55 protein-coding genes (2 of these 55 only partly in view) are annotated in these 56,186 nt (G+C 69.5%); 28 read left to right on the top strand and 27 right to left on the bottom strand.

Going from position 1 to position 56,186, the window contains the following annotated elements:
• The 3 genes in view from NM1_RS27545 to NM1_RS27535 are tightly spaced (at most 57 nt apart) and all read right to left on the bottom strand, a layout consistent with a single transcriptional unit that may run on beyond the window.
• Positions 1-674 carry the 5' portion of a MinD/ParA family ATP-binding protein gene (locus NM1_RS27545; protein ID WP_068025952.1) on the bottom strand. It extends 202 nt beyond the left edge of the window, so only the first 674 of its 876 coding nucleotides appear in the window; its start codon is at positions 672-674; its stop codon lies beyond the left edge, outside the window.
• Between the two features lie 16 nt (positions 675-690).
• Positions 691-1,671 (bottom strand): DUF8176 domain-containing protein, encoded by a 981-nt coding sequence (locus NM1_RS27540; protein WP_068025950.1) that lies wholly within the window; start codon positions 1,669-1,671, stop codon positions 691-693.
• A 57-nt stretch (positions 1,672-1,728) separates the two neighbouring features.
• Positions 1,729-3,312 (bottom strand): cutinase family protein, encoded by a 1,584-nt coding sequence (locus tag NM1_RS27535; protein ID WP_068026038.1) that lies wholly within the window; start codon positions 3,310-3,312, stop codon positions 1,729-1,731.
• 568 nt (positions 3,313-3,880) lie between these two features.
• On the opposite strand from NM1_RS27535, the gene NM1_RS27530 reads away from it, so the two are divergent.
• From NM1_RS27530 to NM1_RS27520, 3 genes are read left to right on the top strand one after another with little or no spacing between them, the layout of a single operon-like run.
• Positions 3,881-4,741, top strand: a complete 861-nt coding sequence (locus NM1_RS27530) for a DMT family transporter (protein WP_068025947.1) — start codon at positions 3,881-3,883, stop codon at positions 4,739-4,741.
• Between the two features lie 46 nt (positions 4,742-4,787).
• Positions 4,788-5,036, top strand: a complete 249-nt coding sequence (locus NM1_RS27525) for a hypothetical protein (protein ID WP_068025944.1) — start codon at positions 4,788-4,790, stop codon at positions 5,034-5,036.
• Positions 5,020-5,541, top strand: a complete 522-nt coding sequence (locus NM1_RS27520) for a Clp protease N-terminal domain-containing protein (protein WP_068025941.1) — start codon at positions 5,020-5,022, stop codon at positions 5,539-5,541. Before NM1_RS27525 ends, NM1_RS27520 begins: the two co-directional genes overlap by 17 nt.
• Positions 5,542-5,568: 27 nt before the next feature.
• Here NM1_RS27520 and NM1_RS27515 read toward each other — a convergent pair whose 3' ends face one another.
• Together NM1_RS27515 and NM1_RS27510 are read right to left on the bottom strand one after the other, a co-directional pair.
• Positions 5,569-6,315 (bottom strand): alpha/beta fold hydrolase, encoded by a 747-nt coding sequence (locus NM1_RS27515; RefSeq protein WP_068026036.1) that lies wholly within the window; start codon positions 6,313-6,315, stop codon positions 5,569-5,571.
• 71 nt (positions 6,316-6,386) lie between these two features.
• Entirely contained in the window at positions 6,387-8,678 is a 2,292-nt protein-coding gene (locus NM1_RS27510) for a RelA/SpoT family protein (RefSeq protein ID WP_246011337.1), read from the bottom strand.
• Positions 8,679-9,098: 420 nt separating this feature from the next.
• On the opposite strand from NM1_RS27510, the gene NM1_RS27505 reads away from it, so the two are divergent.
• The 15 genes from NM1_RS27505 (at position 9,099) to NM1_RS27435 (ending at position 25,526) form a co-directional block, all read left to right on the top strand.
• On the top strand, positions 9,099-9,827 hold the full coding sequence (locus NM1_RS27505) for a metallophosphoesterase family protein (protein ID WP_068025935.1): 729 nt from the start codon (positions 9,099-9,101) through the stop codon (positions 9,825-9,827).
• Between the two features lie 276 nt (positions 9,828-10,103).
• Positions 10,104-11,474, top strand: a complete 1,371-nt coding sequence (locus NM1_RS27500) for an NB-ARC domain-containing protein (protein ID WP_068025933.1) — start codon at positions 10,104-10,106, stop codon at positions 11,472-11,474.
• A gap of 131 nt (positions 11,475-11,605) precedes the next feature.
• Positions 11,606-12,454, top strand: a complete 849-nt coding sequence (locus tag NM1_RS27495) for an isocitrate lyase/PEP mutase family protein (protein WP_068025932.1) — start codon at positions 11,606-11,608, stop codon at positions 12,452-12,454.
• A complete protein-coding gene (locus tag NM1_RS27490; protein WP_068025930.1) occupies positions 12,451-13,671 on the top strand; it encodes an MFS transporter in 1,221 nt (406 codons plus the stop codon). Before NM1_RS27495 ends, NM1_RS27490 begins: the two co-directional genes overlap by 4 nt.
• Before the next feature lie 99 nt (positions 13,672-13,770).
• On the top strand, positions 13,771-14,319 hold the full coding sequence (locus NM1_RS27485) for a hypothetical protein (RefSeq protein ID WP_114699551.1): 549 nt from the start codon (positions 13,771-13,773) through the stop codon (positions 14,317-14,319).
• 149 nt (positions 14,320-14,468) lie between these two features.
• Positions 14,469-16,082, top strand: coding sequence for a peptide ABC transporter substrate-binding protein (locus NM1_RS27480; protein WP_084520110.1), 1,614 nt, complete (start codon positions 14,469-14,471; stop codon positions 16,080-16,082).
• Positions 16,083-16,256: 174 nt separating this feature from the next.
• The gene (locus NM1_RS27475) at positions 16,257-17,555 is read left to right on the top strand and encodes a SidA/IucD/PvdA family monooxygenase (protein ID WP_068026031.1); all 1,299 of its coding nucleotides are present in this window, start codon (positions 16,257-16,259) and stop codon (positions 17,553-17,555) included.
• Between the two features lie 71 nt (positions 17,556-17,626).
• A complete protein-coding gene (locus tag NM1_RS27470) occupies positions 17,627-18,019 on the top strand; it encodes a cupin domain-containing protein (protein WP_068025927.1) in 393 nt (130 codons plus the stop codon).
• Positions 18,016-19,602: a class I tRNA ligase family protein gene (locus NM1_RS27465; RefSeq protein WP_068025924.1), complete on the top strand. Its 1,587-nt coding sequence runs from the start codon at positions 18,016-18,018 to the stop codon at positions 19,600-19,602. Before NM1_RS27470 ends, NM1_RS27465 begins: the two co-directional genes overlap by 4 nt.
• Positions 19,569-20,588 (top strand): NAD(P)/FAD-dependent oxidoreductase, encoded by a 1,020-nt coding sequence (locus tag NM1_RS27460; RefSeq protein WP_068025920.1) that lies wholly within the window; start codon positions 19,569-19,571, stop codon positions 20,586-20,588. The genes NM1_RS27465 and NM1_RS27460 overlap by 34 nt, the downstream gene beginning before the upstream one ends.
• 31 nt (positions 20,589-20,619) lie before the next feature.
• Entirely contained in the window at positions 20,620-21,918 is a 1,299-nt protein-coding gene (locus NM1_RS27455; protein WP_068025916.1) for an ATP-grasp domain-containing protein, read from the top strand.
• Entirely contained in the window at positions 21,915-22,238 is a 324-nt protein-coding gene (locus NM1_RS27450; RefSeq protein ID WP_068025914.1) for an avidin-fold protein, read from the top strand. The genes NM1_RS27455 and NM1_RS27450 overlap by 4 nt, the downstream gene beginning before the upstream one ends.
• Positions 22,235-23,581: an FAD-binding oxidoreductase gene (locus tag NM1_RS27445; RefSeq protein WP_068025912.1), complete on the top strand. Its 1,347-nt coding sequence runs from the start codon at positions 22,235-22,237 to the stop codon at positions 23,579-23,581. The genes NM1_RS27450 and NM1_RS27445 overlap by 4 nt, the downstream gene beginning before the upstream one ends.
• A gap of 2 nt (positions 23,582-23,583) precedes the next feature.
• Complete coding sequence (locus NM1_RS27440; RefSeq protein ID WP_211339387.1) at positions 23,584-24,342, top strand: flavin reductase family protein; 759 nt, start codon at positions 23,584-23,586, stop codon at positions 24,340-24,342.
• On the top strand, positions 24,339-25,526 hold the full coding sequence (locus NM1_RS27435; RefSeq protein ID WP_068025908.1) for an acyl-CoA dehydrogenase family protein: 1,188 nt from the start codon (positions 24,339-24,341) through the stop codon (positions 25,524-25,526). The genes NM1_RS27440 and NM1_RS27435 overlap by 4 nt, the downstream gene beginning before the upstream one ends.
• A 9-nt stretch (positions 25,527-25,535) precedes the next feature.
• On the opposite strand, the gene NM1_RS27430 is transcribed toward NM1_RS27435, so the two are convergent.
• From NM1_RS27430 to NM1_RS27420, 3 genes are all read right to left on the bottom strand, one after another.
• Positions 25,536-26,900, bottom strand: coding sequence for a DoxX family protein (locus NM1_RS27430; RefSeq protein WP_246011255.1), 1,365 nt, complete (start codon positions 26,898-26,900; stop codon positions 25,536-25,538).
• A gap of 131 nt (positions 26,901-27,031) precedes the next feature.
• Entirely contained in the window at positions 27,032-27,736 is a 705-nt protein-coding gene (locus NM1_RS27425) for a DUF4097 family beta strand repeat-containing protein (RefSeq protein ID WP_147288967.1), read from the bottom strand.
• A 67-nt stretch (positions 27,737-27,803) separates the two neighbouring features.
• Positions 27,804-28,361 (bottom strand): winged helix-turn-helix domain-containing protein, encoded by a 558-nt coding sequence (locus tag NM1_RS27420; protein ID WP_068025903.1) that lies wholly within the window; start codon positions 28,359-28,361, stop codon positions 27,804-27,806.
• Between the two features lie 122 nt (positions 28,362-28,483).
• Here NM1_RS27420 and NM1_RS27415 point away from each other — a divergent pair, with 122 nt between their 5' ends.
• Positions 28,484-28,876: an MmcQ/YjbR family DNA-binding protein gene (locus tag NM1_RS27415; RefSeq protein WP_068025897.1), complete on the top strand. Its 393-nt coding sequence runs from the start codon at positions 28,484-28,486 to the stop codon at positions 28,874-28,876.
• A gap of 63 nt (positions 28,877-28,939) precedes the next feature.
• The gene (locus tag NM1_RS27410) at positions 28,940-30,118 is read left to right on the top strand and encodes an endonuclease/exonuclease/phosphatase family protein (RefSeq protein WP_211339386.1); all 1,179 of its coding nucleotides are present in this window, start codon (positions 28,940-28,942) and stop codon (positions 30,116-30,118) included.
• A 56-nt stretch (positions 30,119-30,174) separates the two neighbouring features.
• Here the strand turns inward: NM1_RS27410 and NM1_RS27405 are convergent, their stop codons facing one another.
• Positions 30,175-31,194, bottom strand: a complete 1,020-nt coding sequence (locus NM1_RS27405; protein ID WP_068025894.1) for an aldo/keto reductase — start codon at positions 31,192-31,194, stop codon at positions 30,175-30,177.
• A gap of 141 nt (positions 31,195-31,335) precedes the next feature.
• Here NM1_RS27405 and NM1_RS27400 point away from each other — a divergent pair, with 141 nt between their 5' ends.
• Entirely contained in the window at positions 31,336-31,923 is a 588-nt protein-coding gene (locus NM1_RS27400; RefSeq protein WP_068025892.1) for a TetR/AcrR family transcriptional regulator, read from the top strand.
• Between the two features lie 9 nt (positions 31,924-31,932).
• On the opposite strand, the gene NM1_RS27395 is transcribed toward NM1_RS27400, so the two are convergent.
• From NM1_RS27395 to msrB, 3 genes are all read right to left on the bottom strand, one after another.
• Positions 31,933-32,721, bottom strand: coding sequence for a DUF1460 domain-containing protein (locus tag NM1_RS27395; RefSeq protein WP_068025890.1), 789 nt, complete (start codon positions 32,719-32,721; stop codon positions 31,933-31,935).
• A 141-nt stretch (positions 32,722-32,862) separates the two neighbouring features.
• Complete coding sequence (gene msrA, locus NM1_RS27390) at positions 32,863-33,330, bottom strand: peptide-methionine (S)-S-oxide reductase MsrA (RefSeq protein WP_373864072.1); 468 nt, start codon at positions 33,328-33,330, stop codon at positions 32,863-32,865.
• Positions 33,331-33,374: 44 nt separating this feature from the next.
• Positions 33,375-33,830: a peptide-methionine (R)-S-oxide reductase MsrB gene (gene msrB, locus NM1_RS27385; protein WP_068025884.1), complete on the bottom strand. Its 456-nt coding sequence runs from the start codon at positions 33,828-33,830 to the stop codon at positions 33,375-33,377.
• A gap of 309 nt (positions 33,831-34,139) precedes the next feature.
• On the opposite strand from msrB, the gene NM1_RS27380 reads away from it, so the two are divergent.
• Positions 34,140-35,825: a glycine/sarcosine N-methyltransferase gene (locus tag NM1_RS27380; RefSeq protein ID WP_068026022.1), complete on the top strand. Its 1,686-nt coding sequence runs from the start codon at positions 34,140-34,142 to the stop codon at positions 35,823-35,825.
• Between the two features lie 52 nt (positions 35,826-35,877).
• On the opposite strand, the gene NM1_RS27375 is transcribed toward NM1_RS27380, so the two are convergent.
• The 3 genes from NM1_RS27375 to NM1_RS27365 form a co-directional block, all read right to left on the bottom strand.
• Positions 35,878-37,470, bottom strand: a complete 1,593-nt coding sequence (locus NM1_RS27375; RefSeq protein ID WP_174556924.1) for an ABC-F family ATP-binding cassette domain-containing protein — start codon at positions 37,468-37,470, stop codon at positions 35,878-35,880.
• A 197-nt stretch (positions 37,471-37,667) separates the two neighbouring features.
• Positions 37,668-37,820 carry a hypothetical protein gene (locus NM1_RS42550; protein ID WP_373864070.1) on the bottom strand — a complete coding sequence of 51 codons (153 nt, stop codon included), beginning with the start codon at positions 37,818-37,820 and terminating at the stop codon, positions 37,668-37,670.
• Between the two features lie 152 nt (positions 37,821-37,972).
• On the bottom strand, positions 37,973-39,184 hold the full coding sequence (locus NM1_RS27365) for a PucR family transcriptional regulator (RefSeq protein ID WP_068025879.1): 1,212 nt from the start codon (positions 39,182-39,184) through the stop codon (positions 37,973-37,975).
• Positions 39,185-39,378: 194 nt separating this feature from the next.
• On the opposite strand from NM1_RS27365, the gene NM1_RS27360 reads away from it, so the two are divergent.
• Both NM1_RS27360 and NM1_RS27355 read left to right on the top strand, forming a co-directional pair.
• A complete protein-coding gene (locus NM1_RS27360; protein WP_068025877.1) occupies positions 39,379-40,767 on the top strand; it encodes a lipase family protein in 1,389 nt (462 codons plus the stop codon).
• A 126-nt stretch (positions 40,768-40,893) separates the two neighbouring features.
• Positions 40,894-41,202: a hypothetical protein gene (locus tag NM1_RS27355; protein WP_068025874.1), complete on the top strand. Its 309-nt coding sequence runs from the start codon at positions 40,894-40,896 to the stop codon at positions 41,200-41,202.
• On the opposite strand, the gene NM1_RS27350 is transcribed toward NM1_RS27355, so the two are convergent.
• The 6 genes from NM1_RS27350 to NM1_RS27325 form a co-directional block, all read right to left on the bottom strand.
• Complete coding sequence (locus NM1_RS27350) at positions 41,203-41,775, bottom strand: adenine phosphoribosyltransferase (protein WP_084520105.1); 573 nt, start codon at positions 41,773-41,775, stop codon at positions 41,203-41,205.
• 34 nt (positions 41,776-41,809) lie between these two features.
• On the bottom strand, positions 41,810-43,510 hold the full coding sequence (locus NM1_RS27345; RefSeq protein WP_246011336.1) for an ABC transporter substrate-binding protein: 1,701 nt from the start codon (positions 43,508-43,510) through the stop codon (positions 41,810-41,812).
• A 235-nt stretch (positions 43,511-43,745) separates the two neighbouring features.
• Positions 43,746-44,936: a protein translocase subunit SecF gene (gene secF, locus NM1_RS27340; protein ID WP_068025856.1), complete on the bottom strand. Its 1,191-nt coding sequence runs from the start codon at positions 44,934-44,936 to the stop codon at positions 43,746-43,748.
• 2 nt (positions 44,937-44,938) lie between these two features.
• Positions 44,939-46,756 (bottom strand): protein translocase subunit SecD, encoded by a 1,818-nt coding sequence (gene secD, locus NM1_RS27335; RefSeq protein WP_084520104.1) that lies wholly within the window; start codon positions 46,754-46,756, stop codon positions 44,939-44,941.
• Positions 46,757-46,853: 97 nt separating this feature from the next.
• Complete coding sequence (yajC, locus tag NM1_RS27330; protein WP_068025853.1) at positions 46,854-47,264, bottom strand: preprotein translocase subunit YajC; 411 nt, start codon at positions 47,262-47,264, stop codon at positions 46,854-46,856.
• Between the two features lie 225 nt (positions 47,265-47,489).
• Positions 47,490-48,983: a flavin-containing monooxygenase gene (locus NM1_RS27325; RefSeq protein WP_068025846.1), complete on the bottom strand. Its 1,494-nt coding sequence runs from the start codon at positions 48,981-48,983 to the stop codon at positions 47,490-47,492.
• Between the two features lie 70 nt (positions 48,984-49,053).
• Between NM1_RS27325 and NM1_RS27320 the strand changes: the two genes are divergently transcribed.
• From NM1_RS27320 to NM1_RS27310, 3 genes are all read left to right on the top strand, one after another.
• A complete protein-coding gene (locus NM1_RS27320) occupies positions 49,054-49,686 on the top strand; it encodes a TetR/AcrR family transcriptional regulator (RefSeq protein ID WP_373864071.1) in 633 nt (210 codons plus the stop codon).
• 56 nt (positions 49,687-49,742) lie between these two features.
• Positions 49,743-50,306: a DivIVA domain-containing protein gene (locus NM1_RS27315; RefSeq protein ID WP_068025844.1), complete on the top strand. Its 564-nt coding sequence runs from the start codon at positions 49,743-49,745 to the stop codon at positions 50,304-50,306.
• A 72-nt stretch (positions 50,307-50,378) separates the two neighbouring features.
• Positions 50,379-51,335: a DUF8017 domain-containing protein gene (locus tag NM1_RS27310; RefSeq protein WP_068025842.1), complete on the top strand. Its 957-nt coding sequence runs from the start codon at positions 50,379-50,381 to the stop codon at positions 51,333-51,335.
• Between the two features lie 11 nt (positions 51,336-51,346).
• Here the strand turns inward: NM1_RS27310 and NM1_RS27305 are convergent, their stop codons facing one another.
• Together NM1_RS27305 and NM1_RS27300 are read right to left on the bottom strand one after the other, a co-directional pair.
• Entirely contained in the window at positions 51,347-52,111 is a 765-nt protein-coding gene (locus tag NM1_RS27305; RefSeq protein ID WP_068025840.1) for an SDR family NAD(P)-dependent oxidoreductase, read from the bottom strand.
• 31 nt (positions 52,112-52,142) lie between these two features.
• A complete protein-coding gene (locus NM1_RS27300) occupies positions 52,143-52,781 on the bottom strand; it encodes a hypothetical protein (protein ID WP_068025837.1) in 639 nt (212 codons plus the stop codon).
• Between the two features lie 98 nt (positions 52,782-52,879).
• Between NM1_RS27300 and NM1_RS27295 the strand changes: the two genes are divergently transcribed.
• Positions 52,880-53,362: a MarR family winged helix-turn-helix transcriptional regulator gene (locus NM1_RS27295; RefSeq protein ID WP_068025833.1), complete on the top strand. Its 483-nt coding sequence runs from the start codon at positions 52,880-52,882 to the stop codon at positions 53,360-53,362.
• A gap of 8 nt (positions 53,363-53,370) precedes the next feature.
• Here NM1_RS27295 and ruvB read toward each other — a convergent pair whose 3' ends face one another.
• The 4 genes from ruvB to NM1_RS27275 all read right to left on the bottom strand — a co-directional run.
• Positions 53,371-54,456, bottom strand: a complete 1,086-nt coding sequence (ruvB, locus tag NM1_RS27290; RefSeq protein ID WP_068025825.1) for a Holliday junction branch migration DNA helicase RuvB — start codon at positions 54,454-54,456, stop codon at positions 53,371-53,373.
• A gap of 8 nt (positions 54,457-54,464) precedes the next feature.
• A complete protein-coding gene (gene ruvA / locus NM1_RS27285; protein ID WP_068025822.1) occupies positions 54,465-55,070 on the bottom strand; it encodes a Holliday junction branch migration protein RuvA in 606 nt (201 codons plus the stop codon).
• Complete coding sequence (gene ruvC / locus NM1_RS27280) at positions 55,067-55,636, bottom strand: crossover junction endodeoxyribonuclease RuvC (protein ID WP_068026012.1); 570 nt, start codon at positions 55,634-55,636, stop codon at positions 55,067-55,069. Before ruvC ends, ruvA begins: the two co-directional genes overlap by 4 nt.
• A 171-nt stretch (positions 55,637-55,807) precedes the next feature.
• Positions 55,808-56,186: the 3' portion of an acyl-CoA thioesterase gene (locus NM1_RS27275; protein WP_068025820.1), read on the bottom strand. The gene runs 71 nt beyond the window's last position; 379 of the gene's 450 nt are visible here — the last part of the coding sequence; the start codon falls outside the window, past its right edge — the gene reads right to left on this strand; the stop codon is at positions 55,808-55,810.

The following is a 56,186-nucleotide window of genomic DNA, read 5'->3' as shown; positions in this document are numbered from 1 at the left end:
GTGGTGTCGCCGACGATGCCGCCGCCCTGCCCCTCGGCCGGGCCGCCGAACTGGTCGTCGAGCCATTCCAGCGTGACGCGCAGCCGATTGGCGGCGTCGGCGCGGGCCGGAATCGCCAGCACCAGTGCGATATCGGCGTCCTCCAGCAGCGGACGCAGATGCCGCCCGGCGATCGGGCTGCCACCGTCGTAGACGGGGGTGTAACCGGCGTCGGCGACGGCACGCGAGACGGTCAGGTAGGTGGCGCGGCGGCGCAGCGGGGCGGAGTCGCGCCACAGCAGGCCGATGCCGGAACTCGCCTGCGACAGGCATTCCTTCAGCGGCGCCGGTTCGTCGTCGCCGCGGCCGTACAGCCACTGCTGCAGGCTGATCGGGCTCAGATGTTCGTCGGCGCCGCGCAGCGCCAGATCGCTACCCGCGGACGTGGCGTCCACGGCGACGGTCGGCGCACCGGCGGCACCCAGTTCACCGGCGATTCCGAGCGCGGTCGAGGTGGTGCCGGCGCCACCGCAGCCGCCCACCACCAGGATCGGGCGTGGGAGCGAGCCGTCGTCTCCGTCGTCGCGGCGTCCCTTGCGTAACCGCACCACCGGAGCCTTGGTGCGCGATCGACCGCTCGCCGGGTCGCCCGGTTCGGGCACCTCGTCGAGCCACCGGCTCCAGTCCTGTCCCATCGTCTCAGCTCTCCTCTTACCCGGCCGCGATGCCCGTGATCAGGGTGCGGCCGTCGATCACCGCGGTGGTGACCGTCTGCTTGCCGTAGGTCTTCGGCGCGGCGCCCGGCCGGCGCTCGGTGACCTCCACCAGGAACTTGTCCGTCCCCTCCTCGCCCCGGCCCACGGCGGTGACGCGCACGCAGTGGGTGGTACCCAGCGGGACCGAGTTGATGCCGCGCTGAATCACCGGCGCGCCGGAGATCGCGGCGTCGGGGGCCACGACCTCCCGGGCGCGTTCGGCGGACCGCTCGACGTAATACGAATGCTGGAACCACATGATCGCGTCCGGCCCGGAGTCGGTGCCGCCCGGCACGGCGCCGCGCATCATCCGATCGGTCCGCTCGGTGGGGCAGAAATCCGAGGCGGCCCCGTCGCCGGTGACCGCTGTCAGGCGCACCGCCGAGGCGGCGCGGCCACCGGAATGCGTTGGGCCGCCGCGGGAATGCAGCAGGTACAGCGCGGCGGCGCCGGCGGCGGCCAGCAATAACACGGCAACCAGCAGGACCAGGGCGATACGCCACCGGCTCGGGCGCGTGCGCTCGCGCAGGGTGTGCGGCGAGGCCGCGGCGCCCGGCCCGTCCCGGCCGATGCGCCGGCGCTCCACGGGTTCGCGGAGCGGCGGGGGTTGATCCTCCTCCTCGTCGTCCCACGGGAACTGCACGACGTCGCCGTCGCGCTCCGGGTAGTCGTCGTCCGGGCCGGGCGCGTGATCGCCCACCCAGTCGCTCCAGCCGCCGACGAATTCACTGCGGCGGGCGGGCGGATCGTCGGCGAACGGGATGTCGAAGGGCTCGGGCTCGGTGTCGCGAATGTAGTGCGGGTAGCGCGCCGCGCCGCCCCCCGCACCGTCGTCCTCGGCGAATGACGGCTGCTCGCGCGCCGGCGGGCGGGCCGCGACGCCGGGCGGCTCGAGCGCCGGATACCAGCGCTCCAAGTCTTTGTACGACTTCAACATTCCCCCCTTCCCGCGGAGCCAGGCACGTCGTGCAGCATCGTCGGACCCTCTCGGCGATCAGTTCGTGGAGAACGGGTAGTCGTTGGCGGTACCAGCGGTGGGCGAGGTCGACGGCACGCCGCCGGGGCCTGTCCCAAACGGAAATTGTCCCGTACCCGACGAATTCGGCGAACTCGACGCGCCGGGCGGTGGCACCAAGATTCCGGTAATCGGGCTGTTCGAAGTACCTTTCGGGGCCTGCGCGCCGCCGTGCGCGGCGACCAGGTCGCGCGCCGCGGCGGCGAACCAGTCGGCGACGAACCGGACCGGGGCGTCACCGCGGGCATCCACGGCCACGGTGGAGTAGGCGCCGTGGCGCTGGACGGTGTCCCAGTACCGCACCCAGGCGGCGGTGTCGAGCAGGTCCTTGTTGTCGGTGATGTTCTGCACGACGGCGTCGAACGCCTGGTTCACCAGCCGCGACACCGTGGTCGGCGGAACCAGCTGGGTGACCGCCCCGGCCAGCTTGGTGGCCAGCAGCACCAGGGCGACCGGCGGGTTGTTCAGCGCGGCGCGGGCCAGTTCGCCGAGGGCGGCGGGATTCAGCACGGTGCGCACCGCCGTGCCCACCGCGTTCAGGCCGATCACCCCCACCTTGAACATCGCGCGCATCGGATCGGCGAGCGCGATGCGGCTGCGCGGATCGGAGGCCTCGGCGATGCGCTGCGAGATCGACTGCTGCGGCTGATAGGACAGCGAGGCCGGCGCCGTGCCCTGCAGATCGGAGTTCACCACCGTGGTGGCGGTCTTGATCGAGGTGAAGGCCAGCGCCTGGGAGATGGATACCAGCGCCGCGATCGGGTCGCCGCCCGAGAGCTGGGACTGCCCCGCCACATTCGTGACCGCGCGCAGGATCGGAGCGCCCGCTGGCGCGTCGCAGGCGAGATCGCCCGCCGCGCAGAAGCTCGCCACACGGCCGGTGAGCGCGCCGAAATTGACCGCGCGATCCCGATCGGGACCGATGCCGCCGCCGACCGCGGGCTCCTGATCCAGCGTCCGCACCGTGGATACCCGGTCACCCGCCGTGCCCGGCGCCGCATCCGGCGTGGCCTTGCCGGGCGAGCCCGGGAACAGCGGCGCACCGGGATTGCGAGTGGGATCGGCGAAAAGCGCTACGGCGGCGATCTTTTCCGGCGGCAGGACGCCCTGGCCCGCGCCGACCTCCTGGGCGAACATCGAAGCCACATGGGCGCCTTGGGAATAGCCCACGACGGCGAACCTGGTCTGCGCACAGCGCTGCGCGACCTGCTGGGCCATCCCCCGCAGCCGCGACAGTCCCCCGGTCAGCGACTCCGAATACGGCGCCGTGCCACCGGGAACCGCGCCGCCGAAGCCGGATTCGTAGGGCACGTAGGCCCGGTCGACCAGGCCGCTCTCGGGCGCCTCGGCCAGCAACGGCAGGAATACCGAGGACAGCATGCCCGTGTCGGTGGTCGGCGCGGCGTCGGGGGAGGATTCGCCGGTGCCCTGAATTCCCAAGGCGTACAGGGCCGGGCAGACGGCGATCGGAACCTGGGTGGTGGGGCCGGACGGCTGCGCCTGCGCCGGAACCGCCCCGATCGTCGTCACCGCTGCGACGGTGAGCGCGACCGTGGCCGGCATGCTCCAGGTTGTGCGCGTGGCCAGCAAGACCTGACCCCCTTCACCAGCTGTATGCATCAGTTCGGAGGGCCGAGTGCCGCGGCGACCCGTCGTCGGCGATCTTCATCACCCTGCGTTCGAGTTGCCGCCGTAGCCGCGCGTGCCCCGAAACGCAATAGACCGTAACAGAATCGAGCGAACGACGCAGTGCATCCTGCACAATGCGAACGCATTCTCGGAACAATCCACGTCAGAACCCTAAACCGCCCGGAAGAATTCTAGCTGCGACCGCCGAGTTTCGTGACTTGTAGCAACAATTCGGCGACCCACGCCCGGATCCTCCACGCCGCGAACCGAACTCGGCCCGCACCCCGCCACCACGCAGACCACCCACCAGGCGCTCACTACCGGATGCCGATCAATTGCCGGACATTACCGATTCGCCATCATTTCCCCGATCCCCCTTTTGAAAGCAACCTTTCCGAATTCGCCAAGATTACGCCGAACCACCCCTTCGCGCGGGGTTTGGCGTGCGGGACACGGGGTGCCGCTGCCGAGGATGGGGGCGGGCGGCGGGCAGACTGGGGCGATGGCGGATCTTCCGGTGGCGGCGGTGGCGTGTGCGTTCGCGGGGGCCGTGTTGTTCGCGGTGTCGGCGGTGGCGCAGCAGCGGGCGGCGGCGGAGGTGCCGGAGGGGGAGGCGCTGCTGGCGCGGCTGATCCGCAGTCCGCGGTGGTGGGCGGGAATCGTCGGGGACGCGGGCGGATTCGCCTTCCAGGTGGCGGCGCTGGCGCTCGGATCGGTGCTGGTGGTGCAGCCGATCCTGGTGACCGCGCTGGTATTCGCGCTGCCGCTGGCCGCGCGGTACAGCGGTCGGCCGGTGACTAAGTCGATGTGGGCGCAGGCGGTCGCGCTCTCGGCTGCGCTGGCGGTGTTCCTGGTCGTCGGCGATCCCACCGAGGGGGTCACGGATGCTCCGTGGCACCACTGGGTGGCGCCACTCGGGCTGCTGCTCGGGGTGATCGTGGCGTCGATCGCCGTCGGTCTCACCGCGCGGGCACCGGCGCTGCGCGCGCTGCTGTTCGGCACCGCCGCCGGATTGTTGTTCGGTATCGCGGCCGCGCTCACCGAACACGTCACCGAACTGTTCGGCCAGGGCCTCGGCGCGGTCGCCGCCGCGTGGCAGCCCTATGCGCTGGTGGCCGCCGGTCTGCTCGGCCTCTACCTGCAGCAGCGCGGCTACCAGGTCGGCCCGCTGTCGGCCTCGCTGCCCGCGTTCACCGTCGCCGAGCCGCTGGGCGCCGCCTTCATCGGCATCACCGTCCTCGACGAACGCCTGCGCAGCGGCCCCCTCGGCACCGCCTTCGTCCTGCTGGCCGTCGTCGTGATGGGCGTCGAAGCGGTACGTCTCTCCCGCGCCCAAGCCGAATCCACCCCCACCCCGGCCTAAGCAACTTGAGTTGACTGTGGATTGGTAGTCAACTATGGTTGCTTGCATGTCTGGCGCCGATAGTTCTTCGCCCGAGGATCCCGCCGATGCGCTCGCCGCCGTGGTTGCCCTGCGGCGGCTGGCCGATCAGGTCGAGGACGCCGCCGTGGAGCAGGCCATGCGGGCCGGTTGGGGGTGGCCGCAGGTCGCCGAGGCGCTGGGCATCACGCGCCAGGCGGTGCACAAGAAACATGCCAAGCGGCTCATCGCCGCCGGTGTCACCTTGAGGAGGCGTGGCGATGGCCGCGATCGATAAGTTCTTCCAGCTCGACAAGCTCTTCCTGCGCAACGAGTTTCAGCTGTACCTCCATCGGATCATCCTGCGCGGTGAATCGGAGGCGCGCGACGACGGCTCGTCCTCGATGGAGGCACAGCATCTGCTGCTGGCCATCGCCGCCGAACCGGATCCGGATACGCATCCGGTCCTGGATTCGGCGGGCCTCGATCACCGCACCGTGCGCGCTGCGCTGGACCGGGAGTTCGAGGCCAGTCTCGCCGCAGTCGGCGTGTCCGCCAAGGACTTTCCGCTCCCCCGCGCCAGCCGCGGCACCGGCCGCCCGACGATGGGCGCATCGGCCAAGCTCGCCCTCGAACGCACCTTCACCGCGGCGGCCAAACAGGATGTGCGCCCCGTCGACCTACTGCTCGGAGTGCTGACAGCGGAGGTCGGCACCGTGCCGCGGGCCCTGGCACTCGCCGGCGTCGACCGCGGCGACCTCGTGGCGCGTGCGCAGGCGCACCGGGACGCTGTCGAAAAGTAAAGGCGCCGATCGGGTTTCCGAGGAACGCTAGTCGAGCGATTTCCAGAAAGCGGTCAGCGCCTCGGCGCCGCGCGCCGGATCCTGCACCATCCACCAGTGCCCCAGGCCGTCGAGTACCGCCGTACGCGCACCGGCGCGTTCGGCCGCCCGAGTCCGCAGGTCGTCGGAACCGACGTATCCGTCCTCGGTGGCCACGAGCGAAAGTCCCGGGCGCGCGGCCGCATTCGCGAGTGCGCGCCCGGCCTCCGCCATCGCGGGCTGGCGCGCCGAGCGGTACAGCGACAGGATCGCCCGGCCCATGTCCGGGCCCTGGTGCTGCGCGATCGAGGTCGCGATGTCGAGCGGGATGCCCAGCGCGGCCATCTGCTCGGACCGCTGCTCGACCGTGCCGCCCAGCATGGCCGCCACCTGTTCCTCGCCGTCGCCCGGCGTCTGCCACACCCGGGCGAGGTCGTGCCAGATGTATTCGGGGTCGAACAGGCCGATGACGTCGGTGGCCCAGCTCCTGACGAGGTCCGGCCGGTGCATCACGGCGGTGACGACATGGCCTCCGCCCCAGTCGTGGCCGACGAGGTCGACGGGTTCCTCGAAGCGCTCCAACTCGCCCTCGAGCCAGTCGCGATAGTCCAGGTAGGTCGCCGAGAAGCCTTCCGGCAGTGGCGCTCCGAATCCGGGCGGCGACAGCCGCACCACATCGGCACGGCCGAGTGCGTCGGCCAGCGGCCCCCAGATCGCTTCGGTCTCCGGATTGCCGTGTACGAGAACCACTGTCATGGACGCCATCGTGACACCGCGCCCCGGCGGGCGGCACCGGTTCGGCGGCCACTGTGGCGCCCGTCACCCGCTCAGGCCGCCGACGTCACCCGGTAGACGTCGTACACGCCCTCCACGTTGCGGACCACGTTCAGCAGGTGGCCGAGGTGTTTCGGGTCGCCCATCTCGAAGGTGAACTTGCTGATGGCGACCCGATCGCCGGAGGTCATCACCGAGGCGGACAGGATGTTGACCTTCTCGTCGGCGAGCACCTTCGTCACGTCCGACAGCAGGCGGGTGCGGTCGAGCGCCTCGATCTGGATGGCGACCAGGAACACCGACGACGGCGACGGCGCCCACTTCACGTCGATGATGCGCTCGGCCTGGGCACGCAGGGAGTCGGCGTTGGTGCAGTCGGTGCGGTGCACGCTGACCGCTCCCCCGCGGGTCACGAAGCCCATGATCTCGTCGCCCGGCACGGGTGTGCAGCACTTGGCGAGCTTCGCGACCGTGCCCGGGGCGCCGGGAATCTCGACCCCGGCGTCGCCGCTGACGCGCTGCCGGGTGGGCAGGGTGGAGGGCGTGGACCGCTCGGCGAGCTCGTTCTCCACGTCGCCGACGCCGCCGAGCTGCGCCATCAGCCGCTGCACGACGGTGTGCGCCGACACCTGGTTCTCACCGACGGCCGCGTACAGCGCGGAGACGTCGGTGTAGTGCAGTTCGTGCGCCAGCGCGCCCATCGCGTCGGCGCTCATCAGCCGCTGCAGCGGCAGCCCGGACCGGCGAACCTCCTTGGAAATCTGCTCCTTGCCGGCCTCCAGGGCCTCCTCGCGACGCTCCTTGGCGAACCACTGCCGGATCTTGGCCTTGGCGCGCGGGGAGACCACGAAGTTCTGCCAGTCGCGGCTCGGCCCGGCGTTCTGCGCCTTCGAGGTGAAGATCTCGACGACCTCGCCGTTCTCCAGCTGCCGCTCCAGCGCCACCAGCCGCCCGTTGACCCGGGCGCCGATGCACCGGTGCCCGACCTCGGTGTGCACGGCGTAGGCGAAATCGACCGGCGTCGACTTCTGCGGCAGCGTGATGACGTCACCCTTCGGGGTGAACACGAAGATTTCGGGCGACTTCAGATCGAACCGCAGCGACTCCAGGAACTCCGCCGGATCCGCGGCCTCACGCTGCCAGTCGAGCAGCTGGCGCATCCAGGCCATGTCGTCGACCTCGGTCGAGTCATTGGAGTGCTTGCCCCTGGTCTCCTTGTAGCGCCAGTGCGCGGCGATGCCGAATTCCGCCGTGCGGTGCATGTCCTGGGTGCGGATCTGCACCTCGAGGGGCTTGCCGTCCGGGCCCACGACGGTGGTGTGCAGCGACTGGTAGACGCCGTAGCGGGGCTGGGCGATGTAGTCCTTGAAGCGCCCGGCCATGGGCTGCCACAGCGAATGCACCACGCCGACCGCGGCATAGCAGTCGCGCACCTCGTCGCACAGGATGCGGATGCCGACCAGGTCGTGGATGTCGTCGAAGTCCTTCCCCTTGACGATCATCTTCTGATAGATCGACCAGTAGTGCTTGGGACGGCCCTCGACGATGGCATTGATGCGGCTGGCGGCGAGCGTGTTGACGATCTCGGCCCGCACCTTGGCGAGGTAGGTGTCGCGCGAGGGCGCGCGGTCGGCGACCAGGCGCACGATCTCGTCGTACTTCTTGGGGTGCAGGATCGCGAACGCCAGATCCTCCAGCTCCCACTTGACCGTGGCCATACCCAGGCGATGGGCAAGGGGCGCAATGACTTCCAGCGTCTCGCGGGCCTTCTTCGCCTGCTTCTCCGGCGGCAGGAAGCGCATCGTGCGCATATTGTGCAGCCGGTCGGCGACCTTGATCACCAGCACGCGCGGATCGCGGGCCATGGCGATGATCATCTTGCGGATGGTCTCGGCCTCGGCGGCGGCGCCCAGGTTGACCTTGTCCAGCTTGGTGACGCCGTCGACCAGGTGGGCGACCTCGGCGCCGAACTCGCGAGTCAGCTCCTCGAGCGAGTAGCCGGTGTCCTCGACCGTGTCGTGCAGCAGCGCGGCCACCAGGGTGGTGGTGTCCATGCCGAGCTCGGCGAGGATGTTGGCGACCGCGAGCGGGTGGGTGATGTACGGGTCGCCGGACTTGCGGAACTGGTGGGCGTGCTTCTCGTCGGCGACGTCGAAGGCGCGCTGCAGCAGCTGCAGGTTGGCCTTCGGATACAGCTCGCGGTGCACCGTGGCGAGCGGCTCCAGCACCGGCTTGACCGCGGCGATACCGCGCTGACCGGTCATCCGGCGGGCGAGCCGCGCCCGGACCCGGCGCGAGGCGGAGGTGGGCACCGCCGCCGGAGTGCCCGGCTGGCGCATCGGCATATTGCGCGGGGTGGGGGTCGGTGCGGAGGCGTCGCCGGTGGCGGGAGCGGCGTCGTTGCCTGCGCTCGATTGCTCGGCATTCGCCTTCTCCAGATGCTGAGTCATGCCACCACCTCTCCCGGCTAGATCGGACCACCCTACCCGGCCGGTCCAACGGCTCAGACCACCAACTTTAATCCGGTCGGGTGACACGCGCCGTGCTCCGCCGCTTACCGGTGGTCAGGGCGGACGGAGATCCGGAATCCGGGGCCCGGCCGACGCGCCACCTCGCGAGCCCAGGACTCGGCCGACGAGTTTGCAGAACCATGGCTGATACCCGCGCCCGCGGCCCTCCGGCACCGGTCACACGATGGAACGCACCCGTCGGGACGGCCCGGACCGCCGTTGACAGGCCCGCCGGTCTGTGGCTCGCTGGGCGGTATGCGCGGTGGGGTACGGGTGGCGGCGGTGGGAGATCTGCATATCCGGGCGGCCGTGTGCGGGCGGTTCCGTCCCGCGTTTCTCGAGCTGGACGCCGATCTGCTGTTGCTCGCCGGGGACCTGACCGAGGGCGGCACGCTGCGCGAGGCGGACATGCTCTGCGCCGAGCTGGCCGGGGTGCCGGTGCCGATGGTGGGGGTGCTGGGCAACCACGACCACGACCACCGCCAGGGCTTCCGGATCGCCGCCATGCTCGCCGATGCCGGGGTGCGGATGCTGGACGGCACCACCACCGTGCTCGACGTCGGCGGTGTTCGCGTCGGTATCGCGGGCGTGATGGGCGGCAGCGGCGGCTTCCCGGGCCATCCCGGCGATCCGGACAGCGGCAGCCCCGAACATAGAGAGCGCTACCGTCGCGGGCCCGCCGACGCGCTGCGGTTACGGGCGGCCCTGGACACGCTCGACACCGACCTCCGCATCGCCCTGATGCATTTCGCACCGATCCTCGGCACGCTCGCCGGTGAACCGCCCCGGATCTTTCCCGGGCTCGGCTGCGCGGAGCTGGGCGCGGCGGCCGACGCGGGCCGCGCGGATCTGGTGGTGCACGGACATGCGCACGCCGGGACCGAGTACGGGACCACGCCCGGCGGCACTCCGGTCCGCAATGTCGCGTATCCGGTACTCGGCGCGCCCTGCCGCAGCTATCGGCTCCGTCCTCGCGATCGGTAGCCGAACTACATACGCATCGGTACGAAAAACCGTGTGTTCCACGTCAACTCGTTAATATCCGGCCCGGCCGATCCGATGCAGGGGTAGACACGCCGTTGTCTGCTGAACGACACCGGAACGAAATCCGTGCACCGTCCATACGGACGATGACGCGGACGTGGTCCGGTACCACGAACACTCCGCATCGGGGGCGGGGGCGAGGCCCCACACAGGGGGCATCGCCGTCGTGGCGAGTTCGGCCCTGCGCCGCACCGCATTCGGAGGATAGGTATCGACATGGGCAGACGTGAGAAACCCCTGGACACCCGCACCGGCCCACTGGCCGCCTTCGCGGGTGATCTTCGCAAACTACGTGCCGCTGCGGGCAATCCGTCGTATCGCCGGATGGCCAGCGTGGCCCTCTACTCCCCCTCCGTGCTGTCGGAGGCCGCCAGCGGGCACCGGATCCCCACGCTGCAGGTCACCCTGGCGTTCGTCCGCGCCTGTGACGGTGATACTACCGAATGGGAGCAGCGGTGGCGAGAGATCCGCGGCGACAACGGTTTCGAACCCGCCGAGCCGTCCGGTGACGACCGGCAGCCGGAGGCGATCGGGCACCCGCACCCGGCGCAGTTACCCATCGGTGTGCACGATTTCGTCGGGCGCACCGCGGAGTTCGAGGGGGCCCGGGCCATGCTGACGCATGCCGCCGAGGGCCGCGTGCCGCTGCTCATCCGGGGCGCCGTCGGCATCGGCAAGACGACCTTCGCGCTGCGCATCGCGCACCGCATGACCGGCGAGTTCCCGGACGGTCAGCTGTGGGCCGACATGGGCGCCGACGACGTGCAGCCGATGGAGGTCATGGCGGGATTCCTGCAGGCACTCGGCGTGCCGCCCGATCGGATCCCGGTCGACGACATGCACCGGATCGGCCTCTACCGGTCGATGCTCGCGCAGCGGCGGGTGGTCGTGGTGCTCGACGACGTGCGCGACGAGCGCCGGGTCCGGCCGCTGCTGGCCCGCTCCCGGACCAGCCAGATCCTGGTGACCAGCCGGTCGCGGTTGCTCGGGCTCGACGGGATCCGGCGGACCACCCTCACCCCGCTGCCCCGCACGGATTCGCTGGCGCTGCTGCGGTTGCTGATCGGCAACGACCGCGTGCGGGCCGAACACGATGCGGCACTGCGCATCACCCATTTCTGCGCGCACCTGCCGCTGGCGATCACCATCGCGGGCCGCAAGATCGCCGCCCAGCCCGGCCGCCGGCTCGGCGAGGTGGCCGACCGCCTGGACGCCGGCATCCAGGTGGCCGACTGGCTGCGGATCGGCGACGTGAGCCTCGCCGGATCCCTGCTCCCGGCGTATCTTTCGCTGCCGCCACTGGCCAAACACGTCGTGCACATGTGCACCGCCGGTGCCGACGAGGTCACGCCCGGCGGGCTCGCGCGCGTACTGCACATCTCGGTCGACGCCGCCGAGCACGCCGTGGACAGCCTGATCGATTGCGGTCTGCTGCACCGCGTTTCGGCACCGGAGCGATATCTGCTGCCGTCGCTGGTCGGCAGGCTGGTGGCCCAGCAGACCAGTCGCTTCGCGATGTATCCGGAGATGGATACCGTCGAACTCCCGGTGGTCGACCTGCGCACCGCCGACCCGATGATCGGATGACCGGTTCGCGGCGCTCGGGCGATTGACGTTCGATTGTTCGAATTACTTTCGGCCCCAAGTAAATACCGTCGTCGCACCGGTAATCTTCGTCGCGTTCCACTTCGGAAATTCGACGTTGCGAGGAGTCGCAGGTGAAGGAAAATCAGCGCAAGCAGGCGGCGGCGTTTCGGCAGTTGCACGCGGGGGGCGCATTCGTGCTGCCGAATGCGTGGGATGCGGTCAGCGCCGCCCTGGTCGCCCGGGCCGGTGCGGCCGCGGTCGCGACCACCAGCGCGGCGGTGTCGTGGGCGCTCGGTCGCGGTGACGGGCAGCGGCTGACCCGCGCGGAGATGGTCGACCAGGTGCGCCGCATCGCCGATGCGGTCGAGGTACCGGTCACCGCCGATATCGAAGGTGGCTACGGCCCGGCACCCGCCGATGTCGCCGCGACGATCACCGCGACCGTCGAAGCCGGTGCGGTCGGGGTGAACCTGGAGGATTCGGTGCGCCCCGGCGGCCCGCTGTTCGACAGCGGCGAGCAGGCGGGCCGCCTGAGCGCCGCGCGCACCGCGGCCACGCACGCGGGACTCACCGAACTGGTGATCAACGCCCGCACCGACGTGTACCTGTTCGGCATCGGCGCGCCCGAGGACCGCTTCGACGAGGTGCTGGACCGGGCGGTCGCGTACGCCGAGGCCGGGGCGGACAGCTTGTTCGTTCCTGGCCTGCTGGATCTCGACACCGTGGCCGAGCTCGCCGCGAAATCGCCACTGCCGGTGAACGTCATGGCCGGGCCGGGCGCGCCCTCGGTCCCGGAGCTCGCGGCGGCCGGAGCCCGCCGCATCAGCGTGGGCTCGGCGATCGCGCAGGCGGCCTACGAACGCGTACAGGCCGCCGCGGCCGAGTTGCTCGCCCACGGCACCTACACGGCCCTGGCCGACGGGCTCGACTTCGGTTCCGTACAGGCTCTTTTCACGGATACGGAGGGCAGACCGCGATGACCGCCGTTCGTTCCCCGGAGCGCACCGGTGTCCTGGTGGCGCTCCGGGGCACCCCGCGCCCCGTCCGAGTGCTGCTGCTCGGGGTGCTGATCAATCAATTGGGCGCCTTCGTGCAGACCTTCCTGGTGCTGTACCTGATCCATCACGAATTCTCGATCGGCCGAGCCGGTTTCGCGCTCACCGCGTACAGCGCGGGCGCGGTGCTCGGCACGATGCTCGGCGGTGAACTCACGCACCGGCTCGGGCCGCGCACCACGATCGTGGCGTCCATGACCGCGTCGGCGGCCTGCCTCGCCCTGATTCCGGTTCTCAGCCGCCCGGGCGCCTTCCCGGCGCTGGTCGCGATCGTCGCCGCCGCGGGACTGGTGACCCAGGCGTATCGACCCGCGGCCGCGGTGCTGCTCAGCGACCTGATGCCCGAACAGTATCGGGTGATGGGCTTCTCGATGATGCGCATCGCGCTGAACACCGGCGCCGCGCTGGCCCCGCTGCTCGCGGCCGGGCTCATCCTCATCGAGTGGAACCTGCTGTACTGGGTCGACGCGTGCACCGCGCTGGCGTACGCGCTCCTGGCACTGACATTGCTTCCCGCGACCGCGGCGCCGAAGCCGGATCCTCGTGCGCCGCAACGGCGTTCGGGCTACGCCACGATCGCCCGCGACTACCGCTACCACCTGTTCCTCGCCTCGGTGCTACTCGGCACGCTCATCTACGTGCAGTACACCGTCGCGCTGCCGCTGAATCTGGCCCGCGAGGGCTACTCCACGGCGTGGTACAGCGCGGTGCTGGTCACGGCGTCGGTGGTGCTGATCGCGTTCGAGCTGAAGATCACCTCGTATCTGACGCACCGCCGCGGCAATGTGGTGGGCGCGGTGGGCACCGCGATCATGGGCCTCGGTGTGGCCGGATACGCCCTGGCGGGCAGCGCGATCGCGGCGGTGCTGGTGTGCACGGCGGTGTTCGTGCTGGGCGTAATGATCAACGGGCCCACCATGTTCGCCTATCCGAGCACGTTCCCGGCCGCGGTGAAGGCCCGCTACGTCGCCACCCATCAGGCCACCTTCGGGCTCGGCCTGGCGCTGGGACCCACCCTCGGCGTGCTGGCCTGGGAGCAGTTCGGGGCCGGGGTGTGGTTGCTCTGCGGCGCGCTCGGACTCGCCGCGGCCTGGTTCGCCTACGCCGGAATGCCGGAACGCGAGCAGGCGTCCGGGGATTGATGTTCACCTCCGTCCGGCCCTGTCGGACAACGCATCTCGCCTCTTCACTGAGAGGCGAAGCAGTGCGCCGACAGGGCCGGATCGAAGGGTCGAAGCAACGTGTCCACCGATATCGGGACCAGACCGTCCCCTCTCCGCCGCCGCCCGCGCGGGTGGGCGGCGCCGATCGGCGCCGCCGCGATCGCCGGGCTCGCGCTCGCCGTCTGGGCCTCCACGCGGTTGCAGGTGGGCCCCGCCACGCGCGAGGCGGCGCTCTTCGTGCATCTGGTGTCGCTGGTGCTCGGCATGGGGGCCGTGCTGGTCGCCGACTATCTCGCCCTCCTATGGCTGGCCCGGCGCACCACCCTGGCCGAACTGGTCCGCGGCATGCGACGACTGCATCTGCCCATCTGGCTCGGCATGTCCGGCCTGGTCGCCAGCGGCACGTTCCTCGCACCCGACCTCGCCGCCGGGGCCACGCGGATCAAGCTGGTCCTGGTGCTCGCACTCATCGTCAATGGGTTGCAGGCGGCGGCACTCGGACGCCGGATGGCCGCCGAACCCGCACCCGGCCGCCGCTTGCTCCTGCGCGGCGCCGCGAGTGCCCTTGTCTCCCAGGCTTGTTGGTGGGGATCGGTGTGGATCGGGTTCTCCACCACGCAGTCCTGACTCCGGTTGACCGGATTTGATTGTCCGGCTCCGCGGCCGGTGTCGGCCAATCACCCGCTCTGCTGCACTGGGTTTTCGGATCCGCGTTCCGGCAGCTCGTGCCGCCGCGCGAACAGATCCGTTCGTCCCGCAGGAAGGCACCCATCCCGATGCGAACATCCCGACTCGCGCTCTGCGCCGTCACCACCGCACTGGCGGCCGCCCTGGCCTCCGGTTGCGGTTCGGGCTCCGAACCCGTTGCGCCGCAGTCCGACTCGATCACGCTCAACACCACCGAACCCGCCAACGCCCTGATCCCCGGCAATACCACCGACGCCGGCGGATCCAAGATTCTGCGCACGCTGTTCAAGGGCCTGGTCGACTACGATCCGCGCACCGCCGCACCCCGCAATGCGGTCGCCGAATCGATCGAGACCACCGACTCCCGAGTGTTCACCATCGCCCTGCGGCACGGGTGGACATTCCACGACGGATCGCCGGTCACCGCCCGCAGCTTCGTCGACGCGTGGAACCACACCGCCTACGGTCCGAACAATCAACAGGGCGCCGGATTCCTCTCCGTCATCGAGGGATTCGACCGAGTACAGGGCGCCGCACCCGCCGCGCGGGAGCTCAGCGGGCTGCGTGTCGTCGACGACCACCGGTTCGAGGTCACCCTCACCCAAGCCCTGCCGTCGTTCCCCACCCGGCTGGGCTATGTCGCCTACGCGCCGCTGCCCGCGAAGTTCTTCACCGACCGCGCCGGGTACGAGGCACATCCCGTCGGCAACGGACCGTTCGAATTCGTCTCGCACACGCGCGGATCGAGCATCGTGGTGCAGCGCGCCGACAACCCCACCGGCCTGCGCAAGCCCGTGATCCGGCGGGCCGAGTTCCGCTTCAACAAATCCCTGGAGGGCGCCTACGCCGACGTCGTCGCCAACCGCCTCGACTTCCTCGAGGTGCTGCCGGGCGACGCGCTGGTCGGCGGCCGGTACAAGCAGGAGCTCGAGGGACGCCATCTGGTCAAGACCGGGTCGGGACTGCAGTCGATCACCTTCCCGCTCTACGACTCCCGCTACGCCGACCCGCGGGTGCGGCAGGCGCTGTCGATGGCGGTCGATCGGCAGGCCGTGGTCGACCGGGTATTCACCGGCGACCGGACGCCCGCCGGCGGCCTGGTGCCGCCGACCGTGCGCGGCGCGGTTCCCGACCAGTGCGGCGACCTGTGCCGGTACCGGCCGGAGCAGGCCCGGGAGTTGTTCGACAGCAGTGGTTTTCAGGGGCCGATCGAGATCTCGTCGAATATCGATACGGCCAACGAGAAATGGCTGACCGCCGTCTGCGCCTCGATCACCGAGGCGGTGGGCCGCGAATGCCGGTTCGTCCCGGTGCCGACGCTGGGTGAGTTCCGCCGCAGCATCGACGGCGGGCAGATGAGTTCGATCTACCGCACCGGCTGGGTCGCCGACTATCCGTCGATCGAGAACTTCCTCAATCCGCTGTACCGCACCGGCGGCTCGTCCAACACCGGCCGATATTCCAACCCGCAGGTGGACGCGCTGCTGGCCCGGGCCGACGGCACTGCCGCCGAGGCCGAGGCGGCCGCGCTGTACCAGCAGGCCGAACGGCTCATCCTGCAGGACATGCCCGCGATCCCGCTGCTGACGCCCGGCGTGCAGACTGGCTGGTCCCAGCGACTGCGGAATGTGGTGGTGACCCCGTTCCGCGACCTGGATCTGGAGACGGTGACGATCGCCGCCGACCAGCCGCAAGCCCGCTGACCCTCCTCCGCACAGGCCCTGGGCCGGAACGACCTTCGTTCTCGCCCAGGGCCTTTCGCCGTGGCGACCGCGCATCGATCGGTTGATGTTCGATGCCCGCGAACGCTGTCGACCAACACGTTCATGAATTTGACTGTGTCACAGCGTTATCCGATCCCAACACAGGTGGAGAATGTGACCGCATACGACGTCGACGTCCTGGCCATCGGCGCCGGGCCCGCAAACCTGGCACTCGCCGTGGCCCTGGAGGAATCCGGGGCGACCGCCCTCGCCGAGAACACCCTGCTGCTCGAACAGCATCCCGACGTGAAGTGGCAGCGCAATCTGCTGCTGCCGTGGGCCCGCAGCCAGGTATCGTTCCTCAAAGACCTGGTGACCCTGCGCAATCCGCGCAGTCGCTACTCGTTCCTCAACTTCCTGCACGAGCGCCGGCAGCTCGACGAGTTCGTCAACCTGTCCACCTTCAATCCCTACCGCTGGGAGCTGTCGGAATATCAGCAGTGGGTGGCGCATTCGCTCGAACACGTCCGGGTGCGCTACGGCGCGCGCGTGCGGCAGGCCGAGCCCCGCCGCGGGGCCGACGGCCGCATCGTGGGCTGGACGGTGCAGCTGGCGGGCGGTGACCGAATCTCCTGCCGCGACCTGGTGTTCGGCACCGGGCGCGATCCGCACGTCCCCGATGTGTTCGCCGAGCTGCCCGCCGATCGGATCATCCACAGCACCCAGTACTGCAGCCGCATCGCCGAGGTCGACGGCGCGCGGCCGGTGCGCCCGGTGGTGGTGGGTGGTGCCCAGAGCGCCGCCGAGATGTTCATGGCCCTGCACAGCGATCTGCCCGCCGCCGCCCCGACCATGGTGGTGCGCTCGATCGGGCTGCAGAACTACCAGACCAGCAAGTTCGTCAACGAGCTGTTCTACTCGTCGTTCGTCGACGAGTTCTACTACAGCGAGGGCGAGGCCCGCCGCCGGATCCTCGACGAGATGCATCTGACCAACTACGCGGGCCTGGCGCCGCCGTTCCTCGACGAGCTGTACTCGATGCTGTACCGGCAGAAGATGCTGGGGCAGCAGCGTTCTCGCATCCTCCCCATGACCGACGTCGTCTCGGCGCGGATGGACGGCGAGGAGGTCGTGCTCGAGCTGCGCGATCTGCGCAGCGGGCAGCTCGAGCCGATGCGGTGCGATCTGGTCCTGCTGGGCACCGGCTACTCCCCCGAGATGCCCGCCCTCGTCCGCGATCTCGCCGACCGCGTCGGCCTGCCCGGCATCGAGGTGACCCGGCGCTACCGGATGGAACTCGGCGGATCCGCCCGGGGCGCGGTGTATCTGCAGGGTGTCAACGAGGCCACGCACGGCATCTCCGACACCTTGATCAGCGTGCTCGCGCACCGCTCCCAGGACATCGTCGACGACCTGATCGACCGGCGGGCCGATATGCGGGAGCGGGCGGTCGCGGAGGTGCGTTCGGCATGAGCGGTCAGGGCCGGAGGCGGCAGCGGAGCGTAACCACGCAGGCCCCCGCTCATGCCGCAATCGAACACAGCATGAGCGGCAACGAGATTCGCCGCCTCGACCGCGGCGCGCTCACCGAGGCCTACGGGGTCGCCTCGCAGCGTCTGCTGCCGTGGGCGGCGCTCAGCGCACCGTTCGAGGGCGCCTGGTGCGTGCTGGGCCCGGGCGCGGCGTCGCACGCACACGCCCACCACGAGCACGAGCTGTTCATCGCGATCGCGGGCAGCGCCGTCCTCGACGTCGACGGCCGGGAACGGGAGTTCCGGGCCGGTGACCTCGCCTGCCTGGCGCCCGGATCGACCCATCACGTCCGCAACACCGGTGACGGCGACTTCGAGTGGTATGCGATCTGGTGGGACACGGAGATGTCGGCGGCCTTCACCGCCCGGCACGGCGCCTCCGCGGGACAGGGGACGCGCTCGTGACCGGACCGACCATCGTCATCTCCCCCGCCCCGACCGCCAACGGCGACCTCCACCTGGGGCATATCGCGGGACCGTTCCTGGCCGCCGACGTCTACTCCCGATACCTGCGAGCCACCGGCCGTACGGTGTTGTTCGGCACCGGAATTCAGGACACCTCGACCTTCGTGGTGACGACCGCGCGGCGGCTCGGCACCACCCCCGAGGCACTGGTCCGGCGTTCGGCCGCGGAGGTCGAGGCCACGCTGGGCGCGCTCGGGATCGCCGCCGACGGCTTCACCGGCTGGGAGGATCGCTTCACCGCGTTCGTCACCAAGGTGGTGGCCGACCTGCGCGCCCGCGGCCGGTTGCGGTTGCGGCACATGCGGTTTCCGTACGCACCACGCACTGGCGAGTATCTGGTGGACGGTCACATCACCGGGACCTGCCCGGTATGCCTGGCCACCAGCTGCGGCGGATTGTGCGAGAGCTGCGGCCATCCCGTCGCGGCGGCGGAACTGCTCGATCCGCGTCCGGCCCGAGATCCGCGGGAGCCGTTGGAATTTCGCGAGGCGGAGGTGTTGGTGCTGCCCGCCGAGCAGTACCGCGGACAGCTGCGCGCGCACTTCGACCGGATCGCCGCCGCCCTGCGCCCGCACGCGGCACAGGTCATCGGCGAGATCCTCGCCAAGCCGCTCGCGGATTTTCCGGTCACCTACCCGCTGGCATGGGGGATCCCGGCACCGGACCTGCCCGGCCAGGTGGTGAATCCGAACGCGGAACCGGTGGCGTGGACGATGTACTGCTCCATGCTGGCCGCCGAAAGCGCGGGCCTGTCCCCGAGTTCGGAGGACGAACTGTGGCGGCGCGAGGCGGGCAGCGAGATCGTGTACTTCCTCGGCGTGGACAATATCCACCCGTTCGCCATCTCCGGCCTGGCCATGCTGCTGGCCTACGGCGAGCACTACCCGCTGCCCGCGCGCTTCCTCACCAACGAGTTCTACGAGCTGGACCGGGAGAAGTTCTCCACCAGCCGCGGGCATCTGGTGTGGGGTCGCGAGCTGGCCGCCGCGGTGCCGCGCGACCTCATCCGATTCCATCTGGCCTGCGACAGCCCGGAGACCCAGCGGACGAGCTTCAGCCGCCGCGAATTGGACCGGCTGACCCGAATCCGCCTGGTGCAGCCGTGGAACCGGATCGCCGCTCGCACCGCCGAGTGGGTGGGCCGCGGCCCGCTGCCGATCTCGGGGCGGTCCCGCACGGATGCCGTGCGCATGGTCGAGCGCTTCCGGACCGCCTACGAGCTGCCGCGGTTCAGCCTGAATCGGGCGGCGGCCACGCTGACCCAGCAGCTCGCGCGCCTGGACCGGTCGACGCTGTCCGCCGGTGACCTGTGCCACGAGGCGGAGGTGCTGTTGCGCTGTGCCGCACCGATTCTCATCGATCTGGCGACGGCCCTGCCCGACACCGCGATCGACGGCGTCGGCGCCCGCGCCACCGTGGAACCGATCGCACTGCCGCGCCTGTCCGCCGAGCTCGACGCGGCCCCGCCCACCTCCGACGAGGGGGTGAGATGGTCGAGATCGTCATTGCCGGTGCCGGAGTGACCGGCCTCGTCGCCGCCGTCCGGTGCGCACGGGCGGGGCACCGGGTCACCGTCGTCGACCGCGGCCCGATACCCAATCACGGGTCTAGCTCGTTCGACCAGCACCGGGTGCTGCGCTCCTCGGGGTCACCGGGTGACGGCGCGTACCTGCATCGGGAGTGGCTGCGGCTGCAGAGCCTGCTCGGAGGCGGCTTCTATCGCCGCATCGGCGCGGTCACCGCCCGCCCGGTGGACGGTCTCGACGCGGCTGTCGGCTCGACGGCGAAGACCGCGGTCGTCGGGCCGGACAGCCTGCCGCACATGGTTTTTCCCGAGAACCACGTCGGCGTTCAGGAGCTCGATGCCGGGGTCCTGCTGGCCGAACGCGTGCTGCACGCGGCGGTGCGCTGGCTGCGCGGACAGCCGACGGTCACCCTGCGACCGTGGTGCGAGGTGACTGCCGTGGACACCGGCGCGGCCCGCCTGGAGCTGTCCGACGGCGGCGCCGTGGCGGGCGATCTCGTCCTCGTCGCGGCCGGGGTGTGGACGCGGGGCCTGGTCGATACCGCGACCGAGCTGCATCGTCAGACCGTCGTCTACGTGCGGCCGCCGGGCGAACTCACGACCTGGTGGGAGCAGGCGCCCGCGGCCGCAGGGCTCGGCGCCGACGGTACCGGATGGCTGCTGCCGCCCGGTGCGGGCACCCTGCTGAAGCTCAGCGCCACCACCATGTGCCGCACCGTGGCCACCCTGACCGAACCCGCCGACGCCGATCGCGCGGCCGCGCGGCGCTGCCGCGAGCGCGTGCTCGCCGAACCGGACCGCTACCCGGTGGTGGCGGTCAAGCACTGCCACTACAGCGTCGACGCCCGGACCGGCCGGGCGGCGCTGGAACGGGTCGGCCCCGCGGTCTGGGCGCGCGCGGCCGTCGGCGGCGACGGCTTCCGCACCGCCCCGCTGATCGCCGACCAGATCGCCGAACTCGCCGCCGACGCCCTGGCGGCATGAGACCGAAAAGCCCCACAGGAGAGGGAAACCCATGAACACCACCAACGATGCGCTGCTGGCCATCGGCAGCGGGCTGCAACTGTACCGGGAGTATCTGGTGCGCTCGGCGCATGCGCGCGCCCGCGCCCTCGGCCTGGATCTGGTGTTGCTCAACAACATCGAACCCACCTGGCAGCGCGGCTATTTCGACGACATCACCGTCGCCAACCTGTTCGACCACGAGATCCTCGCCGATCAGGCGCGCCGGATCGCCCGGCGCCGCAGCATCGCCGGGGTGCTGTGCTGGGACGAACCGCTGGTGCAGCCCGCCGCCGACCTGGCCGACGAATTCGGCGTGCCGGGTCTCACCGAGGCCGGGGTCCGCGGCTGCCGCAACAAGCACCGCACCCGCTCCGTGCTGACCGCGGCCGGGCTGCTGCAGCCGCGGTTCGAGCTCACCCACACCCTAGAGCAGGCGCGCACCGCGGCCGCCCGCATCGGCTACCCGGTGGTGGTGAAGCCGCAGGCGCTGGGCGCCAGCATGGGCGTGGTGCTCGCGGCCGATCGCGCCGAGCTGGATTCCGGCTTCGGCGTCGCGGCCGGGGCCAGCACCATCGGCGACGAGCCGTACCGCGGGACCGCGCTGGTCGAGGAGTACGCGGTCGGCCCGGAGATCAGCATCGACGCCGCCGTCTACAAGGGCGAGTACCTGCCGATGTTCCTGGCGCGCAAGCGGACCGGGCTCGAACCCTATTTCGAGGAACTCGGCCACATCGTCGATGCCGACGACCCGCTGCTGCGCGACGACACCCTCATGGGCACGCTCGCGCGCGCCCACCGCGAGCTCGGTATCGAGAACGGGATCACGCACAGCGAGGTGCGGCTGACCAGCCGCGGCCCCCTGATCATCGAGATCAACGGCCGGCTGGGCGGCGATCTGATTCCCTACCTCGGCAAGATCGCCACGGGGATCGATCCGGGTGAGGTGCTGGTGGATATCGCCTCGGGCCGCCGCCCCACGCTCAATCCCACGCGGAACGCGGTGGCGGGCATCCGGTTCGGCTACCCGGGGCGCGACTGCGTGGTGCGTGCCGTGCGCGTCCCCGACCGCGCCGTCGGCCTGGTGACCGCCGCGGCGATGGTCGATCCGGGCGCGGAACTGCGGCTGCCGCCCGGCGGCTACATCGCGCGGCATTCCTTCGTGGTGTGCGAGGCGTCGAACGCCCGCCGCTGCAACGAATTACTGGATGCCGCAGCGGATCTCGTCGTGCTCGAGGCCCATCCGCTCGACCCGCCCGCTCCCGGTGCGACATTCACGCTCCCGGCCGGACTCCTGGATGCCGACAAATGATCAATTACGAGGGCCGCCGATTCCACAACCCGGCCGCCGACGACGGCGTGATCGCGCGCTACCACCAGCAGGGCGATCTGGTCTGGGCGCACTTCGCCGGGGGCCCGGTGCGGCGCGGCAGCGTCAACGGCGTCGTGGACGAGGCCGGGGTACTCGAGCTGGCGTACACCATGGTGCTCGCCGGCGGCGAGCTCGTCACCGGCGTCGCCCGCTCCACGCCCGAGCACACCGACGACGGCGTGCTCCGGCTGCGTGAGGAGTGGGAACGCCACGGGCCCAACGGTTCCACCGGCATCTCCTATCTGGAGGAGTTGCGGTGAACGAGCTGCAGGGGCTCGTCGGCGGACGGCTGCATCTGCCCGGCGATCCGGGTTTCGCCGCGGCCACGAGGCCGTTCAACACTCGCTACGCCGATATCCGGCCGCTGGGCGCGCTGTCGGTGCGAGACGCCGCGGACGTGGCGAACGCGGTCGGCTGGGCCCGCGACCGCGGCGTGACGGTCGCTCCCCGCGGCGGGGGCCACAGCTACGCGGGATTCTCCACCGGTACCGGGCTGGTGCTGGATCTGCGGGCGCTCGACGAGATTCGTATCGATACCGGCACCGGCCTGGTCACCGTCGGCGGCGGAACCCGCAGCGGCGCCCTCTCCGCCGCGCTGCAGCGGCACGATCTCGCTCTCCCCCTGGGGAATTCGGACGAGGTCGGCATCGGCGGGCTGACGCTCGGCGGCGGCGTGGCGGCGGTCTCGCGGGCCTTCGGCCTCACCTGCGACGCGCTGGTCGAGACCGACATCGTGCTCGCCGACGGCACGGTTCGCCGCTGCAGCGCGACCGAGAACGCCGATCTGTTCTGGGCGTGCCGCGGCGGGGGCGGCGGAAACTTCGGCGTCAACACCTCGTTCACCTTCCAGGCCCGTCCGGCGCGCCCCGGTTCGACCTGCCTGCTGCTGTGGGAGTGGTCGCACGCCCGCGAGGTGCTGTCGGTCATGCAGGAGATCATGGCGGACGCGCCCGACGAATTCGCCGCCCGCATCGGCGCCGCTCGCGCGGGCGACCGCCCGGGCACCGTCTCGGTCATCGGCCAATACCTGGGCCCGGCAGCGGAATTGCGTGAGCTGCTCGCGCCCGCCGTCGCCGCCGCCGCGCCGTATCGCTGCGATATCGACGACCGCACGTATTGGGAGGCGAAGGACTTCCTGCACCACGAGACCTCGGGCCTCCCGTTCGCCGTGCGTACCCGCACCACCCCGAAACCGCTGCCCGACGACGGCATCGAGACGATCGTCGCCGCGGTCGAACGCCTTCCCGGCAGCGGCAATCCCGATGGTGGCGGCGTCGCCCTGTTCACCTGGGGCGGTGCGATCAACCGGATCCCGGTGTCCGCCACGGCTTTCCCGCACCGGGACACGCTGTTCCTGATCTCCATGGACACCTCCTGGAGCCCTTCGGATTCCGCGCGCACGGTGTGGTGCAACCTGGAATGGCTCGACGGCGTGCACGAGGAGATGGGCGTGCACGCCACCGATTCCGCCTACGTCAATTTCACCGATCCGGCGCTGACCGAGTGGCGCACGGCCTATTACGGCGCGAACCATGCCCGGCTGTCCCGGATCAAGCGCCGCTACGACCCGCACCGGGTCTTCGACTTCTGCCAGGCGGTGTGAGTATGCGAACTCCCGTCGAAACACGCGGCGCCGCACCAGCGTCCGACCCCGGCCCGGACGTGTCCGGCGGACAGATTGCCGAACCGGCCGTCGACTGGACCGAACCGCGACCTGCGATCGAGGACGTGACCGTACCGGGATCCGTGTGGGGTTGGACGGAACCCGCCGGCCGGGGCCACAGTCCGGCATCAACGCGGCGCGGCCGACTGCTGTCGCCACGGGCAGCGCCCACCTCGGCTTCCGCCGACGTCGATCTGCGCGCCGTCATGCGGAGCTTCGCGACCGGCGTCGCGATCGCCGGCACATACGTCGACAGGCCCGGCGGCCGGCGGCACGATGCGGTCACCGTCAACTCCGTGTCGTCGCTGTCGCTGGAGCCGCCGCTGGTGTCCATCGCCCTGCGGACGGGCTCCGGCTTCGGCAGGGCGATCCGCGCATCGCGCGTCTGGTCGCTGTCCATACTCGACGGTGGATCACAGTCGCTGGCAAGCCTTTTCGCTCGAGACCGGACCGTTCGCGACGGGGCGCTGACCGCGCAGCGCACCCGGCCCGGCGGCCGCACCGGAGCGCTGCTGTTCGACTCCCCCGCCTGGCTCGAATGTGTGCTCGACCGGACCTACGACGTCGGTGATCACGTCCTGTTCATCGGCGAGGTCGTGGCGGCGGGCGCCCGCGATCCGGACACCGGGCTGGTGTTCCTGCACGGCGCATTCCACTCGCTTCCCCACTCCCCCGACCATCGCTCAGGAGGCACCCCATGACCATCGTCGAAGAACCCGGCCTCGCGACCGGCCGCAGCCCGGAGGCCGCCGAGATCCTGGCGCGCGCCCAGTCCGTGGCGCCGCTGCTGCGCGACCGCGCCGAGGAGATCGAGCGGCTGCGCCGCCTGCCCGCCGATATCGTCGAACTGCTGCGCGATACGGGCGTTTTCCGGATGGGATTCGGAAAGCACTGGGGCGGACCGGAATTGACCTCGGTCGAACAGACCGAGGTGATCGAGGCGCTGGCCTACGGCGACGCCTCGGCCGGTTGGTGCGCCATGATCGGATCCGACACCGGGCTCTACGCCTCGTTCCTCGCCGAACCGGTGGCGCGGCAGATGTTCCCGAGCCTCGACATGGCCACCGCCGGGTTGCTGTTCCCGGTCGGGCACGCCGAGATCGTGCCGGGCGGCTATCGGCTCACCGGACGCTGGCAGTTCGGCAGCGGCATCACCCACGCCGACTGGGTGGTGTCGGGCGCCTTCCTGTTCCGCGACGGAGCGCCCGAACCCGGCCCCGACGGCGCCCCGCACGATTCGCGACTGATGATGGTGCCGCGCGAGCGGGTCCGGGTGATCGACACCTGGCACACCACCGGGCTGTCCGGCAGCGGCAGTTGCGATTACACGATCACCGACGTGTTCGTCCCGGCGGAGCACACGCTGGTGTTCGCGGACGTGCACGGACCGGCCGGGCCGCTGGCCCAGCCGGAGGTGCACATGCGCAATATGCCGGGGGTGCCGCTCGGCGTCGCGCGCGCGGCCCTCGACCACGTTCGCGCCGAATCCGCCTCCCGCGCGGACGATTACCGGCTGCAGGTCACCCTCGCCGACTGCGAGGCCGACTATCACGCCACCCGCTCCGGCGTCTACGCGGCGCTGCGCCAGGAATGGGAGGTACTGGCGACCGTTGGCACCATGGCCGACTTGACGCCGGAACAGCGTGCGGCACTACCGCTTTCCCGCCTGCACGCCTTCCGCACCGCCCGATCGATCGTCACCCGCCTCTACGACCTCCGCCAGACGGCCGCCATCTACCGGCCCTCGCCCCTGGACCGCTGGCTGCGCGACACCACGACCATGTGCCAGCACATCGTGGCCCAGGACCGCATCCTGCAGTCCGCGGGCGCCCATTTGACCGGCGGCACACCGAGTTTCAAGCTCTGCCTGGGACTCGTGCGGTAGCGACCTCGATCAGTGGTCGCTCGGCGCCCGCTGCACCCAGTGGAACCGGTCGGTGCGCAGCGGCATCCGGTCCAGGTCCTGCTGCTGCAGGGCGACGGTCACCGGCCGCCCGCCGAGCGCACCGGTCAGGATCAGCCGATCGGGCCGGGGCCGGTCGTAGGTCAAGGTCGCGAGCTCGGTGGGCGCCGCGTCCGAGGCCTGCGGCGCCTCGGTCAGCACGATCCGGTGTGCCGCGGCGTCGGTCTCGGCCCGGATGGGCACGAGGGTGTCGTCCATGCGCTGGTAGGTCGTCTCCAGCGCGTCGAACACCAGTCGCTTCCAGCGGGTTTCGTCGGTCGCCAGCGCCGGTACCGGCTGTCCGTCGAGGTCGAACTCGGTGACGTTCCAGATCCCGTACAGCGCGGGCTTCTCGACGCCGGGCCCGATCTCGTACCAGGCCGCCCGCGCCTCCCCCACACAACCCGCCAGCACCCAGATGCCGAGCACGACCTGCGCCGCCGCGGCGAGCCGGTTGCCCCGGGCCGAGCGGAACAGTCGCGGTTGCCTGGCGGGCTCCGAGACACGTTCCAGCACAAGGAAATCGGCCAGTCTTCGGGCCTGCGGAGCCAAGACCACCATCGACAGCAGCATCAGATGGAACGACAGGATCTTCACCGGCACGTTGAAGGTCATGTTCAGCACGAACACCTGCGCCAGGCTGACCACGCTCAGCAGGGCTCCCGCGGTGGCGGTGCGCGGCAGGAACAGCAGCACCCCGCCGAGCACCTCGGCCAGCCCCAACAGCACCTCGTAGACCGGCGATGCGCCGACCTGATTCCACAGCAGCCCGAGCAGATTCAGGTCGCCGACGGGTGTCAGCAGCGTGGTCAGCGAGGGTTCCGGCATCTGGGTGGGGATCGCCTTGGCGAAGCCGTACCAGAGCATCTGCCCGCCGAGGAACATCCGCACGACGAGGACGAACCATCCGCCGAGCGCCACGTACTCGGTGCGCCGCCGGTCGAGAACCGTCCAGACGAGGGTGATCGCGGCCGCGACGACCACCAGCATGAAGATCGTCACCCAGATCGCGGGTTGATCACCGCTGCCGTTCTTCGAGAACGAGGCGTCGACACCGAAGACGTGCCTGCCGACCCACTCGGTGATCGGGGCGAGCGCACGGACCTGGAACAGCACCGCATCGAACGGCAGCGACTGCCGTACGACGCCGACGAACGCGTAGACCAGCTGCGCGGCGGTCAGGCAGAAGAGCAGGAAATAGGCGAAGCAGAATCGAAAAGCGATCCGGGCCAGTGGATTCCACGGTTGCCGCCCGTCGCCGCCGACGGCCCGGGAATCGCCCGCCGGGTCCTGCTCCGCCACATCGACCACGTTCACACCTGCACCTCACTCCTACCACCGATACTGCGTGAGCGGACGGTATCCGACCGGCAACCACCCGCGCCTCCAGGAGACCCCTGGTTCACCGGTCCTCCTTTCGGCTTATGCGCCAGGTCACGGCGCAGTGGCTACGTCCCGGAAATCTCCACGTCGCCGGACAGGCTGTGCGCGGCGAGCAGCGGACCCGCATCGCCGGTAGGCACGGTGACGCTCCGGCGTCCGGAGGTGGTGTCGGCCTCCACTCGGTACGGCCCGCCGGGCACCCCGAGTCGCACGCCGCCGGACAGGGTCTTCACCGATACGGAGCCGGGCGAGCCGGTGTAGGCCAGCGCGACACTGCCGGATTTCGATTCCACGGTGGTCTCGGCCGCCCCGCCGAGCCCGGTACCGGTGACGGCGCCCGACGCGGACTCCAGCCGCGCCGCCGACACCCCGCGGACCTCGATATCGCCACTGGCGGTGCCGAATTCGACCCGAGCCGTCGCCGGAACCGTCAGCTCGTAGTCGATATAGCAGTCCGCACAACCCTTTTCGAAGGTGAGCACGCCACCGGAGAGCTGCTGGGTGGGGTTCGGTTCGGCGGCGTCGCGGTAGTGCACGGTGCGGTGAATCCCGACGCCGGTGCCGTCGCCGGGCGCGGCCTTGATGAAACCGCTGGCATTGCCGGTGATTCGGACTACGGTCACCGAGCCGTCGACTCGCGCATCGGCGACGACGGTCCGCAGGCCGGTGCCGTGCCCCGCCGAGCCGGTGTCACCGATCGCCGACGCCGAGCATCCGGCAAGGAACAGCCCGGCGGCCAAGGCGGCAGGGATTACCGATCGTTTCGACATGTGTTGGGGATTCCTAACTTTCGAGCCGATCCCGAACAGGATCGGCGACAGGGTCGCGCGCGACGGTTCAGCGCGGGAAAGCGCGGATACCGATGTGCGCGGGCTCGGCGCCCTCGGGCGCGCCTTTGCGCACCGGGACGAGATAGGGCCGCAGGAGTTCGTCCACCGCGCCGAGCAGTTCGCCCAGCTCGGCCGGGGTGACGTTGACGGTGTAGCCGTGCAGCGCGGCGGCCCGCACCCACTCCTTCGGCAGCTCCTCCTGCCGGTCGAGAAACCGCGCGGTGAGCCGGTTGTCCTCGTTGAGCTGCATCCGGACCAGCGCGTCGCGCTGCGTGCGGGTGGCCGGATCGTCGGCGAAATCGTCGAGATCGAAGCCGACTTCGGTTGCGCGCCATGGTCGTTCGCGGCCACTGCCGCCCTCGACCGGCTCCACGAATCCGAATTTCGCCAGCTGGCGCAGATGCCAGCTGCAGTTGGACGCATTGGAACCCACCGCTTCCGCACATTCGCTCGCGGTACGCGGGCCGACACCCGTGAGGTAGTGCAGCAGCGCCACCCGCAGAGGGTGGGCCAGCGCCTTCAACGCGTCGGCGTCGCTGACCCGCCTCGGCTTCGGGGATTCCATCCGGCTCCTATCTGAAAGAACTCTTTCGAAAGAACTCTTTCACGTTAACCGAGTCCTCGGCCTCGGCGCAATCCCCGCGGTGATCGTGTACGCACCCAGGCAGTGACACCTAGACTGCGGCCATGGACCCGTTGCCGCGGCTGCGGAAGATCTGCCTGGCGCTGCCGGAGAGCAGTGAGCGGCTCAGCCACGGGTGCCCCGCCTTCTTCGTGCGCGACAAGAAGGTGTTCACCATGTACACCGTCGCCGCCTACGACGAGCCCGGCCCGGCGATCTGGTGCCCGGCCGCGCTCGGAGCGCAGGACGAACTCGTCGATGCCGAACCGCACCGCTTCTTCGTGCCGCCGTATGTCGGCCATCGCGGCTGGGTCGGGGTGCGCCTGGACGTGGACCTGGACTGGACCGAGGTCGACGGCATAGTGCGCGATGCCTTCCGTCTGGTCGCTCCGAAGAAACTCGCCGCCCGGCTCGAAACCGGTAACCACCGGCCCTCGAACGGCGATAACCGGTCATAGCGCACCGACATCGGTCTCGGGGCAGTTCGCGTCGATGCGCGCCCTCTCACACGGAGTACAGCCATGCCGACCGACCGCTTGCGGATCGCCGCCTACAACGTCGAAAACCTCTTCTCCCGCCCCCGCGCGATGAACGCGCCGGAAGATGTCGCCGAGGGAATTCTCCAGGCACACGCCCGGGTCAACGAGCTGATCGAGAGCGAAACCTACAGTGCCGCAGACAAAACCGAGATCCTGCGACTGCTGAAGAAGCTGCGCCTGCTCCGCGACGACGGCGACCCCGCCCGCCGGGACACCTTCGCCGTCATGCGGAAGATCCGCGGCCGGCTGCTCGAACGGCCCCAGGGCGGCACCGAGGACGACATCATCGTGGTGGCCGACGGTCGCGACGACTTCGTCGGCTTCGTCGACCTGATCAAGGATCCCATCCTCGCGTTGGCGGTCACGCATACCGCCCGCGTCGTCTCCGAGGTCGGCGCCGATATCGTCGGCGTCGTCGAGGCCGAGGACCGGATCACCCTGCAGCGCTTCAGCGAAAGCCTGATCCGCCTCGCCGACGACAAGCCGCGGTACCCGCACGTGATGCTCATCGACGGCAACGACACCCGCGGTATCGACGTCGGCATCCTGGCCACGGGCGAGTACCCGCTCGAGGATATTCGCTCTCACGTCGACGACGGGCCGTTCGGCAATCGCATCTTCAGCCGCGACTGCCCCGAATACCGATTCCGCTTCCCCGCCGGCAGCGGATTGGCGGGGCAATCATTGGTGGTACTGGTCAACCACCTCAAGAGCAAGTTCGGCGGCAACCAATCCGGCAGCGACAAGCGCCGGCGCGGCCAGGCCGAGCGGGTCGCCGCGATCTATCAGCGCCTGCGCGACGACGGCACCGAGCACGTGATCGTCCTGGGCGACTTCAACGACACCCCGGCCAGCGATCCCCTGGCGCCGCTGCTCGCCGGAACCGACCTCACCGATATCGCCGCCGTGGCCGATTTCGACGACGGCGACCCCGACGAGGACCGCCCCGGCACCTTCGGCAACGGCACCAAGAACAACAAGATCGACTACCTGCTGCTCTCCCCCAGCCTGTTCGCGCGGACCACCCGCGCGGGCATCTTCCGCAAGGGCGTCTGGGGCGGCGTCAACGGCACCCTGTTCCCCCATTTCGACACCATGACCAGCAAGGTGCACGCCGCCTCCGACCACGCCGCGATCTTCGCCGATATCGATATCTCCTGACGGATCGCGGAACCGAGTCCGATGCCATCCCGCGGTCCGTCCCTCGGGGCGAACGCTCAGCGGCGGCGCAGCGACGGATCGAGGAGGGCGGGCGGGGTGTCGTGCTTCTCGGCCGGGGCCAGGTCGAGACCGGGGGCGACGATCGCGTCGATGGCGTCCAGCACGTCGGCGGTGAGCACGGTGTCCGCGGCGGCGAGCTGGGAGTGCAGGTGGTCCATGGTGCGGGGCCCGATGATCGCGCTGGTCACGGCGGGGTGCGCGGTGACGAATCCGAGCGCGAGCTGGATCAGGGTCAGGCCCGCCTGCTCGGCGACCTTCGCCAACTGCTCGACGGCATCGAGCTTGGCCCGATTCACGGGTACGTCGGTGTCGAACCTTTCCGGCATGAATCCCGAACGGCTGGTGGCGATTTCCCGGTCAGCGCGAATCGCGCCCGACAGCCAGCCCGAGGCCAGCGGGCTCCACACCAGCACACCGAGCCCGTACTCCTCGGTCACGGGAAGGACGTGAGATTCGATGCCGCGCTGCAGGATCGAGTAGCCGGGCTGTTCGGTGACGTATCGGCTCAGGCGATGCTCGCGGGCGGCCCACTGGGCCTGCGCAATTCGATAGGCGGGGAAGGTCGAGGATCCGAAGTAGCGGATCTTCCCCGCGCGCTGCAGGTCGGTCAGCGCGGACAGCGTCTCCTCGTCGCTGGTGACCGGGTCCCATCGGTGGATCTGGTACAGGTCGACATGGTCGACGCCGAGCCGCCGCAGGCTGTCGTCCAGCGCGGTGACCAGCCAGCGGCGCGAGCTGCCCTGGTGGTTGCGGTCGTCGCCCATCGGCATATTCGCCTTGGTGGCCAGCACGATGTCGTCGCGGCGCCCGGCGATGGCCCGGCCGACCATCTCCTCCGACTCGCCGCGGCTGTACATGTCGGCGGTGTCGATGACATTGATCCCGGCCGCGAGGGCGGCATCGACGAGGGCGGTGGCTTCGTCCTGGCTGGTACGCCCGATCGCGCCGAAGTTCATCGCGCCGAGCGCGAGGGTGCTGACCTGCACTCCGGTGCGGCCCAAGGTGCGGTATTGCATGACGGTTCCTTCGCAAGGGGTGAGCACGGCTGGCCTCGGCCTGCCGGTTCTGGCATCCTGAACAAGCGGAACGTTGTTCCGTTAACAAATATACGGAGCATTGTTCCGTTTGCCAACCGGAGCGGAAGAGGTAGTGGCGCAGTGACGGACAACGGCGGCGGATCAGGATCGCGGGCCCCGAAGAAGCGGGCCGACGCGCGACGCAACGAGGCGGCGCTGCTGGACGCGGCCGCCAGGGCCTTCGTCGAATCGGGCGTCGATGTGCCCGTGCGCGATATCGCCGCCGCGGCGGGCGTCGGCGTCGGCACGATCTACCGCCACTTCCCCACGCGCGCGGATCTCATCGTCGCCGTCTATCGGCACCAGGTCGAGGCATGCGCCGAGGCCGGACCGAAGTTGCTGGCGGACAGCGCAACCCCGCACGCCGCCCTGGCCCGCTGGATCGACCTCTTCGTCGACTTCCTGATCACCAAGCACGGCCTCGCCGGGGCACTGCAGTCCGACAACGCGGCTTTCGAGACCCTGCACACCTACTTCCTCGACCGCCTCGTCCCCGCCTGCGCGCAGTTGCTGGACGCCGCCGCCACCGCGGGCGAGATCCGCTCGGACATAGCCGCCTACGAACTACTGCGCGCCGTCGGCAACCTGTGCGTCGGCGCCGAGAGCACTACGGACTACGACGCCCGCCGCATGGTCGGCCTCCTCATCGCGGGCCTCCGCCGCGAATGAGGCAACGCGCTACTGCGCGCGCAGGACGATGATGCCCGGGGTCGACCGGACGTAGTCGGCGAACGGGCTGTCCACCACCTTGTTGTTCGCGTCCAGGGACGAGGCGTTGCGGAAGACGGGGCCGTCCGGGGTGGAGACGAAGATGCCGACGTGGGTGACGTCCAGGCCGGGCTGATCGGCGTAGGCGCCGATGTAGTCGCCGGTGCGGAGTTGGGCGACGACGCCGTCGTCGACGGCGGCGCTGGGGATGTAGGTGATGTCGCGGTCGACCACCGGTATGCCCGGAAGGTAGGTTCCGCCATCGCCTTTCGCATTGAGGCGCTCGGCGGTGGTCACCGCCGCCGGGCTCAGCGTCGCCGTGATATCGGCGGCCGCGACGCGCGGCGTGTGCGCCCAATCGCTGAAGAAATGCTTGCGGTGGGCGAAATCGACTGTGCCAGCGGCGTATCGGGTGTCGACCAGATTCGCCGTGAACTGCGCCCGGTCGGCCGAGCGGCTCAGCGCTTCGACGTAGTCGAGATAGGTGAAGCAGTCGACCCGCCGGAAATCGACGACCAGTTGCTCGGGCTCGGTGGCCGAACCCACGAGCATGTCGGCGCCGTAGGGCGTGCCGAGGAACCGCCGCGACAGCAGTTCGATCAGCTCGCCCTTGCTCCGCGGGCCCGCCGCGGCCTTGGCGGCCAGCAGCTCATCGATCTTCGCCGCGGTGTAGTCATCGATGTTCGCCGCACTCGCCGGGGGCACCGCCACCGCTACCCCGCACACCAATGCCAGCACGATCAGCAGCGTGCGAGCCATGGTGCGCAAAGTACCTCCCGGCTGACGTGAGCGACGCCGACCGCGGCGCCCGAGTTCGGCGGACGAATCGAGGCTACCCTCCTGGCTCGCGGTCGCGGTGGGCATCCGTGCTGAATCGGTCATGCCCACCGCGTCCGAACGCTACTGGCCGGCGATCTCCCGCTTCGGCAGCTTCCAGCCCGGGCGGGGGAAGTGGCAGGTGTAGCCGCTCGGGTAGCGCTGCAGGTAGTCCTGGTGCTCGGGTTCGGCCTCCCAGAACTCGCTCGCCGACGTCACCTCGGTGACGACCTTGCCCGGCCACAGGCCCGAGTCCTCGACGTCCGCGATGGTGCCCAGGGCGACGCGCTTCTGCTCGTCGTCGAGGTAGAAGATCGCCGAGCGGTAGCTGGTGCCGATGTCGTTGCCCTGACGGTCCTTCGTCGTCGGATCGTGGATCTGGAAGAAGAACTCCAGCAGCGCCCGGTAGTCGGTCTGCGCCGGGTCGTACACGATCTCCAGGGCCTCGGCGTGCCCCGGGTGATTGCGGTAGGTGGGGTGGTCGTTGCGGCCGCCGGTGTAGCCGACCCGCGTCGACAGCACCCCGGGCTGCTTACGGACCAATTCCTCCATCCCCCAGAAGCATCCGCCGGCGAGAATAGCCTTCCGCGTGTCGGTCACGCCTCCTCCTTCGCGAAGAGAGTCTTGTACTGCCCGTAGCCTTCCGCCTCGAGGTCGTCGAGGTGGATGAACCGCAACGCCGCCGAGTTGATGCAGTATCGCAGCCCGCCCGCGTCGCGCGGCCCGTCGGGGAACACGTGCCCGAGATGGCTGTCGCCGAACGCCGACCGCACCTCGGTGCGCACCATCAGATGGGAAAGGTCCCGCTTCTCGGCCACGCTCGCGGACTCGATCGGCTTGGTGAAACTCGGCCAGCCCGATCCGCTGTCGAACTTGTCGACCGAGGCGAACAGCGGTTCACCGGACACCACGTCCACATAGATACCCGGTTCGTGGTTGTCCCAGTACTCGCCCGTGAACGGCCGCTCGGTGCCGTTCTCCTGGGTCACGTGGTACTGCTCGGGTGTCAGCGCGTCCACCGCCGCCGGGTTCCGGTGATACTCCTGTGCCATACGACCTCCTCATGTCGGCTCCCGGTACAACGGACGGCGGTGCCGCGAAAATCCCGTCCGGCGCCCGCCGTCACACTTCCGTCATCACCCGTGCACCAGCCATTACTCCTCCTCGAGTTGCCGGGTTCGCATTCCCTCCATAGCTTGAATGTGGGCGGTAGTGCGACCGGTCAGTGCGGATCGGGCGCGAGGGCTACTCCGGTCGGAGTGCAGAGGTCGGGTTTCCAACCGACGACGAGCGCGCGCCGGGCGCGACTGTGCTGCGGGAAGGCAACGAACCAAACGACGCCCGGCGGAACGGATATGGGCATGACTCAGCAACCCAGTACCGACGGCTACGGCGCCGAGGGAGACGTCCGGGCACATCCCGAGCAGGCATTCGGCGAAGACCCCCTGCTCGTTCGAGACACCGACCACTACACCGACGAATACGTCAAGGGATTCGTCGAGAAGTGGGACGAATTGATCGACTGGAAGAAGCGTTATGCGAGCGAGGGCCGCTTCTTCATCGACCTGCTCAAGTCGCGGGGAGTGCGGTCCGTGCTGGACGTCGCCACCGGCACGGGTTTCCATTCCGTCCGCCTGATCGAGGAGGGCTTCGACACGGTCAGTGTCGACGGCAGCCCGGAGATGCTGGTCAAGGCGTTCGAGAACGGCCGCACCTACGGCGGCCACGTGCTGCGGGTCGTGCACGCCGACTGGCGCTGGCTCAACCGCGACGTGCACGGGGAGTTCGACGCCGTGATCTGTCTCGGCAACTCCTTCACCCACTTGTTCTCCGAGCGGGACCGGCGCAAGGCGCTGGCCGAGTTCTACGCGGTGCTCAAGCACGACGGCATCCTGATCCTGGACCAGCGCAATTACGACACGATCCTGGACAACGGCTTCACCAGCAAGCACACCTACTACTACTGCGGCGATTCGGTGACCGCCGAGCCGGAGTACGTGGACGAGGGACTCGCGCGGTTCCGGTACAGCTTCCCGGACGAGTCGCAGTACCACCTGAACATGTATCCGCTGCGCAAGGACTACACCCGAAGGCTGTTGCGCGAGGTGGGTTTCCAGCAGGTGGAGACCTACGGCGACTTCCAGGACACCTTCGCCGCCGAGGAGCCCGACTTCCTCGTCCACGTGGCGGAGAAGAACTACCTGCAGACCACCGACTACCGCCGGAACTACTCCACGGCCGTCAACGTGGCGCGCGACTACTACAACTCGCAGGACGCGGACAACTTCTACTTCACCATCTGGGGTGGCGAGGACATCCACATCGGCCTGTACGACACCCCGGAGGAGGAGATCGCCCCGGCCAGCCGCCGCACCGTGCGCCGGATGGCGAGCAAGCCGAACCTCACCGCCGACAGCCGCGTCCTCGATATCGGCGCCGGTTACGGCGGTGCGGCCCGGTATCTCGCCGCCACCTACGGGTGTCACGTGTGCTGCCTCAACCTGAGCGAGGTCGAGAACGACCGGAACCGGGAACTCAACGCGCAGCAGGGCCTCAGCGAGCTGATCGACGTCGTGGACGGCTCGTTCGAGGATCTCCCGTTCGAGGACAACCAGTTCACCGTGGTGTGGTCGCAGGACGCCATGCTGCACAGCGGTGACCGGGTGCGGGTGCTGCAGGAGATCATGCGGGTGCTGAAGCCGCGCGGCGAGATCGTGTTCACCGACCCGATGGCGTCGGACTCCTGCGACCGGTCGGCGCTGCGCCCGATCCTCGACCGCCTGCACCTGGAGTCCATGGGATCCCCCGAGTTCTATCGGCGCGAACTGCACCGCCTCGGCGTCGACGCGACCGAATTCGAGGACCACACGCCCCAACTGACCACCCACTACGCCCGCGTCCTCCAGGAGACCGAGCGGCGCGAGGCGGAGATCTCCGAAACCGTCAGCGCCGCATACCTTTCCCGGATGAAGGTGGGCCTGCAGCACTGGGTCGACGGCGGCCACGCCGGAAACCTGGCGTGGGGAATCTTCTACGTGCGCGCCTGAATTGCGTTGTCCGTCATTCCGGCACGGCGGCGCGTGCCGGAATGACCGGTCGCTAGGTCGGCACATCCTCCACCAACCCATCGCTCGTGAGTTCCACCCGCCGCGTGACTCCGATGTCGTCGAGGAAGTGCGGGTCGTGGCTGACCACGATCAGCGCGCCCTCGAACCCGGCCAGCGCCTCCGTGAGGTGGCGCAGGCTGGGGAGGTCGAGATTATTGGTGGGCTCGTCGAGCAACAGGAGCTTCGGCGCGGGGTCCGACAGCAGGAGCATGGCCAGGGCCGCGCGCAGTCGCTCGCCGCCGGACAGGGCGCCCGCCGCCACGTCGGCATCGGCGCCCCGGAACAGGAAGCGCGCCAGGTGGGCGCGGACCTGCTCGGCCGTGGCGTGTGGCGTTGCCGCCGAGACGTTCTCGAACACCGAGCGCTCGTCGTCGAAGATGTCCAGGCGCTGCGGCAGCGTGCGCCACGGCACCCGCGGCCGTTCGGCCGCGATGCGGCGCAGCAGGGTGGTCTTGCCCGCCCCGTTGCGCCCGGTGAGCGCGATCCGTTCCGGTCCCGACACCTGTAGCGAGACGACCGGCCCGTTGGCCAGCGTCACCTCCTCCAGATCGAGCACGTCCTGGCCGGGGTACAGCCGGGTGCCGGGCAGATCGACACGGATCTCCCGGTCGTCGCGCAGCAGCTCCTGAGCCTGTGTCAGTTGATCTTTCGCCTCCTCCACCTTCGCGATGTGGTTGTTGCGCAGCTTGCCCGCCGACACCTGGGCCTGCCGTTTGCGTTCGGCCATGATGATTTTCGGCTCGCGCTTGCTGTCCCACATCTTCTGCCCGTACCGCTTGCGGCGATCCAGTTTGATGCGGGTCTCCACGAGTTCCCGCGACTGCTTGCGCACATCGCTGCGGGCGTCGCGGACCGCGGCGCGAGCGGCCTGCTGCTCGGCCTCGACGATCGCCTCGTAGGCGCCGAAACTACCTCCGAACAACCGGATTTCGCCCTGTCGCAGCTCGGCCACCGCGGAGACCCGGTCGAGCAGCTCCCGGTCGTGACTGACGGTCAGCACGGTGCCGGGGAACTGGCCGACGACATCGTAGAGCCGTTGGCGGGCAACCGAATCCAGGTTGTTGGTGGGTTCGTCGAGCACCAGCACGTCGGGCTCGCGCAGCAGTTCGGCCACCAGGCCCAGCAGCACGGTCTCGCCGCCGGACAGGGTGTCGAGGCGCCGATCCAGCTGTGCCACATCGTCGGCCAGGTAGTGCAGGCCGAGCCTGCCCAGCAGGGCCACGGCGTGTTCCTCGACATCCCAACGGGTGCCGACGATCTCGAAGTCCCGCTCCTCGCCGTCGCCGGATTCGATGCGGTGCAATGCCTTTCGCACATCATCGATCCCGAGCACGGCGTCCACGCGCTGCCCCGGCGCCAGGCCCAGGTCCTGACGCAGGTATCCGAGGCGGCCGGGCGCGGTGATCGATCCGCGCCCGGGGTGCAGTTCACCGGCGATCAGCCGCAGCAGCGTGGATTTTCCGGCGCCGTTGGCACCGACGAGGCCGATATGCCCGGGTCCGAGCACGGCGTCGAGACCGTCGAAGACGGGGGTGCCGTCGGGCCAGACGAAACTGAGATCGGAGATAGAAACAGTAGATGACATGTGCATACTCCTGCGAGGTGGCGTGAGATACGGCGCGCGAATGCGGGCCGTCCGGGGCTACCTCAGCAGTGCAATGCACAACTCCGATCGTCGGAAACAAGACGTCTACAAGTTAGCCGAGACAACGACGGGCGCGCAAGGGATATTTCCGGGATCCAGCTCACACCGGGCACGCGCACGCCGGAAACCCTTGCGGCTCAGCCGATCCGGAAGACCGGGAAACCCGGTGCGATGGCCGCCAGCTCCTCGTCCGAGGCGTCCTTGGTGACGCCCTCGAAGAACCGGCCGACCTCCCAGCCCCACTTCCGCAGGTACAGCCGCAGCACCGGCACCGTGTCGGCGTCGGCCACCTCGCATGCACCGCCATAAACCCGAATGTCAAGAGCAGTGCTCTCTATTTGGTATGCGGGCCTGCGAATGCAGCGACTCGCCCATCCTCCCGGCAAACGCCCTCCCCGCCCTTTCCGGCAGGCGCCGGGACCGAGTCGCGCCGTCCACGCGGTCAGCCGGTTGCCTCCGGCCGACCTGCTCCTTCGAGGTCGGAGGCGATGAGCGCGGCGGCGAACAGCTGCGCGTGTTCCGGACGGCCCGGGTCGTATCCGGTCAGTTCGGCGATCCGGGCCAGCCGGTAGTTGAGGGTGTTGCGGTGCACCACCAGCGCGGCCGCCGCCTCGAGCCGGTGGTAGTCGTGAGAGATGAAGGCGCGCAACGCCTCCAGCAGATGACGATGCTCGGCCAGGGGATGCAACAGGCCGAGCAGCCAGCTACGGGCCGGGCCCGGCCGCGCCAGCTGGTACTGCAGCGCGAGATCGGCCATCCGGTACACGCCGGTGGGACGCCCGAGGCCCGCCGCCAGCGCCGCGATCTCACCCGCCTCCTCCGCCTTCGCGGCGACCTCGTGCGCGGCATCCGCCAGTGCCGCGCCCGCCACCGTGCGGACATCCGCGGCCGTCGCGATCCGCGCGACGATCGCGTCCAGTCGCGACGGCGTCGTCGCGGCACCCGACGGCACCAGCACGCAGCCGCCGGTCCGCTCCAGCATGGTCAGCGCCTTCGGCGACAGCGTATCGATCTCCGCGTGCACCGCGCGCAGCGAGGGGCGAGCAGAGGCGGGCGCGGTCAACCGGAAGACGAGGACGTGAAAGCCGCCGTCCAGGGGAATGCCGAACCGCGCGGCCAGCAACTCGGCCTGCTTGCCCTGCAGGAGTGCCTGCGCCACAGCACGTTTCGCCTCACGCTGCTCCCAGTGCAGATCCTGGCGCTCGCGCAGGTACGACGCGGCCACCCCGGGCGTCACCGCCCCGAGATAGGCCAGCAGGTGCGGCACCGTGGCCAGCAACTGCTCGCGTTCGTGCGGAGTCCGCGACAGCGCTGCCACGGCGCGCCAAGCCGAGATCGCGCCCCGGTGATACACCGACAGCACCGTATCCAGCGGAACGCCTTCTCGCGCACGGCGAACCGCGACCTCGATCAGCTCGTCGAGTTCGTCACCGCCCAGTTCGCCGCCGCGCTCCAGCGACCGCAGGAACAGCCGCAGGTTGGCCTCCGCGGCGGCGGTCATCTGGGCCTCGATGAGCCCGGGCGGAAACTCCTGGTAGTCGGGCACCGTCGTCAGCACCTCCGCGACGATGCCCGCGGCGATCTCCGGCATTCGTTCGCGCAGATGCGCGACGAACGGGAAGGCTGCCGGAGTCGATACCGGAACGGACGTCATGCCGCATTGTTCACACAACCCAACCGGCGACCGCAATGGGCAGTTCGACAACCCGCACCCGGCGCTCGCGGCCGCCGGGTCCCGTCGGATGCACAAACCCGCCGGGCGTTTCCTGGATCGATGACCGGTGACCGCGGCCACCGCTGTCTGAGACCGTGAATCACCGCAATTCGCCTCGGAGGAAATGGGGTTCGATGATCGACATTCGTTGGGTGCGGAGGGCGGTGACGATGCTCGCCGTCGCGGGCCTGGTTGCGCTGCCCGGAACAGTGGACGCACAGCCACCCGAGCAGCCTGCGATCGAACCGATGCCCGCGGTCACCCTGCCGCCGGAGTTCGACGAGTTCTACCGACCGCCCGCGAGCACGGTCGCCGGCGCCGAGCCCGGCCAGATACTGCGGGCACGCCGAATCGCCCCGGCGTTCCTCGGTTTCGACCAGCTGAATATCGACGGCTGGCAGCTGCTGTACCGCACCACCGACAGCCACGGGCAGGCCATCGCGACGGTGACGACGGTGCTGGTGCCGCGCGCCCCGGCGCCCGCCGGTGGGCGAAAGCTGTTGTCGTATCAGATCGCCGAGGACAGCGCCGCCCAGTACTGCGCGCCGTCGTATGCGATCCAGTCCGGTGCGATCCCGATCGAATACGTCACGGCCGCCGAGACTCTCATCCCGATCGCCGCCGGTGTCGGGCAGGGCTGGACGGTGTCGATCCCCGACTATCAGGGACCGAATTCGGCGTACGGCACCCAGTGGATCAACGCTCAGGCCGCCCTCGACGGCATCCGCGCCACCGAGAACTTCGCTCCCGCACAGGTTTCCGGACCCGGCACCCCGACGGCGATGTGGGGCTACTCGGGCGGCACCGTCCCCACCTCCTTCGCCGCCGAGATCGCGCAGGACTACGCGCCCGAGCTGAACATCGTCGGAACCGCGGCGGGCGGGATCGCGGCGGCCGATTGGCCGGCGGCGATGCGGCACAACAACAACGGCGTCTACACCGGCCTGGTCGGCGGGGTGCTCGCCGGAATCGCCAACGAGTACCCGGAGATTCGCGACCTGCTCGCCCGCGAGGTCGACCCGCTCGGCCAGCTGTTCCTGGCGAGCAAGCGGGTGCTGTGCCGCGCCCAGGGCTCGGCGATCGTGCCGTTCTACAATTATCTCGGCTCGTTCACCGGCGGGGACCCGCTGCAGCATCCCGTCGTGCAGAGGTTCATCGCCGAAAACTCACTGGGACAGCGCACTCCGTCGATGCCGGTATACATGTACCACGCGCAGAACGACGAGATCCTGCCCAACGCCGGGGTGGACCGGCTGGTCGGCAAGTACTGCGCCGAGGGCGCGCCCAGCGTCACCTACGTGCGAGAACTGCTGGCCGAACACATTTCCGGCGTCTTCAGCCATATGCCCGGTGCGTTCCACTGGCTGCGCGACCGGCTCGACGGCGAACCGGTACAGCCGGGCTGTTCGATCAGCAGTCCGGTGAGCACGGTGACCGAGCCGCAGATGGGTCAGGCCCTCGCCGAACTTGTGCCCACCGTGCTGCAGGCGCTGGTCGGGCAGCCCATCGGCACCGGCAGATAGGGACCCGTGCGCCCGAACGAACGTGCCGTTCGACCCGTCTCACGGGTATGCGACGCAACCGTTCGCTGCGGGGCCTGACAAGGGGGCTGTCCGTTTCGAGCGGGTCGAAACGGGCACGCCCCACACATGTACAGATACCGCACTTATCGCACCACACACGGCAACGGAGCGACCGCGGCGGCGATCGTCAGTACCGTCGGCGGCGTCTTCGCACTCATCGAGGCCGTCTACATCCTGCTGCTGGTGTTCGACGCCAACCCGGCCAACAAGTTCTTCGGCTTCATCAAGGGGCTGGCGGAGCCGCTGGCGCTGTTCTTCCCCGGCCTGTTCAACACCGGCAACTTCGATCTCGATGTCATCATCAACTACGGTCTGGCGGCGGTGTTCTGGCTGGTTGTCACCGGCATAATCGCCAGGCTGATCGCGCGCTTCTGACTACAGCCGCACGATCGAGGTCAGCGGATAATCGCCCTGCCGCTCCCGCCCGCCGAGGAAGCCGAGCTCCAGCACCACGGCGGCCGCCACCACCTCCGCACCCGCGGAGGCGAACAGTTCCGCGCCCGCGGCCAGCGTCCCGCCCGTGGCGAGCACGTCGTCCAGCAGCAGCACCCGGCGACCCGCCAGATCGACTCCGTCGGCGGGGATCTCCAGCGCCGCCGAACCGTATTCGAGGGTGTACTCGCGCGAGATCACCGGCGGCGGCAGCTTGCCCGCCTTGCGCACCGCCACCACACCCGTCCCCAGCACGGCCGCCACACCCGCCCCGAGCAGGAATCCGCGCGCATCCACACCCGCCACCAGATCGACATCCGTGGCACACGAGCCCAGGCATTCGATGACTGCCTCGAACCCCTCGGCGTCGGCGAAGACGGGCGTCAGGTCGGCGAAACGCACTCCCGGCGTGGGAAAGTCGTCGTGCCAACGGGTCAGCCGCTGCACCGCCTCGGCCGCCCGTGCGAGCCGCTCCCCCGCCGTCTCTTCCGTCTCCACCATTCCGTGCTTGCTCATCTGCACCCACTATCCTCGCTCAGCCCGCGCCCGCTCAACGCGACAACACCCAGCGGTCCATGTTCCAACCCGCACCGGCCTTGGTGGGGTTCACGATCCCGTTCTCCATGCCGTCCCCGAACGCGATGGTGCGCGGCGTGTTGAACAGCGGGATCGACGGCATCTCACTCCACAGCAGGCTTTCCGCCTCGGTGTCGAGATTCAGCACCGTGGCCGAATTATCGTCGGCCGCAAGCTGATCCGTGATCGCATCGTAACGCCCATTACCGAAATGCCCGAAATTCAACCCCTCACCGGTGCGCAGGGCGGCCGTGGCCTCGATCCCGGGCAGCGACCCCGCCGGGCCGGGTGCGCCCGCGGTGCCGCCCAGTACCGCGTCCACCTTTCCCTCACCGAGCTGGGCCGGGGTGAAGTCGGGTGCGCCGGCGTCGATGACGGTGACACCGGCCGCCCGGCAGCTGTCGGCGATCGCCGCGACGGTCTGGGCGCGGCGGTCGTCGGGCCCGCGATACCCGATGCGGACCGTCGGATTCGGCACCCCGGCGGCGGCCAGCGCCTGCTGCGCCGCCGCGGGATCGCCGTTGCGGTACTTGTCGGCAGGTCCCGTGATCGCCGAGTAGTAGAGCGAATCGGCCTGCACCGTACGGGAATTCAGCGGGCCCGAGCCCAGCCCCGACTTGTTCTCGAATCCGGGATGACCGAACCTGTCGAACAGCGCCTGACGCGGCACACAGGTCGCGAACGCCCGGCGGGCGGCCGCGGAGCCGAACATGCCCCCGGTGGACAGCACCAGCTGTTCGGCACCCCGGCCGGGCACCTGTTCGACCGAGAAGCCGTCCAGGTTCAGGTCGGTCACCGCACCGGAGCCGATATCGACGACACCGACAGCCTTGTCGCTCAGCTTGTCCTTCAGATCGGCGTTCTTCGGCCACACCACGATGCGCGGGGTGCGGGCCTGGTTGCCCCACCACTTCTCGTTCTTGACCAGCACCAATCCTTCGCTGTCGCTGTAGGATTCGATGCGATAGGGCCCCGAGGAGGGCAGCACGTCGGTGTCCAGCTTGCCCGGCGTCAACTGCCAGCCGGTATTCCAGAACTGCGCCAGCCGATCCAGGTTGACCGGATCGCCCGTCTGTACCGCCGCAACGATATTCGGCACCCCGGCCGCCTTGGCGGCGATGTGCGCGGGCATCAGATCCCCGGCGTTGAACAGCGTCTTCCAGGCCAGGAAGTGGCGATTGGGCCGGAACACCACGGTCGCGTCCTTCGACCCGGGCTGGCATTCGACCCGTTCGATATCGGAGTACCCGGCGGTGGAGCCCGCGTCGAACATCGGAATCTGGCCGCCCGGACCGGGTTTGGTGAACCGGCCGCTGCGCGCGGCCCACTCCAGCACCAGATCGTCGCACGAGGTGGCGACGCCGTCGGAGTACACCGCGTCCGGGTTGAGCCGGTACTGGATGGTCTGGGTCTCGCCGGGCACCTCCTTGGCGGTGCCGAAATCGGTGTCCGCGATCGGCTGCCCGTCCGGACCGGTGTAGAAGAATCCGGTCAGCACGCGCGAGAACACGCCCGCCGCACCGCTGCTCGCGCCCGCGCTGCTGCCACCGTTGTAGCTGGCGAGCGCGGCATCGACCGCGTAGCCGATCGAGGGCAGCTGATTCTTGCTGCCGCAGCCCGCCAGCAGGCCACCGGCGAGCGCCCCGGCCGTCGCTATCCCCACCGCCCGCAGCACGATTCGCCGTACCCGGCGCCCGCTCCACGCCCCCGGTTCGGAAGACCCGGCGGATCCTTCGTGATTACGCACTCTGCCTCCTCCGGGCCCGTAGCTCCCGCGGCCGTCGGCCGGGAGCCACGCCGAACCCTGTGCTTCTACGCACGCTGACTGCTGCGGAACCGAGACGGACGGTGTGCGGCCGAGGTTCCGACTCGATCCCGGCGTTCGCCGGGATGACGGGGAGGCCGCACGCTCAGTGCCTTCTCTTGTGCCGCTTCCCGCTCGGCCGGGCACCGGGTCTCGGTGCGGCGGAACCGGTTTGGCGCGGTCGCGGCATGCCGCTGGCCGCGCTGGCCCGCTCCGCGGCCGCGTCGCCGACCCGCGCGCTGCCCGCGTTCGCCCGCTTGGCGAGCACCTTCCTGGTGTGCGCCGCGTACGGCCCGAACCGCTCCTTGATCGACACCAGCAGCGGCACTGCGAAGAAGATCGACGAGTACGCGCCGACGACCATGCCGACCAGCTGCACCAGCGCCAGGTCCTTCAGCGTGCCGACACCCAGCAGCCACACCGCGACCACCAGCATGCCGATGATCGGCAGGATGCCGATGATGGTGGTGTTGATCGAGCGCATCAGGGTCTGGTTGGCCGCCAGGTTGGCCTGTTCGCCGTAGGTGCGCCGGGTCAGGTGCAGCACACCGCGGGTGTTCTCCTCGACCTTGTCGAAGACCACCACGTTGTCGTACAGCACGTAACCGAGCACCGTGAGCAGACCGATCACGGCCGCAGGGGTCACCTCGAACCCGACGATCGAATAGATGCCCGCGGTCACGATCAGGTTGAAGAACAGCGAAGCGATCGACGCGATCGACATGTCTCGCTCGAACCTGATGGCGATGTAGATCATCGTCAGCACCACGAACACCACCAGGGCGATCAGCGCCTTCTGCGTGATCTGCCCGCCCCACGTCTCGCTGATCTCCGCGATGCTGATCGCGTTGCGGCTGACGGCGCCTGCCGAATCCTTCGGGTGGAAGGTGTCGAACAGCGCCGCCTGCACCTTGTCCTGCTGCGTGGCGTCGAGGGTGTCGGACCGGATCTCGAACGACGCCGAACCGCCGGAGCCGACCTTCTGCACGGTGACCGGGTCGTGGCCGAGCGCCTGGTTGTAGACGTCCTCGACCTGCGAGGCCGACATGTCCCCGGTCGCGGGCAGCTGGATCCGGGTGCCGCCCTCGAAGTCGATACCGAGGGTGAACCCGCGGAACACGATGCTGGCCAGCGCGATCAGCAGCAGCGCCAGGCTCAGCCCGTAGTACAGCCGGCGCTTGCCGACGATCTGGAAGCCACCGGTGCCGGTGTAGAGCCGCTCGAAGAAGCTGTGCCGCGGCGCGGCGTCGATCGGCTCGTCGACGGTCCCCTGGTCGAGGACGGAGTGATTGCTCATCCTCACGATTCCTTTCCGACCAGCACGCCGGCGGCGGCCTTGCGTTCACGAGCGAGCTGCTGCACCGCGCCGAGTCCGTTCACCGAGGGCTTGGCCCAGAACGGCGAGCGCGAGGCCATCATCATCAGCGGCGAGGTGACCAGGTACAGCACGATCACGTCGAGCACCGTGGTCAGGCCGAGCGTGAACGCGAAACCCTTCACCTGCCCGGCGGCCAGGATGTACAGCACCGCGGACGCGATGAGGCTCACCGTCTTACCCGACAGGTTGGTGCGCTGGGCGCGGGCCCAGCCACGCGGTACGGCCGAGCGGAAACTTCGGCCCTCGCGCATCTCGTCCTTTATTCGTTCGAAGAACACGACGAACGAGTCGGCGGTCATACCGATACCGATGATCAAACCGGCGATACCGGCCAGGTCCAGCGTGAAATTGATCCACCTGCCCAGCAGGATGATGATGCCGTACACCGCGAAACCCGCCGCGATCAACGAGAATCCGGCCAGGAAGCCCAGCATCCGGTAGTAGGCCAGGCAGTACAGCAGTACCGCGACCAGGCCGATCGCACCGGCGATCAGGCCCGCGCGCAGCGAGGACAGGCCGAGCGTGGCCGACACCGTCTGCGCCTCCGAGGTGGAGAACGACAGCGGCAGCGAGCCGTACTTCAGCTGGTTGGCCAGTTCCTTGGCCGACTGCGAGGTGAACTGGCCCGTGATCTGGGTGCTGCCGCCCTGCTGCGGGCCCTGCTGCACGACGGGCGCGCTGATCACCTTGGAGTCCAGCGTGAACGCGACCTGCTTCTGCAGGTACTCGCCGGTCAGCTGGGCCCACGGCTCGCTGGTCTTGAACGTCAGGTCGATCGCCCAGCGCGACTGCTGCTGCTGGAACGAGGCGCTGGCGTCCTTGATGTCCTGGCCGTCGATGCGGCTCTTGTCCAGCAGGTACACCGCGCCGTCGCTGCCGCAGGTGACCAGCGGCAGGTTCGGGTCGTCGTTACCGGCCAGCGGATCGGGCTTGCTGCAGTCCATGGTCTGCATGGCCAGCTGCAGGATCTGGGGATCGGTGCTCTGCCGCAGCGCCTTGGCGGTGGCGATCTCCTGCTGGGTGCGCTGCTGCGGTGTCAGGTTCGGATCCGGTTGCGGCGCACCGGGAGTCGGCGCCGGAGCCTCCGGCGACGGCGCGGGCTCGCTGGGCGCCTGGGCCGGGAACACGCGGTTCTGCGCCGCGCCCCCGTTCGGGGCGGGCTGCTCGTTGGGAGCGGGCTGCTCGTTCGGGGCGGGCGCGCTCGGCGCACCGACACCCGGGGGAAGGCCCGTATCGGACTCCGCGCCCGGCGGGAGCTGCGGCAAGCCACCGGCGCCGCCCGCACCGCCCAGACCACCGAGGTCACCCGCACCGCCCATGCCGCCCGCACCACCGAGGCCACCGGCGCCGCCCGCACCGCCCTGGCTGGAATTCAGCACGGGGCGGATGTAGAGCTTGGCGGTGGAGGCCAGCGCGGTGGCCTGCTGGCCGTCCTCGCCGGGCACCGTGATCACCAGGTTGTCGCCGTCGATGACGACCTCGGAACCGGCCACCCCGAGACCGTTGACGCGGGACTCGATGATCTGCTGGGCCTGCTTCAGGCTGTCCTGGCTCGGCTTACTGCCGTCCGGCGTCCGCGCGGTGAGCGTGACCCGGGTGCCGCCCTGTAGATCGATGCCGAGCTTGGGTTCCGGCGACTTGTCACCGGTGAAGAACACCAGTGCGTAGATCACGGCCAACAGCACGGCGTAGACGCCGAGCAACCGCAGCGGATGCCCCGTTCCCTTGGAAGGTGGCACAGTACTTATCTCCTAGGCGGTGTCGAGGTGGAACGTGCGGGCACGCGCCAGCGCCACCGCACCGCGCATCCCGGCGGCGGTGCGATGGCGCGTGCGGTCAGTCCTTACCGAGCTTGGTGCTGGTGTTCTCGACCGGTTCGTCCACTGCGGGCTTGGCGGGTTCGGCCTCGGCCGCAGACGGCTCCGCCGCGTCGGTGGCGTCGGCCGCCTCTTCCGTGGCGTCGGCCGACTCGGTGGTCGAGGTGGTCTCGGTCTCGTCGGCACGGACATCGCGCACAGCGGCACGCAGCCACGTGGTGACGACATCCTCGGCGATCTCCAGGTCGATCGTGGTGTCGTCCACGTCGACCACGGTGCCGTAGAGACCCGACGTGGTGGTGACGCGGTCGCCGACCTTAATGCCTTCCTGCATCTCGGCGACCTTCTGGGCCTCCCGCTTCTGACGGCGGACACCGAGGAACATCGGCACGAGCAGGGCTACCAGCAGCAGCGGAAACAGCAGTTCCATCGTCGTAGTCGGTCCCTAGTCTGTGGGTTGGGATGGGTGTTTACCCACACAGTCTGCCAGTCCCGCGCAATACCGCCACACCGGCACACCATGTCCGTCCTCCCAGCGCGCCCCACTCGGTCCTTCCAGCACGCGGCTCCCGTCATTTCCGGCATGCTTTCGGCCGGAATCCACCGTGCATACCGATGGATACCGGCCAAGTGCGTGCCGGAATATGCGGGGGAATTACGCCGCGTTCTCGCCGTAGGTGTAGTCCTCCAGCGGGAAGCTGACGGCCTGGCGGTGGGTGGCCGGGGTGCTGTTGGGGCGCAGCAGCGCGGCCTCGCCGTGCTGGTTGAAGTAGTAGCTGCGGGCGCTCGAACAACTGCCGCCGTAGAACACCGACGAGTTCAGCTTCTCGGTGACGTAGTCCAGGAAGCGCGTATTGGCCGCCTCGGTCACCTCGAACACCTGCTCGCCGCGGCGGAACATCTCACCGAACAGCCGCCCCATGTGCTTCATCTGCGCCTCGATGGTGGTGAAGTACGACAGGCCGCTGTAGGAGTACGGACTGTTGAGGCTCAGGAAGTTCGGGAACTTCGGCACCGTGATGCCCTCGTAGGCCTGGAAGCGGTTGTCGCGCCAGAACTTTCCGAGGTTCACCCCGTCGCGGCCGATGATCTCGATGGCCGGGAAGTTGACGTCCCACAGGTTGAACCCGGTCGCCAGGATCAGCGTATCGATCTCGGTCTTGTGGCCGTCGGTGGTGACGATGCCGTCGGGCTCGATGTGGTCGATGGAGTTGGTCTCGAGCCGCACGTGCGGTTCGTTGAAGGTCTTGAAATAGGTGTTGGAGAACGTCGGGCGCTTGCAGCCGAAGTCGTAGTGCGGCGTCAGCTTGCGGCGGGTCTCCGGATCCCGCACCTGCGCGCGCAGATGCGCCTTGGCCAGCAGCGCGGCGCCCTTGTTGCCCAGCTTGGCCTGCTTGTAGTGCAGCACGCCGGCCACCATCAGCAGCTCCAGCGCGCTGGTGTTCACCATGCGCGCGGCCTTCTGCGTGAGCGGGGCCTTCTCGAACAGCCGCTGCACCGGCTTCGGGATCTTGGTGTCGACCTTGGGCACCACCCAGATCGGGGTGCGCTGGAACACCGTCAGCGCCGACACCTTCTTGGCGGCCTCGGGTACCAGCTGCACGGCGGTGGCGCCGGTGCCGATGATCGCGGCCTTGCGGCCGGTCATGTCGAAGTCCTGCTCCCACGCGGTGGTGTGGATGATCTTGCCCGCGAACGAGTCGATCCCGGGGAACGGCGGGGTGTAGGGCTGGGACAGGAAGCCCGTGGCGGCCATCAGGTAGCGGGCCGTCAGCGTCTCACCGCCCTCGACCGACACCACCCACTGCTGCTCCTCCTCGTCCCAGCGCGCGCCGCCGACGGTCTGCCCGAACCGCATGCGGCGCCGCAGGTCGTACTTGTCCGCGACGTGCTCGGCGTAGCGCTTCAGCTCCGCACCCGGCGCGAACAGCCGCGACCAGTGCGGATTCGGCTCGAAGGAGTACGAGTAGGTGACCGAGGCGATGTCCACCGACAGCCCCGGATACCGGTTCACATGCCACGTGCCGCCCAGATCGTCCTCGCGCTCGAGGATCACGAAATTGCCCAGGCCGAGCCGATCCAGCTCGATGCCCGCGCCCATCCCGCCGAATCCGGCTCCCACGACAACGGCGTCGTATTGCGGTGCCACGCCGAACCTCCCTGTTACCCGAAGTACCTATTACAGAATGACACATCATTCCGGTCCGGAACACCGTATCATCGGCTCCGTGCCGAAGCCATCAACACATCTCGAGCGTCGCAAGGCCGAGCTCCGGCAGGAGATCATCGACACCGCCTTCGTCTGCTTCGCCGAAAAGGGTTATCACGCAACGGGAATCGCGGATATCGCGACGCAGCTGGGGATCGGGCACGGCACGTTCTACCGCTACTTCGCCAATAAGCGCGACATCATCGACCACGTCATCGACGATCTGGCCGCCCGCATCATCGACTCGCTCGGCACCGACAACGCCCCCGATGCGGCGACCAGCCTGGCCGAGTACCGCGCCCAGCTCGATCGCATCGGCGCGGCGCTGAACCGGATCTTCCTCGAGGACCGCCGGGTCTCCCAGCTGCTGCTGTTCCAGGCGACCGGCATCGACTCGGAGCTGACCCTGCGGCTGTACGGGCTGCTCGACACCGCCGACGCGCTCACCGCCGGATATCTCGAGCACGGCGTCGAGCACGGATATCTGCGCGCCGACCTGGACACCACCAGCACCGCCAAGGCGGTGACGGGCATGCTGCTCGCCGCGATCATCCACGGCCTGCGCGATCCGGACGAGGCGGGGGTCGAGGATCTCGCGCAGGCGATCCGGCGGCTGTTGATCGACGGGGTGCGCAGGGAGTAGCCGGGAATGTGACCCGGGTAACATTTGCCCTCGTGACCTGTTGTCAGAATGAGCGCGTGACGGATGAGCATGCGCGACGGGTCCGATTCGGCCGGGCCCCGTTCGGTCATCGCGGGTACGACGCCGCGGAGGTGGACGCCTTCTGCGAGCGGGTGGCCGAGGCCCACCACGGCCGGGGCATGTTGACCGCCACCGAGATCCGCGAGCACGAGTTCGCCACCGCCGCCTTCGGCCATCGCGGCTACGACCGCGACGAGGTGGACGACTATCTCGACCGCGCCTGCATGGACCTGGAATTCGCGCGCCGCGGGACCAAACCGCACCCGATCGGAAACACCCTGCTCACCCCGGAAGATGTGCAGCGCCTGCGGTTCTCGGCACCGCCGCACGGGCAGCCCGGCTACGCCGCCGACGAGGTGAGCCTGTTCCTGAACCGCCTCGCCACCACGCTGGCGCACGGCGGGCCGAACGGTCTGACCAGCGCGGAGGTGCGCAACGCCAACTTCGGTCTGGCGCGCGCCGGAACGGCGGCCTATCACATCGAGGAGGTCGACTCCTTCCTCGATGTCGCGGTCCGGACACTGGCGGCCCAGGAGTCGGGGGGCGAACCCCGCGGGTGACATACGATGACCCACGCGTGTGTGAAACCACGGGCCGATCGTGGTGGCGGCCCGCGCGAGGGGACAGAGGATATGACAGACGATCGGCAGTGGTGGGAACGACCGGCTCCGGGATACGAGCCGACCGGACAGCCACACCCCTCCCCGGCTCCCGGATACCAGCAGCAGCCGTACGAGTATCCGCCGCTCGACGCCCCGCAGGCCTACGAGTACCCGGCGCTGGAATCGCAACAGCCGTATCCGGGGAACTACCAGCCGATGCCGTACGGGGCGCCGCCGCCGCGCCGCAATACCGGGCTGATCGTCGCGCTCGTCGTCGGCATGGTCGTGGTGGTGCTGGCCGTGGCGGGCGGTCTCGTCCTCGTGAGCAAGTCCTCCCGGGACGACAAGCCTTCCGCCGCAGCCACTTCGACCGCCCGGACGACCAGCGCGCCGCGGCCGACGACCGCCACGCCGGCGCCGCCCACCTCCGCCCGGCGCAGTTCGACGACCACGGCGGTCATCCCCGGCTTCCAGGGTGTCGCGGTACCCGCCCGCGGGATCGCCTACGACGTGCCCGCGGGCTGGAAGGTCGACACCGAGACCATGATTCGCGGCTTCGAGGACGACAAGGGCAACCGGATCTCCGGCACCGGCTCGACCGTCGACGGCGAGGACTACTGCGCGTCCTCCAACCGGACGACCTCCTTCGTCAGCCGCTCCGACGTGCCCGATCCGGCGGCGGCCGCCACCGATGTCGGTAAGAAGGCCGCCGAGTACGGCTTCAACAGCCCGACCGACGCCACCACCGCGGCACCGACGCCGCTGACCACCGGAACCGGGATCGCCGGTCAGCTGACCGAGACCTCGGGCACCTGGAAGCCCGAGGATTCCGCCTGCACCACAAGCAAATTCACCGTCTACACCTTCGCCTTCCCCGGCCCGCAGAACCCGATGCTGGTCCTGACGATCGCCGCCGACCGCGGCGTCCCCGGCGAGGTCACCCCGGACCTGGCTCGCCAGATCTACTCCAGCGTCCGCAAACTCTGAGGGCCCGCGGATCAGTTGGTGATGCGCCCACCGGCGACGTCGAGGGTGAGGCCGGTGAGGTAGGACGAGGCATCCGACGCCAGGAACAGTGCGGTCTCCGCGACATCGGCGGTGGTGCCCAGGCGCCGAAGGGGATGCATGGCGGCAACCCGGCGCTGCATCTCCTCGGGCATATTCCCGGCGACCTTCTCGGTACGGATCGACGTCGGGGCGATGGTGTTGACGCGAACCCCGTCGGGGCCGAATTCGGTGGCGAGGTGGCGGGCGAGCATGACCAGCCCGGCATTGGCGACGCCGTAGGCCAGGTTGGCCCGGCTGGGCTGTCGACCGGCCGCCGACGACATCCCGATGATGCTGCCGCGACCGCGCGCGACCATCCCGGGCAGGAAGGCCTGCACGGTCAGGAACGCCGAGGTCAGGTCGGAGTCGAGCACCTGCCGCCAGCGCGCCTCGGTCAGCTGGGTCGACGGGATCGGCGCGCCCTGGCCGCCCGCGAACGCGCAGAGGATGTCGATCGGGCCCAGCTCGTCCTCGGCTCGGGTAGCAACCCGGGCGAGCGCCGCGGCGTCGGTGACGTCGGCGACCACACCGAGAGCCGTGCCACCGCTCTCGGCAATACCGGCGGCCACGGCGTCCAGGGCATCCGGATCGCGGCCGACGACGCAGACCCGCACGCCCTGGGCGGCGAGCATCCGCGCGGTCTCCGCGCCGATACCGCGCGAGCCTCCGGTGACGACCGCGACCTTGCCGGGCAGGTCGGAATAGATGCTGAGCATGGGTGTGCCTTTCGAATCGATGCGGCGGAATTCAGCGGCGGGACAACACGATCGCGGTGGCGACCAGCCACAGCAGTCCGCCGAATCGCACGAGCGGGAGCAGGATCAGCAGCCCCGGGACCAGCAGGCCGATCGTCGACACCGCACCGGCGATCGCGATGACCACCCCGATCCAGGCCAGCGAGCGCGGGAGTAGTCCGCCCAGCAGGGCGGGCACGGCGATTCCCGCAGCGAGCAGTCCGAACCCCACCGCGTAGGCGGGACCACCGGTCACGAAGCTCATATCCGCGACCGCGCGGGCCAGCTCGGGCGACGCGCCGTCTTTCAATTGTGCTGCAACCCAGGCGAATACGGCACTCGCGGTGAGCGCACCGGCGCCGAGCAGCCCGCCCGCGACCGCGACATCCGGCACCTCCGCCCTCCGGCCGCGGAGCAGCCGGAGAGCGAATATCGCGGTCACGGCCAGCACCGGAGCCGAGCACAGCATCAACATCGCACCCAGTTCGAGCGAACCCGAGTGGGTGGTGTCGTAGGCCAGGACCTCGGAAGCGGAGGCATCCGGGTGGGGCACACCGGAATTCACGGCGGCGTAGGCAACGGTGAACGCGGCGAAGGCGAGGGTCGGGGCGAGGACGGCGGGAGTGGCCCGAGTGGTCGTGGCGGCGGTCATGGCTAGGTCCTTCCGAAGCGGATCGTGCCTCACCATAATGATTACAATTTGGAACGATTGTCAATGGTCTACGATTTTGAATCGTCTACCATGCACGCATGGGCACGAAGGACGAGCCGGAGACACCGCGGATCGGCGTCGGATTCCTGCTGGCACAGCTCGGCACGCATGCGGCGGCGAGTTTCGCGGCCGGTATCGAAGACCTCGACCTCACACCGCCCCAGGCGGGCGTGCTCCGGCTGCTCGCCACCCGGCCCGGACGCAGTCAGCGCGAGATCGCCGACGAACTCCGCATGCCGCCGAGCCGCTTCGTGCCGTTCGCCGACGAGCTCGAGGAGCGCGGGCTGATCGAGCGGCGCCGCAACCCCGATGACCGCCGCCTGCACGCGCTGCACCTGACCGATGCGGGCCGGGCCAAACTGGGCCAGTTGGCCGGGGCGGCACGGCAGAACGACGACCGCCTGTGCCGCGGTCTGTCCTCCGATGAGCGCGACCAACTGTTCGCGCTACTCGATCGGATCGCCGAGGAACAGGGCCTGACGCCGGGGGTGCACCCGGGCTACAAGTCCGTCAGAAGCTGAGGCGTCGCTCAGGAGTCGAAGAGGTCCAGGGTGGGGTGGGGTTCGCGACCGCGCACCTCGATGGAGCCGAAGACCAGGTCGGGGGGTGGGACCAGGCCCAGGTGTTCCCAGGCGGCGGCGGTGGCGACGCGGCCGCGGGGGGTGCGGGCGACCATTCCGGCGCGGACCAGGAAGGGCTCGCACACCTCCTCGACGGTGGTGGCCTCCTCCCCCACGGCCACGGCCAGCGTCGAAACACCCACGGGCCCACCGCCGAAGCTGCGCACCAGGGCGGCCAGGACGGCGCGGTCGAGGCGGTCCAGGCCGAGGTCGTCCACGTCGTAGACGGCCAGGGCCGCATGCGCGATCTGGCGGGTGATCACGCCGTCGGCGCGCACCTCGGCGTAATCGCGCACGCGGCGCAGCAGGCGGTTGGCGATACGCGGCGTGCCGCGCGAGCGTCCCGCGATCTCGGTGGCGGCGTCGAGTTCGAGCTGCACGCCCAGGATCTTGGCCGAGCGCTCCAGAATCCCCTGCAGCTCATCGGGTTCGTAGAAATCCATGTGGCCGGTGAAGCCGAAGCGGTCGCGCAGCGGACCGGTCAGCGCGCCGGACCGGGTGGTGGCGCCGACGAGGGTGAACGGGGCGATATCGAGCGGAATCGACGTGGCGCCGGGGCCCTTGCCGACCACCACGTCGACGCGGAAGTCCTCCATCGCCAGGTACAGCATCTCCTCGGCCGGGCGGGCCATGCGGTGGATCTCATCGATGAACAGCACGTCGCCCTCGACCAGGTTGCTCAGCATGGCGGCCAGGTCGCCCGCGCGCTCCAGCGCCGGGCCGGACGTAATCCGCAGGGCCGTACCGAGTTCGCCGGCGATGATCATCGCCATGCTGGTCTTGCCGAGGCCGGGCGGGCCGGACAACAGCACGTGATCCGGTGTGCCACCGCGCTGTTTGGCGCCGCGCAGCACCAGCGCGAGCTGTTCGCGCACCCGCGGCTGGCCGATGAAGTCGTCCAGGGACTTCGGGCGCAGGCTCGCCTCGATCTCACCGTCCGACCGCAGATAGCTTGCGGTGAGCTGGGATTCGTCGTCGTGGTCCGGCTCGGTCATGGGCCGCCCTACTTGTTCTTACCGAGCACGCCGAGGGCCGCGCGCAGCGCCTTGGACGTGTCCAGGTCGGGCTGGTCGGCGAGCACGCCGTCGACCGCCGATTCCGCCTGCTTGGCCGCGAATCCGAGCCCGGTGAGCGCCTCCACCACCTGATCGCGCACGGGGGTGACGACCGGGGCGGGCCCGGCGCCGGGCGGACCCGACTGCACCGGAACGAGATTCACCTTGTCCCGCAGCTCCACCACCATGCGCTCGGCGCCGCGCTTGCCGATGCCGGGCACCCGGGTGAGCGCCGCGACATTGCTCTCGGCGAGCGCCTTGCGCAGCGCCTCGGGCTCCAGCACCGCCAGCACCGCCATGGCCAGTCGGGGTCCGACGCCGGAGACGGTCTGCAGCAGGCCGAACAGCTCGCGGGCCTCGGTGTCGCCGAAGCCGTACAGCGTCATCGAGTCCTCGCGGACGATCATCGCCGTGTACAGCCGAGCCTCGTCGCCGCGGGTGAGGGCCGACAGCGTGGCGGGTGTGGCGTTGAGGCGGTACCCGACGCCCGCGGCCTCGAGCACCACATGGTCGAGGCCGATCTCGAGCACCTCGCCACGCACGGACGCGATCACCGGGTTACCGCCTTTCGTTGCTGGGCAAGCTTTTCCGCGTACTTGCGCTGCGCCTGCGCCGCCAGGGCCTCCGCCTTCGCCATCCGGTCCAGCATCGGTGCCCGCCAGCAGTGACAGATCGCCAGCGCCAGCGCGTCCGCGGCATCGGCCGGTTTCGGCGCCGTCTGCAAGCCTAGGATCCGGGTCACCATCGCCGTCACCTGAGCCTTGTCCGCGGACCCGTTTCCGGTGACGGCGGCCTTCACCTGGCTCGGCGTGTGGAAGGCTACCGGGATGCCGCGGCGCGCGGCGGCCAGCGCGATCACCCCGCCGGCCTGCGCGGTACCCATCGCGGTGCGCACGTTGTGCTGGGAGAACACCCGCTCGATCGCGACCGCGACCGGCTTGTGCGTATCCATCCAGTGTTCGGCCGCGTCGGCGACGTGCATGAGCCGCTCGGCGAGATCCATATCCGCGGGGGTGCGGACCACGTCCACATCCAGTGCCGTGACCTGCCGCCCGAGCCCGCCCTCGACGATGCTCAGACCGCACCGGGTGAGCCCGGGGTCGACGCCCATCACCCGCACGAAAAGCACCCCTCCACATCCGCGAACAGTTGTTCGAAGTCTAACGGAGGGTGTGCCGGTGACAGGCGACCGACACGGACCCGAACGGGCGTCATCGGCGCAGGGGCGTCGAGCGCACCGGACGCACGCTTCGCCGCCCGAGAGCACCGCGTGTCCGGCGCGGGCGCCCGCTCAGACCTGCATCCACGCAGGTAGACCGAGCAGCGTCGGATCGGCCGCGCGGCGGGCCCACTCCTCGGCGGGGTTGGGGACGAGCTTGCGGGTGTTCAGGTCGAGCAGGCCGCTGACGTGACTCACCGTGGCGGAGAGTTCGCCGTCGCTGCGGGTGAGGGCGTGTTCGACGCGGTAGGTCTTGCCGTCGGACCAGGTCCACGCGCAGGTGACCTCGGCGCAGTCGCCCGCGCGCAGTTCGCGGTGGTAGCGGATGGTGGTTTCGAGATTCACCGGCCCCAGGCCGTCGCGCAGCAGTTCCTCGACCGAGATACCCGCGGCCTGCACGCATTCGAAGCGCGCATGATCGGCGTAGTGCTGGTAGGCCGGGCCTGTGACG

This window comes from Nocardia mexicana NBRC 108244 (genome assembly GCF_001613165.1).
GTDB lineage: Bacteria > Actinomycetota > Actinomycetes > Mycobacteriales > Mycobacteriaceae > Nocardia > Nocardia mexicana.
This window is presented reverse-complemented; position numbering and strand designations above follow the sequence as displayed.

Excerpts from the sequence above, each read along its gene's own strand:
- NM1_RS27365 (WP_068025879.1), bottom strand. The coding sequence starts at position 39,184 with ATGACGTCCGTTCCGGTATCGACTCCGGCAGCCTTCCCGTTCGTCGCG.
- secF (WP_068025856.1), bottom strand. The coding sequence starts at position 44,936 with ATGAGCAATCACTCCGTCCTCGACCAGGGGACCGTCGACGAGCCGATC.
- NM1_RS27500 (WP_068025933.1), top strand. The coding sequence starts at position 10,104 with ATGGGCAGACGTGAGAAACCCCTGGACACCCGCACCGGCCCACTGGCC.
- NM1_RS27540 (WP_068025950.1), bottom strand. The coding sequence starts at position 1,671 with ATGTTGAAGTCGTACAAAGACTTGGAGCGCTGGTATCCGGCGCTCGAG.
- NM1_RS27380 (WP_068026022.1), top strand. The coding sequence starts at position 34,140 with ATGACTCAGCAACCCAGTACCGACGGCTACGGCGCCGAGGGAGACGTC.
- NM1_RS27530 (WP_068025947.1), top strand. The coding sequence starts at position 3,881 with ATGGCGGATCTTCCGGTGGCGGCGGTGGCGTGTGCGTTCGCGGGGGCC.
- NM1_RS27310 (WP_068025842.1), top strand. The coding sequence starts at position 50,379 with ATGACAGACGATCGGCAGTGGTGGGAACGACCGGCTCCGGGATACGAG.
- NM1_RS27455 (WP_068025916.1), top strand. The coding sequence starts at position 20,620 with ATGAACACCACCAACGATGCGCTGCTGGCCATCGGCAGCGGGCTGCAA.
- yajC (WP_068025853.1), bottom strand. The coding sequence starts at position 47,264 with ATGGAACTGCTGTTTCCGCTGCTGCTGGTAGCCCTGCTCGTGCCGATG.
- NM1_RS27425 (WP_147288967.1), bottom strand. The coding sequence starts at position 27,736 with ATGTCGAAACGATCGGTAATCCCTGCCGCCTTGGCCGCCGGGCTGTTC.
- NM1_RS27460 (WP_068025920.1), top strand. The coding sequence starts at position 19,569 with ATGGTCGAGATCGTCATTGCCGGTGCCGGAGTGACCGGCCTCGTCGCC.
- NM1_RS27415 (WP_068025897.1), top strand. The coding sequence starts at position 28,484 with ATGGACCCGTTGCCGCGGCTGCGGAAGATCTGCCTGGCGCTGCCGGAG.
- NM1_RS27295 (WP_068025833.1), top strand. The coding sequence starts at position 52,880 with ATGGGCACGAAGGACGAGCCGGAGACACCGCGGATCGGCGTCGGATTC.
- NM1_RS27350 (WP_084520105.1), bottom strand. The coding sequence starts at position 41,775 with ATGAGCAAGCACGGAATGGTGGAGACGGAAGAGACGGCGGGGGAGCGG.
- NM1_RS27435 (WP_068025908.1), top strand. The coding sequence starts at position 24,339 with ATGACCATCGTCGAAGAACCCGGCCTCGCGACCGGCCGCAGCCCGGAG.
- NM1_RS27480 (WP_084520110.1), top strand. The coding sequence starts at position 14,469 with ATGCGAACATCCCGACTCGCGCTCTGCGCCGTCACCACCGCACTGGCG.
- NM1_RS27520 (WP_068025941.1), top strand. The coding sequence starts at position 5,020 with ATGGCCGCGATCGATAAGTTCTTCCAGCTCGACAAGCTCTTCCTGCGC.
- NM1_RS27470 (WP_068025927.1), top strand. The coding sequence starts at position 17,627 with ATGAGCGGCAACGAGATTCGCCGCCTCGACCGCGGCGCGCTCACCGAG.
- NM1_RS27355 (WP_068025874.1), top strand. The coding sequence starts at position 40,894 with ATGTACAGATACCGCACTTATCGCACCACACACGGCAACGGAGCGACC.
- NM1_RS27305 (WP_068025840.1), bottom strand. The coding sequence starts at position 52,111 with ATGCTCAGCATCTATTCCGACCTGCCCGGCAAGGTCGCGGTCGTCACC.
- NM1_RS27395 (WP_068025890.1), bottom strand. The coding sequence starts at position 32,721 with ATGGCTCGCACGCTGCTGATCGTGCTGGCATTGGTGTGCGGGGTAGCG.
- msrB (WP_068025884.1), bottom strand. The coding sequence starts at position 33,830 with ATGGCACAGGAGTATCACCGGAACCCGGCGGCGGTGGACGCGCTGACA.
- NM1_RS27525 (WP_068025944.1), top strand. The coding sequence starts at position 4,788 with ATGTCTGGCGCCGATAGTTCTTCGCCCGAGGATCCCGCCGATGCGCTC.
- NM1_RS27410 (WP_211339386.1), top strand. The coding sequence starts at position 28,940 with ATGCCGACCGACCGCTTGCGGATCGCCGCCTACAACGTCGAAAACCTC.
- NM1_RS27490 (WP_068025930.1), top strand. The coding sequence starts at position 12,451 with ATGACCGCCGTTCGTTCCCCGGAGCGCACCGGTGTCCTGGTGGCGCTC.
- NM1_RS27515 (WP_068026036.1), bottom strand. The coding sequence starts at position 6,315 with ATGACAGTGGTTCTCGTACACGGCAATCCGGAGACCGAAGCGATCTGG.
- NM1_RS27360 (WP_068025877.1), top strand. The coding sequence starts at position 39,379 with ATGATCGACATTCGTTGGGTGCGGAGGGCGGTGACGATGCTCGCCGTC.
- NM1_RS27420 (WP_068025903.1), bottom strand. The coding sequence starts at position 28,361 with ATGGAATCCCCGAAGCCGAGGCGGGTCAGCGACGCCGACGCGTTGAAG.
- NM1_RS27300 (WP_068025837.1), bottom strand. The coding sequence starts at position 52,781 with ATGACCGCCGCCACGACCACTCGGGCCACTCCCGCCGTCCTCGCCCCG.
- NM1_RS27510 (WP_246011337.1), bottom strand. The coding sequence starts at position 8,678 with ATGCCGATGCGCCAGCCGGGCACTCCGGCGGCGGTGCCCACCTCCGCC.
- NM1_RS27450 (WP_068025914.1), top strand. The coding sequence starts at position 21,915 with ATGATCAATTACGAGGGCCGCCGATTCCACAACCCGGCCGCCGACGAC.
- NM1_RS27375 (WP_174556924.1), bottom strand. The coding sequence starts at position 37,470 with ATGTCATCTACTGTTTCTATCTCCGATCTCAGTTTCGTCTGGCCCGAC.
- msrA (WP_373864072.1), bottom strand. The coding sequence starts at position 33,330 with ATGGAGGAATTGGTCCGTAAGCAGCCCGGGGTGCTGTCGACGCGGGTC.
- NM1_RS27505 (WP_068025935.1), top strand. The coding sequence starts at position 9,099 with ATGCGCGGTGGGGTACGGGTGGCGGCGGTGGGAGATCTGCATATCCGG.
- NM1_RS27405 (WP_068025894.1), bottom strand. The coding sequence starts at position 31,194 with ATGCAATACCGCACCTTGGGCCGCACCGGAGTGCAGGTCAGCACCCTC.
- NM1_RS27440 (WP_211339387.1), top strand. The coding sequence starts at position 23,584 with ATGCGAACTCCCGTCGAAACACGCGGCGCCGCACCAGCGTCCGACCCC.
- ruvB (WP_068025825.1), bottom strand. The coding sequence starts at position 54,456 with ATGACCGAGCCGGACCACGACGACGAATCCCAGCTCACCGCAAGCTAT.
- NM1_RS27535 (WP_068026038.1), bottom strand. The coding sequence starts at position 3,312 with ATGCCGGCCACGGTCGCGCTCACCGTCGCAGCGGTGACGACGATCGGG.